Below are 56377 nucleotides of genomic sequence, written 5' to 3'. Positions count from 1 at the left end.
AGCCGAGCAAAGGACCTGTAATTGGTGTGGCTATTCGTGATTTAAGTTCGCTAGAAAAGGATCGACTGGAGATCAAAGGCGGGGTCATGATTCAGGATGTTCGTTCAGGTGGCATTGCCGCACAGGCGCGTATCATGCCAAACGATGTGGTGACGCATATTAATAACAAGGCAGTATTGAACGCAGAGCAATTTGTACAAGAAGTTTCTGAGTTGAAGAAGGGCAATGTGGCACGCGTTACGCTCATGCGCCAAGGGCAGCGTGCGATTGTCGGAATGCGTATCTAATTCTATTCAGATTTTTAAATATAAAAAACCGCTTTTGATGGGCGGTTTTTTATTATTTGCAATTTACCCAGCCTATAAATTCGGTAGACTCTATTCAGTTGAAAATAATGGAAAGGATAAGAGAAAAGTGACAGCTATTTTTGATCTTGCGTTAAAGGTGCAAGCTGAACATATCGATGGCTTGGGCCATGTCAATAATGTGGTCTATGTACAGTGGATGCAGGAGGTCGCCACAGCCCATATTGAAAAATTGGGATTGGGGTTAAAGGAATATGTGGAACTGAAACATGCCATGGTGGCAGTTGAGCATCAGGTGCAATATCGCAAGGCTGCTTTCGAGGGCGATGAAATTATTTTGCGAACCTGGTTGAACGATATCAATGCACTGTATTCATTTCGCCAATATGCATTTTATCGACCACAGGATCAAAACCTGTTATTTACAGGTAGTACGCAGTGGGCCTGTATTGAAATGGCCACTGGGCGTCCTAAACGCATGTCGCCTACCTTTACCCAAGCCTATCAACCTCTTTCTGATCAGATCAATCCTTATGATTTTTCAATAGTGTATCTAGATCAATAAGCGCTCACTTCTTTGGCACAGAGTTAGATATTTCAATCAGGTTTAGCAAAAACATGGTGTGATTTTCAAATTTTCATTGCAGTGATTGAGCTTGAGATCGCTGGACAGGTATTTTGGCAGAGTGGACAAAGCTAAAAATATAATTCTTTTTCTAGATCACCATTCTGCTATAATCCTTCGCAATTTCTATTCGGCTTTTGTTATGTAATATTTTTAAATTACATAGCGCGTTTTTTCTCAAGGTAACCCATGGCGCAAGCTAAAAAATCTGTTGATATTAAAAACATTCGTAACTTCTCGATTATTGCGCATATTGACCACGGTAAATCGACCCTCGCAGATCGCTTTATTCAGACCTGTGGTGGTTTGCAAGATCGTGAAATGCAGGCTCAAGTCCTCGATTCTATGGAGCTTGAGCGCGAACGTGGGATTACCATTAAAGCCACTTCGGTGACGCTAAACTATACCCATCCAAATGGTGAGGTTTATCAGCTGAACTTTATTGATACGCCGGGACACGTCGACTTCTCGTATGAAGTGTCGCGATCGCTCGCAGCCTGTGAAGGTGCTTTATTAGTCGTTGATGCCGCACAAGGTGTGGAAGCACAGTCTGTCGCCAACTGCTATACCGCGATTGAGCAAGGTCTGGAAGTACTGCCTGTACTGAACAAGATCGATTTGCCGCAAGCTGAGCCTGAGCGTGTGATTCACGAGATTGAAGAAATCATCGGCATTGAAGCGACAGAAGCGCCGACATGTTCAGCCAAAACCGGTCTGGGCATTGAAAATGTTTTAGAAACCCTGGTGAATGTGATTCCGGCACCGGTCGGTGATCGCGAAGCGCCGTTGCAAGCGCTGATTGTAGATTCATGGTTTGACAACTACCTTGGGGTAGTTTCTCTGGTACGTGTAAAGCAGGGTCGTGTGCGTAAAGGCGACAAGATGTTGATGAAATCAACAGGTCAAACGCACATCATTACTTCTGTGGGGATCTTTAACCCGAAACATACTGAAACAGGTATGTTGGAAGCAGGCGAAGTCGGCTTCGTGATTGCCGGTATTAAAGACATTTTTGGTGCGCCGGTGGGTGATACCATTACCTTGGCAACCACACCTGAAGTTGCAACGCTACCGGGCTTTAAAAAAGTAAAACCGCAGGTTTATGCCGGTTTATTCCCGATTGATGCCAGTGACTTTGAACCGTTTCGTGAAGCTTTGCATAAACTGCAAATTAATGACTCGGCCTTGTTCTTTGAACCGGAAAGTTCGGATGCACTCGGTTTTGGTTTCCGCTGTGGCTTCTTGGGCATGCTACACATGGAGATTGTACAAGAGCGTTTAGAACGCGAGTATGATCTTGATCTGATTTCTTCTGCGCCCACCGTAATTTACGAAGCAGTGATGAAAAATGGCCAGACGATTTATATCGACAGCCCATCTAAAATGCCGGATGGTTCAACCGTAGAAGATTTACGTGAACCGATTGCCGAATGTCATATTTTAGTACCGCAAGAATATCTGGGTAATGTCATGACCTTGTGTATCGAGCGCCGTGGCATACAAAAAGACATGAAATTCCTCGGCAATCAGGTGTCGATTACTTTTGAAATTCCAATGGCAGAAGTGGTCATGGATTTCTTCGATAAATTGAAGTCTTGTTCACGTGGTTTTGCATCCCTCGACTATAACTTTGTCCGTTTCGAAAGCTCTTCATTGGTAAAAGTGGATGTGCTGATCAATGGGGAAAAAGTCGATGCTCTGGCAATGATCTGTCACCGTAATGACGCGCGTCATCGTGGCATTGCGCTGGTGGAAAAAATGAAAGACCTGATTCCACGTCAAATGTTTGATGTCGCAATTCAGGCGGCAATTGGTGCGCAAATCATTGCACGTTCTACTGTAAAAGCCATGCGTAAAAACGTATTGGCCAAATGTTATGGTGGTGACGTGTCACGTAAGAAAAAACTTCTGTCTAAACAGAAAGAAGGTAAGAAACGCATGAAGCAGGTGGGTAGTGTCGAAATCCCGCAAGAAGCGTTCCTCGCTGTGTTAAAAGTCGAACGCTAGAAGAATAAGGATATAAGCCCATGGATTTTGATTTTAATTTGATTCTTGTTCCTGCGACGCTGTTTTTTGTCGCACTGTGGTTGCTTGACAAGTTTGTCCTGAAACAAAGACAAACTCGCGGCAAGGGCAATGAAAATTTTATCATTACCTGGGCTTATGACTTTTGGCCAGTACTGACGATTGTACTGGTGCTGCGTTCGTTCTTGTTTGAACCGTTTAATATTCCATCGGATTCAATGGTGCCAACCCTGGAAACTGGGGACTTTATTCTGGTGAATAAATTTGACTATGGGGTGAAACTGCCTATGGTCAACACTAAAATTATTGATACTGGCAGTCCAGAGCGTGGTGATGTGGCAGTATTCCGTTATCCACCACAACCGACCATCAGTTATATCAAGCGTATTATTGGTTTACCCGGTGATCATATTGTCTATGATCATGGTCAGTTGAGCATCAATGGTGAACAAGTAGAGAAAGTTCCAGTGGAATTTAGCCGTGAAAAAGATCGTCTGGATACACCCAATGCCATTTATCATAAAGAAACTTTAGGTCAGCATAGCTTTACCATGCGTGAGCTGGAAGGGGTCAATGTCGCGCGTCAGGCGCCTTATATTAACTTTGTGGAAAATGGTAAATATTCAAGTGAAAATGGTTTATATTGGGAAGTAAAGGTGCCAGAAGGTCATTACTTTGCGATGGGGGATAATCGCGATCAGAGTGCTGACAGCCGTTTCTGGGGACTTGTTCCGGAAGAAAACTTAACAGGTCGTGCATTCTATATCTGGATGCATAAAGAACCTGGCTTTAAATTGCCATCGTTTGGTCGCAACGGGACAATCGATTAATTGTTTCAATCAGGAAAATAAAAAATGAGACATCAACAAGGTGCTTCGTATATTGGGATTTTATTTGCAATCGTGGGGTTTGCATTTCTAGCCAAAGTAGCGATTGCAGTGTGGGGACCCTACTTTGATGATCGTATGGTCGATGGTGAAATTGAGGCGCTGTTAAAAAGTGCGCCAGCCAATATAACACCAGAAAAATTCCGTCAGCAGATGGATCAGCGTTTATCAATGAATAATATTCGCGATCTGAAGTTTGATGAAATTGCCAAAGTTATCCATACCGATGGTTTGCAGATACACAAGAATTATGAAATTCGTAAAAATTTCATAATGAATATCGATTTAGTGATGAAGTTTGAGAAAAATTTTGATCAAAGCGCAGTCAAAACTCAATGATGAACGTCTTGCCAGACGGATCGGTTATCAGTTTAAACAAGCTGAACTGCTCAAGCTGGCACTGACCCATCGTTCAGTCAGTCATAAACAAAACTATGAACGCCTAGAATTTCTAGGCGATTCTCTTTTAGGGATGATCATTGCGAATTATCTCTTCACTGCCTACCCAAGCGAAAACGAAGGCCGGCTGACGCGTATGCGTGCCACCTTGGTTCGACAGGAAGCATTGGGGAAAATCGCCAATGATTTAAAACTCAGTCAGAGTTTAATTCTCAGTACCGGTGAATTGAAATCTGGCGGTCATCATCGCGAGTCTATACTGGCAGATACTGTAGAAGCCATTATTGGCGCAATCTATGTGGATTGCGCTGATCTCACTGTGTTAGAGCCGATTGTGTTAAAATGGTATGAACCGTATTTGGATCATATTGAGCCGACCGATCAGCTTAAAGACCCTAAATCACGTTTACAAGAGTATCTACAAGCACGTAAGAAACCTCTCCCAGTTTACGAGGTTGTAGATATTCAAGGTGATGCCCCTAATCAGCATTTTAAAGTGGAATGTGAGATTGAGGGATTACCGACCATGCAGGGTGAAGGCGCCAGCCGACGTTTTGCTGAACAAGCCGTTGCGGCAGATATTTTAAAACTTTTGGAGCATAAGTCTTAATGACTACTCATTCCGATCACATTGATGCTGATCACGAGTCGCAAAGCGACAGTCACGACCTGGTAAATCAATTTTTTAGCGCACAAGGCACCGAAATTCCGTCGGATTATCGCAGTGGTTTTGTCGCTATTGTAGGTCGCCCGAATGTGGGTAAATCTACCTTAATGAACCATATTTTGGGTCAGAAACTCTCAATTACCTCACGTAAACCGCAAACTACACGGCATAAAATTGTCGGGATTGATTCGCGTGAAAAGTCTCAGGCGGTATTCGTGGATACGCCGGGGATGCATAAAAAGGAAGTACGTGCCATCAATAAAATGATGAACCGTGCTGCCCATTCGGCTTTACGTGATGTGAATCTGGTTTTGTTTGTGGTGGATGCACAGAAGTGGACGCCGAATGATGATCTGGTACTGGAAAAGCTGAAAAATGCTGAAATGCCGGTGATTCTGGTGATCAACAAATTAGATACTTTTGAGAACAAGAACGAAGCTTTACCACTGATTCGTGAGCGCGAAAAGCTGATGAACTTTGCGGAAATCGTACCTGTTTCTGCACTTCGTGGTGCCAATCTTGAGCATTTACGTGACACGATTGCCAAGTATCTGCCGTTCCAGCCGCCATTGTACTCCCTGGATCAACTAACTGACCGTTCAGAGCGTTTCCTGGCTTCTGAAATTATTCGTGAAAAGATCATGCGTCAGCTGGGTGAAGAACTGCCATATGATTTAACCGTGCAGATTGAATCATTCAAAACTGAACAGCCAGTGATGAATGAAAAGACTGGTCGTATGAAGCCGGCCTGTACCTATATTGATGCTACGATTTTTGTCGATCGTCCAAGCCAAAAAGCCATTGTGATTGGTGAGAAAGGCGTTAAGCTGAAAAAAATCGGTATGGATGCACGTCTCGACATGGAAAAAATGTTCGAACAGAAAATCATGCTGACCCTTTGGGTGAAAGTCAAAGGCGGCTGGTCTGATGATGAACGTGCATTGAAAAGCTTAGGTTATAGCGATATCTAAGTTATAAAATTAATAAGCCCCTTTAAGGAATTTCGTGATGATGAAAGTGTTGGCAGTGCTTGCATGTGTTTTATTCTTGCAAGGCTGTATCCATAAAGTGGTCACGGTTCCTGTCAAGGTGGCTTATAAAACCACAAAAGTCGCAGTCAAAGGCACTGCGGCTGTTGTGGGCGCAGTCATCCCGGATGGAGATGACGACGATGATAAAAAATCAAAAAAAGATAAGGATTAAAGTGTCCGCTTATGCGTAACGAAGTACTGCATGGTTATCTGATTCATCATCGTAAGTACCGTGAGCGCAGCCATATTGTGCATTTATTTACCCAGGAATACGGTCGTATGGATGGCATTCTCCGGCAAACACCGCCGCCGCAATATCAGCCCATCAGTTTGCAAGCCACCGGAAAATCAGAACTCAAAAACTTTACCAAACTGGAAATTGTCAATCAGCCGATTTTCTTTTTTGGCGATGCCTTTTTTTCAGGCTTTTATCTGAATGAAGTCCTGTTGCGTTTGTGCCCCCTAGAAGTGGAAATGCCGCAAACCTTTGCCAAATATGCAGAGACATTAACTGCATTGCAGCAATTATCAGAACAATCTAATCCCAATTTATACTTAAAACAGATTTTGCGGCAATTTGAACATATCTTGCTGGAAGAACTCGGTTATGGTCTGGATTTTTCCCTAGATGCTCATCAGGTACAAATCGATCCGTTACAACACTATTATTTTCAGCTCAATGCCGGTTTTATGCCATCGGCCAAAGCATTACGCTCTACCATGTCAGGTCAGCAGATTTTAAGTATGCTAGATCATGAAAATGGTGGGGATTTTAATCCGGAACAGTTACAATTGTTGACGAAACTGTATCGACAGGTGATCACGGCCTTATTGGGTGATCGGCCATTAAAAAGTCGGCAACTCTGGATTCAAAACTCTCAATCTCAAACGTAGTTAGGAAAAGATTATGGCTGCATTACTTGGTGTCAATATTGACCATGTCGCAACATTAAGACAAGCACGTGGTACAACGTACCCAGACCCAGTCAATGCTGCATTGATCTGTGAGCAGGCCGGGGCAGAGGGCATTACCTTGCACTTGCGTGAAGACCGTCGTCACATTCAGGATGAAGATGTGCGTCGTATGCGTCCTGCACTGAAAACCCGTATGAACCTCGAGCTGGCGGTGACAGATGAGATGGTCGCTTTTGCCAAGGAAATTAAACCGCATCATGTCTGTTTTGTCCCTGAAAAACGTCAGGAAGTCACCACTGAAGGTGGTCTGGATGTGGTGACCCATTTCGAATCAGTCAAAGCAGCTACGCAAGAACTGGCGGCGATTGGTTGTGATGTGTCTTTGTTTATTGATGCCGACTTTGCCCAAATTGATGCAGCAGTTGCTTGTGGTGCACCGACCATCGAGATTCATACTGGGGCTTATGCCGATGCAGAAACGCCTGAAGCCCAGCAGACTGAGCTTGAGCGCATTATTAAAGGTGCTGAATATGCCGCATCGAAAGGTCTGGTAGTGAATGCCGGTCATGGTTTAAACCTCGATAATGTAACGCCAATTGCGGCGATTCCACAAATTCATGAACTTAATATTGGCCACTCATTAATTGCAGATGCTGTATTTGTAGGTCTGGCACAAGCTGTTCAGCAAATGAAAGCTGTGATTAAGTCAGCACGTTAAGATCAGAATCGTTATGTCAAATATTAATTATGATGAACTGATGCAGCCGGTGATTGCTTTCCTGGGGTGTGAAACGCCCAAGGCATGGCTGAATGTGGCAGTCGAAAATCTTGAAATCTTGATGCAAGATCATGCTAATTGTGAGAAAAAAGCAGCCAGCACGGCCATGAACCTGATGTTTCGCTATAGTTACTTTGTCGATTTACAGGTGAAGCTTGCGCAGTTAGTGCGTGAAGAAATGCTGCATTATGAACAAGTGCTTGAACTGATGAACAAGCGCGGTCAGGCCTGGCAGAATTTGAGTGCAGGGCGTTATGCCGGTGGCTTGCGCAAAGAAATCCGGACTTTTGAACCTGAAGCCTTGATTGATGTCTTGGTGATTGGTGCTTTTGTGGAAGCACGCTCTTGTGAGCGTTTCTACGCGCTGGCTTCGCGTGTGGATGATGAGTTGGCACGTTATTACCGTTACTTGCTTAAGTCTGAATCTCGTCACTTTGAGGACTATCTGGCTTTGGCGATGGATGTGGCGACCACGGCAAAATTGAAAAATCCGCAAGAGGATATTCAAAGCCGGATTGATCATATTCGTAACGTTGAAAAGCAGCTGATTCTGACACCAGATGACACTTTCCGTTTCCATAGCGGTGTTCCGGCTCAAGCGGCTTAATTGCAGTGAACATTTAAAAATCCTCCGTTCATGGGGGATTTTTTATATCCAGAGCAAATATATAAATGAGAATTATTTACATCTACAGACTTAATCCATAAAATACAGCAGATTTCTTAATAACGATGATGAAATAATGAATAAGCTGGTAAAAGTCATGCCTTTTTTGATCTTTGGAGTGATCAGCAGTACAGCCTTTGCACACTATCCTTATGTTGCCCCACTAAGTTATCAAACTTTTAACAATCACACTGCGATTGTATCTGGCTTTTATGACAATCCATTTGCCTCGGAAGTGGCGATTAAAAACTTTAAGTTTCATTATCATACGCCTACAGGCCAAAAGATTTATCTTGCAGATGATGCATGGACCAAAACACAAACCCTAAGTAGTTATAGCCTGGAAAATAAACAAGAGGGTACCTATCGGATTCGTGGCGAGAAACAGGGGAATAGCCTAAAGTATGCACAGGTTGCTCAAAAATGGAAAATGGTTCTAAGTGCTGTTCCAAAAGCCAATCAAGCCGCCAATCAAAATGTGATTTATCAGCAAGCGCTGAAGAAAAACATGCCACAGAAAACTGTGCAGACTATCGATATTATTGAAACCTTTGTCTCACGGCGTGTGACGTCGAATCAGGTCATTCAGCATATCCATGCTGGCTTTGATGTTCAATTTATCACGCATCCAAATGCATTTAAAAAATCTCAAGCGATTCAATTGAAAGTACTGGATGATAAAAAAGGAGTTGCGAATTTAAACGTTGAGATTTTGGCACAAACGACAGATTTTAGTCGTGATAAAAAAATCTATAAAGCGCTCACAACAGATGCGCAAGGGTTACTCAACTTTAATATGCAGGAAAAAGGCCAGTACTTAATGAAAATTGATTATCAGCAGCCTTTCGAAATAAAAAAGAATGATTTAAAGCGTTATAAATATACCTTGGCTTTTAATGTAATGGATTAAGCCAAAACGAGCCTGAAATCATTCAGGCTTGTTTTATAAAATATTAAACGAAAAAAAGCCCACTTCGTTATGAGTGGGCTTTTTAGTATTTGGCTCTCCAACCTGGGCTCGAACCAGGGACCTGCGGATTAACAGTCCGTCGCTCTACCGACTGAGCTATTGGAGAATCTGAAAGCGATTATAGAGGGATTTTGACAGGGGTCAAGCAAAAACTGTCATATTTATAACAAATTCAGCCTGTCTGTTTTTAATTTAGACAATTGCATAAATTTTACGAAAAATACTTGTCAGAATAAATTTCACTTGCTAGATTAAAACCATAAAGTCGTTTGACCAAATGGTCAAACAGTGTGGATTTAAACCTACTTGCCAGCACAAAAATGGCTAAACCGGAGACAGCGAATGAATACGCTCAGCATCCCTCAAATTTTCTCTCAACTCACTTATTATCAAGAAAACTATCTGCAGATTATTGCAGATCCAGCACAGTATTATATTCCTGTTACAGATGCTCATATCAAGCTATGGCCCTTGGCGCAACAGTCCTTGTATCTAGGTGATTTGCTGCAATTGTGGTTTGCAGAAAAATGGTTGGTAGAAACTGAACGTCAATTTAGCTTTGAAGTGTTTTTGAATGCCGATTATCTGAAAGAGCAAAGCAGAGAATTATATATCTATGCCATTTCAGGTAATCTTTTGACCGGTACCAATCAATCCAAAGCTTGGCAGGCATCGACAGCGCAAATACAAGATGTAGAGCTGGCCAATGTGTCCAAGCATTATTTTGAGTTTCAGGGCTTAAGCCGACCACAGATCGCCTGTGTTCAAGCCGGACAGACGAAGGGCAATATTGCTTAGGTCATCGATTGAATGCTGGCCATAGGTTCTCTTGGTTATTCAGGGCGAATAATCATACAGGTCGCAGTGGCATGGGCATATAAACGGCCTTCTTCATCCAGAATCCGACCTTCAGCAATACCCAGATTTTTACTGAGGTTAATTGATTGTCCGGTCGCTTTAAGCTGCTGATCTCGAGGAATTGGTCGGCACATTTTAACATTCAGATCAATCGTGCCATAACCGACCCCTGCTTCGAGTAAAGTATGAATCGCACAGCCTGTCACCGTGTCTAAAACAGTTGCTGCAAAACCACCATGCACGCCACCAAGCGGATTTAAATGCCGGTGATCGGCTTTGACTTTAAATTCTACGTATCCGCTTTGGATAACGGCAGGTTGCATCGACATGGTTTCGCTAATGCTTGGAGCGGGAATTTTCCCATCTCGCATAGCTTGTAATAAGGCCAAACCGTTCATTTCTTTTGGATTCATTCTGCTTTTCCTGTGATTATTCTTTAGCTGTTTCGATTTTATTTAAAAGTGAAACATCAATAATAGCAAGTGACATATTTTGATGTAATGTTGCTCATAGCAATAGTTATATTAGATGGTTAAAAGTTATTGAGGTTAAAATATTTATTTTTTCAATGCTATTGCAGATAGCAGGAGAGTGCTATTTCTACCGGAAATAGAGATACTTTAGATATTCAGGAATTTCGATCAATGCTATGTGTGGCATACACTTTGGCTGCGATCATTTGTTTGATCTGCTTAAAATACGTTATCAAAAGCAGCTTGGAATGGCATAAAAAAACCCGCGATCAACGCGGGTTTTTAAATCAAGCGAATTGATTATTGTGCAGCTTTTTCAGCTTCGATTGAAGCAATTGCGGCGTCAACGCCTTCGATTGAATCAGCAGCTTTCTTGATGCGCGCAAGTGCATCAACCAACACTTCATCTGCAGTTGCATAAGAAATACGCATGAAACCGCCCAGACCGAATGCATCGCCAGGAACAACGGCAACGCCAGTTTCTTCCAGTAACCAAGCAGAGAATTCTGTGCAAGATTTCAAACCTTTGGCACGAATCAACGGCTTGATGTTTGCGTATGCATAGAATGCACCATCCGCAGGTAAGCAAGAAATACCATTGATGTCATTCAAGCCTTTCACAACCAGGTCATGACGACGTTTGAATGCTTCAATCATTGGCTCAAGAACATCTTGAGGACCATTCAATGCAGCTTCGGCAGCAACTTGTGAAATTGAAGTTGGATTTGAAGTGGATTGTGACTGGATTTTTTTCATCGCACCGATCAGTTTAGCAGGGCCCGCTGCATAGCCAATACGCCAGCCAGTCATTGCATAGGCTTTAGATACACCGTTTAACACGATTGTGCGGTCATACAGGTCTGGTGCAACAGTGGCGATGTTATAGAACTCATCTTCCCAACGAATCGGTTCATACATGTCATCAGACGCGATGAATACTTCAGGGTATTTACGCAGTACCTCAGCCAAAGCAAGAAGTTCTTCTTTGGTGTAGATCATGCCAGTCGGGTTAGAGGGACTGTTCAATACCACTAAACGTGTTTTGTCAGTGATCGCAGCTTCTAGTTGTTCAGGTGTGATTTTGAAACGCTGTTCTTCACCACATTTCACAATCACAGGTACGCCTTCAGCGATGATCACCATATCCGGGTAGCTGACCCAGAAAGGTGCAGGAATGATAACTTCATCACCTTTGTTCAACAAAGCCAAAGACAGGTTAAAGAATGATTGTTTACCACCACAAGAAACCAGAATCTGGTTTGCTGCGTAGTCTAGGTTATTGTCACGTTTCAATTTAGCAATAATGGCTTTTTTAAGACCTGGCGTACCGTCAACAGCGGTGTATTTGGTGAAACCGTTGTTAATCGCTGCAATTGCTGCATCTTTGATGTGTTGCGGTGTATCAAAATCTGGCTCACCTGCGCCCAAACCAATAACATTATGACCTGCAGCTTTTAATTCAGCAGCTTTGTTGGTCACAGCAAGCGTTGGGGACGGTTTGATGGCATTTACACGATCAGAGAGACGTACGTCCACGGCAGTATTCCTTCTTATAGGGATTAAAAAATAAAAAGCACATTATCTTAGCTTAAAATGCGAGGCATGGGGCAAAAGAATTTGGAAAACTTTGAGGAAAAAATGGTGTACTTGCAGAGCTTTATCTTGAACTCCGATGCCAAGGGACAACAGTTAAAAGGCTTGAGTTATCCAGTAAACCCCCATAAGCCAGTCAATATAAACTAAAAATGGCCACTTTATAGTGACCATTTTGTGGTGTTGTCTTGGTACTTATTTATTAAAGCGTGACAGATCTTCATCCGGACGCGCGGTTAAGATTTCAACCCCTGTTTTAGTGACGAGCAGGGTATGTTCATATTGTGCTGACAATGAATGGTCTTTGGTGACCACCGTCCATTTATCACCCAGTAATTTGGTTTTCCAGTCGCCACCATTCACCATAGGCTCAATGGTAAAAGTCATGCCTTCTTCTAAAATCATCCCGGTATCTGGCTGGCCGTAATGCAATACTTGCGGTTCGTCATGGAAAGTCGTGCCAATTCCATGACCACAATATTCACGTACCACACCAAAACGTTCAGATTCGACATATTTTTGAATCACGTGGCCAATATCGCCAATGGTTGACCCTGGTTTTACAGTTTCAATACCCCGGTACATGGCTTCTTGCGCTACTTTACATAGACGGTTAGCAAGAATAGACGTTTCACCACCGACGATGTACATCATGTTGGTATCTCCATGATAGCCATCTTTAATCACAGTGACATCGATATTCAGAATGTCACCTTTTTTCAACTTTTTGCTATCCGATGGAATGCCGTGACACACCACATGATTCACAGAAGTGCAAATCACATGCTGGAAAGCAGGCCGACCTGGTGCTGCACCATAACCTAAGCAGGCTGGAATGGCTTGTTGTTGGTTAACAATATAGTCATGACAAATCGTATCAAGTTCTAGCGTAGTAACACCTGGAACAATATGCGGTTTGATCATATCCAATACTTCTGCCGCCAGTCGCCCTGCCACACGCATTTTTTCAATTTCGTCAGGGGTTTTGATAAGTCGACGTGGCGCTTGGTAAGTGTTGTTCATGATCTCTAAAAACTTTTGGAAATTTGTGTGTGACTATGGTATAAATAGCCGCCCATTTTATCAAATGCTTTTTCGTGAATAAATTTCACGGGCTTTGTGCGATGGGGCAAAAAATCCGCACATATATCGACACATTACTCTGGGTGCTTCTAGGGATTGTTGTCACTTTATATGTGAGTTGCGTTGTCAGCTAAAATTTCGTCATGCGAGGCATGAAACGATGGTAATGGTATTCCCTTATCGAGTTTCATAACGAAGTATGAGGGGATTTTAGCTACAACCCTTCGGGATAGGGACGTTTTTTGACGCTACTGCGTTATGAATAGTTTATTTAGAATGTTAAATCTCACTATTCATGCCTTGTATCGCTAAAAAATGTCCTCTGTCGCAACCACTGATAAAATGACAGCAATCCCTTGGGTGGAGAATGCGGGTATATGGAGGCCTAACCCAAACTTTAAGGTAAAGAAAATGGCAGATTACAACGTAGGCATGCGCGACCTTCTACAAGCAGGCGCACACTTTGGTCACCAAACACGTTTTTGGAACCCAAAAATGCGCGATTACATCTTTGGTGCGCGTAACAAAATTCACATCATCAACCTTGAGCACACTGTTCCTGCGTTAAATGATGCTTTGAACTTTGCTAACAACTTGGCGAGCAAAAAGAACAAAGTTTTGTTTGTTGGTACTAAGCGCGCAGCTTCTGCAATCATCCGTGAACAAGCGCAACGTGCTGGTCAACCATATGTTGATCACCGCTGGTTAGGTGGTATGTTGACGAACTGGAAAACACTTCGCCAATCTATCAACCGTCTAAAAGACCTTCAAACTCAATCTCAAGACGGTACTTTCCTTAAGCTAACTAAACGTGAAGCTTTAGAACGTACTCGTGAGATGGAAAAACTTGAACGCGGTCTTGGCGGCGTGAAAAACATGGGTGGTTTACCTGACGCATTATTCGTAATCGACGTTGATCACGAAGCAATTGCAATCAAAGAAGCAAAGAACCTTGGTATTCCTGTAATCGGTATCGTTGATACAAACTCTAACCCAGACAACGTAGATTACGTTATTCCGGGTAACGATGATGCGATCCGTGCAGTAACACTGTATGCTTCTGCTATGGCTGATGCGATTCTTGCTGGTAAAGAATATGCTCAATCACAAGCGAATGCACAAGCTAAAGCAGAAGAAGCTCCAGCTTCTGAGGCTTAATGCGTTTGACGCAAGCTTGTCATTTTTGCGACATGTGATGGTGGCAAAGTAAGCGTTATGTATGCAGGCGGCCCATGAGAACTCCTCTGGGCCGTTTCTGTTCTAAAAAGAATTCATTTTCTACCGAATTTAGGAGATAAACATGACTGCAGTTACAGCAAGCATGGTTAAAGAATTGCGCGATCGTACTGGTCTTGCAATGATGGAATGTAAAAAAGCTTTGACAGAGGCGGGCGGCGACGTTGAATTAGCGATCGATAACCTACGTAAATCTGGTCAAGCGAAAGCTGCTAAAAAAGCGGGTAACATCGCTGCTGATGGCGCGATCACGATTGCTCAAGAAGGCAACAAAGCACTTCTTTTAGAAGTAAACTGCCAGACTGACTTCGTTGCAAAAGATGAAAACTTTGCTGGTTTCTCTGCGAAAGTTGCGGCTGCTGCACTTGCTGCAAACGTAACTGATCCTGCTCAAATCGCTGAATTGAAACTAGAAGATGGTGCAACTGTAGAAGAAGCGCGTATCGCTCTTGTTCAAAAAATCGGTGAAAACATCCAAGTACGTCGTGCGAAAATTGTTGAAGGTGCTAACCTTGCAGTTTACAAACACGGTCTTCGTATCGGTGTTGTTGTTTCTTATACTGGTGATGAAGCAACTGGTAAAGGCTTGGCAATGCACGTTGCTGCGTTCAACCCAGTCGCTGTAAATGCTGAAGGCGTTTCTGCTGAGCTTATCGCGAAAGAGAAAGAAATTGCTGAAGCGAAAGCACTTGAATCTGGCAAGCCAGCAAACATCGTTGAGAAGATGGTTGTGGGTTCTGTTGAGAAATACTTGAACGAAGTTGTTCTTGAGCGTCAAATGTACGTAATCGACAACGACAAGAAAGTTGCTGACGTTCTTAAAGCAACAGGTACTACTGTAGCTGAATTCGTTCGTTTCGAAGTTGGTGAAGGTATCGAGAAGAAAGCTGAAATGAGTTTCGCAGAAGAAGTTGCTGCTGCTCAGGCTGCTGCTCAATAATTCGGTAACGAATTATAAAGAAGCTCCACTTTGTGGGGCTTTTTTTATATCTGCATAAAAATACAATAAGTCGAAAGCGGTAGTTTTTCTTGGAAAATGCGAGTTTGCTTAGAAAGTACGCGTGATAAAATCAACGAAATTTAAAGAATTGAAAATCATTAATAGCGCATATAAAACCGACATGGGTATTGGGGTGATGATTGCTTATTGATTGCTGTATATCTGTGTTGATACCTAGCAAAACCAGTTTGAGTGGAGCTCCTTAACACAAAGTCAGCCAAGTCGCCACACCGACACTCATTTTGAAGCTATGTCTCAAGATGATCTCAATAAAATTTAGACTGCTTTTCAACATCATCAGGGTGCTATTGGGGTTCGATCTTATCGAACAATGATTGCAACGTTAGGTGATGATCATAAAGGATCACGCTATTAAGAGTTCATGCTTGAATGATCAAATTGTATTGGTGACATATAATATCGATTCCGCACCCGGCATTGGTTCGATTCAAAAAGATGATATTGTCGAATTTTATAGTGAATATAAATAGCGAGAAGGGGGATGTGGCGCACTGGATGCATCATGATTGTGCCCGAAAACATGTGTATGGCCGGTTAAAACATCAAGGAAGAACCTATCAAGAAGGTTCTTCTCATTAGAAAAAATGAAGAATGCTGCTAAATGCTCTTCATGTCTCGTATCTGGCGACTTTTCCAGGAAGGTGCTACTTTAGCTAAATAAGCATCCATGCACCAAATCGGGCCAATAAGAAGGAATTGAAGGTCTTTAAAGAAAGATGGCTTTTTGCCTTCCACTTTGTGGCCATAAAACTGACCAATCCAGGCAAAAACAAATAGGCCAACATAAAAACCGGCACCGACTGGCAGAATCCAGATTAACCAGGCCATGATCAATGTTAAAGCAGCCATTGCAACTGCCAAAACAATATCTAGTCGGGCATAGAAAATAAAAGCCAGAGCTAGCAGAAGGGCGGTCAGTAAAGCACTAAAGTGCGCAATAATGCCAATAATCGAAAAATAGATAGTCGGTACGCAGACCCAGTGAATCAGCTTATTGGTTTTGTTTTGATGACTGTCACTATATTCATCCAGCCATTCAGATATTGTTTTCATTATTCGCTCCATTCCATGAATACGTTGTGCTTGCCTGAAAATATAAAGCAGAATCTAGGTTTGGTCAAAAGTTAATCGTGCCAGAACGTGAATTTTATTTGGCGAATTTGCAACATTCAAGCTGTAATGGACAGGTAGCCGGAGATAAGAGGAACTATAGATTGATTGTCATTTTTCTATAACTTGAAGTTAATAAAAAAGCCACATTACTGTGGCTTTTGGTTAAATGTATTGCAAGTTAAATCTTAAGAATTTGGACCAGCGACACGCTCAATACTGACATTGCCAACACCGGCATTGGTAATGCCGAGTTTCTTCGCTGCGCCATAAGATAAATCGACGACACGGTTACCATGGAATGGGCCGCGGTCATTGACTTTAACCACTACGCTTTTACCATTATTTCTATTGGTCACACGAATATAACAGTTCAATGGCAGGCTACGATGAGCAGCAGTCATTGCATTCATGTCAAAGGTTTCACCGCTTGCAGTTTTACGGCCGTGGAACTGGCGACCATACCAAGAGGCTGTACCTGTCTGACTGAACTTGCGTACAGTATTAGAAGCCACGGTATTCAGTTTTTCAATCACTGAAGGCTCTTCTGCAGGAATTTCAATTTTCGCTGCAATGGTTTCACGGCGAACTTTATCGCCAGAACGCTCAGTGATTGAAAGGCTGTTCAAATTGGTGAAATTTGAATTGAAGCTTTGAGCTTCTTTATTTAATACACGCGTTGCAAGGCGCGAATTGTCATTTTCGTGATTAAACGAAGATGACGGAACCATATCTGCCTGCGATTGCGTCAGTGTGACTATCGTGGCAATAGCCATAAAATACTTCAAAATTGAAGAATGCATCGAATCAACTCCTAACAGCATATCGCATGGATTTGTTCATAAGTAACTGAAAAACCATGTAAACACGCCTGATATTTAACTTATGCAACTACATTTAACGAAATGGATAATATTCATGCCTGCAATATCCTGTCTAGTATTTAATTAAAATAGTTTAAAAAAGAACTTAAAATAAACAATGAGTGATTAAAATATGATCAATATTGTAACATGATATTAAAATTGATCAATATTTGCTCATAATCACTCATAAAAATGTTGACTTTAATAATTTGTATTAAATTCTCATGTTAACGGCTAGTAATTTCTGTACCTAATAACCACAATGCAGTGGCATACATTCGGCTGCGATTATAAGTAGTAATCACTTGAAAATTTGGATAAGTAATATAGTAAATATGCCCATAATTTTCTTGTAATTGAATTACATTGACCAAGTCTAGATCGTCAATTTGAACAATAGGATTCATTGGGCTAATCCCTTGTGTTTTTAACACACCATATGGGCTAGGTTGAGTCAGATCTTTGGCAATTACCGCATCCGGGTTCGAGCCACTATAACGGGCCGGAAAAGCAATCGGTTGATTACGCTGCCAGCCATGCTGGGCTAAATAGTTGGCAATCGAGCCAATCGCATCTACTGCTGAATTACGCAGGTCAATATGTCCGTTACCATCGTAGTCCACGCCGAATTTTGGAATATTACTTGGCATGAATTGTGGATAACCGACCGCACCTGCATAAGAGCCGACGATAGAAGAAGCTGAAACGCCATCTTTATAAGACCAGGCAATTAATGCCGCCAGTTCATCTTGAAAATACTGGGCACGACGCTCATAACCAAAACCTAAGGTGGCCAGCGCATCACGGGTGACAAAAGAACCCTTATTGGTACCAAAGCCGGTTTCTACCCCTAAAATCCCGAGAATGATTGACTGTGGTACACCAAACTGCTGTTCAGCGCGATTCAGCGTTTCCGCATATTGCTGTTTAAAGCGCACACCGCGTTGAATGGTCGACTCAGCCAGAAAGTTGGTTTTATAAGAATACCAAGGCTTGCTTTCACCTGGACGATTCATAATATTGATGATATTGGGCAGGTTACGCGCCCCGTTCATGGCTGAATCGACTTGCTGGGCACTCAGTCCATAATTTTGCATGGCAGTCTGTTTAAAACTGGTATAAGAGGGATGAGATTGGAAATCGTTGGCCAGACTGAAACTGCTGAGACCGAATGCGGTCAATGCGATTGAAAGCTGTTTAAATTTTTTATAAAAATTCGATTTCAACATCTTGGTACGATTTCCAATTTTTGATAAGTTGCGGGCAATGTTATTTGAATCATGCCATGAAAAAGATTAAGAAATTTTTTCAATCATGAGGCTGTAAAAACCAGATTAAAGATAACATTCGGATGATTAAGAGACCTAGATGCATATACAAAAATAGTGAAAGACTGGCTATTTTTGCGTCAGTTTGCCTTGTGGAGCTGCTTATCTGTAACAAGCTATTTCATTGAGCATAAAAAAGCCTGACCGAAGTCAGGCTAATTTCAAAAAATCACTCTTAGATGATTCTATGCAGACCTATTCTGTATAGAACAAGGTGTCATGATATTCAGCCATGGCGCGAAGCTCATCCTTGTTCAGATTGAGAATGATTTTATCTGCAGCCATATTGATGGCCTTAATCACAGCAGAAGCACCAATATCTGCTGCCTTGCGTTTGATCATGCCGAGATCTAAGGTCTTATTAAAATCGACCATAAAGTGACGTACCGTCGCTTCACCAAACTGCTTATACAGGTTGCTAAACATTTGTTTGTCGATACTCTGACCGGCTCTTAGTTCCGCATAATGATGTTTTAAATTGGTCACCAGATTGGCATCCAGCGACTCACCAATACGGATTTGTCCTTCAGGGTCTTTAAACAGACTACGTTCAGAGAAAGCAATAGATTGCTTCACCACATCATTCGGCGCTTTACTCAATAACTGTTTCAGCAATACCGCCACAGTTGACTTGATATAGCCCGCCAGTTTTTCCGCAGTATCGCGCTTATCACTTGCAGGAAAACGACGCACCAGTTCCGTGAGAATCGCATCAATAATTTCATCATTAATCATCAATGCGGTTTTATCACGGAGTGGGTAAAGCGGCTCATTTGAATTTTTATTTTGTTGTGCAGTCTGAATTGTATTTAAAAGCTCTGCAGAAGGAATAAAACCAAAAAATGGCATTGTTAAACCTCAATGTTTTTATTGTCGCGCTAATCGAATAGGGCGAGGCATCCATGTTAAATCCGATACACGGCAAGGGTTGATATCCAATCCACCGCGGCGTGTATAGGTTGCGTAGACCATCAGCTTTTCCGGTTTCAGTTGTTGCCAGAGATCGGCAAACATCTGCTCCACGCATTGTTCGTGAAAACCGTTATGCTGACGATAAGAAATAATATAAGCCAAAATACTCTTATAACAAGGTTTTTTGCCCTGATAGCGTATAAATACTGTACCCCAATCCGGTTGTCCAGTGACTGGGCAGTTACTTCTTAATAAATGTGAATACAGCTGGATTTCAACTTCTTCGGTATGGTTCGCATCCAGAGCCAAAAGACTCGCATCAGGATGATTTTCCAGACGTTCCGGAATTAGTTCATCAATGCAGATGCCTTCAGGCTTGGCAACTTCCAAGTCATCAACCTGAAATAAATCTAACGTAATCTCTGCACCAGCCGCAGCAGATAAATTTTTTTCCACCGTGGCGATAAAGTCAGCTTGAGATTCAAATTTGGCAAAATTCAAACTATTAAAGTAGAGCTTGAGTGATTTGGATTCAATCAGATTCGGCGAAGAAGCAGGCAGGCTGATCCGTCCAATTGCGACTTGCGGCACACCGGCTGAATTTAACCAGGAAATTTCAAAAACATGCCACCAGTCGGTGCCTTGCTGAATCGCGTCGACATGTGCGTATTGTTCACGGGCAGGCGCGCGCGAAATTGGAAACAGAACATCCGGCTGATATTCTGTCGGGTAATTGGTGTCTTTACCAAGGAGAGATTGTTCTACACTCATTATTCACGCATTCCTGAACCACGGGAGAGTAAATGATAGGCCAATGCATAGAGCAGGCCGCAACATAAGGTGACCACTGCAAGTGAAACAGTTACATTGACATCGCTATGTCCTAAAATGCCATAGCGGAAGGCATTGACCATATACACCACAGGGTTGATCAAAGATAAATTTTGCCAGAATGGACTTAAGGCAGAAATTGCATAAAACACACCGCCTAAATAAGTCAGTGGCGTTAAAACAAAGGTCGGGATAATCGAAATATCATCAAAAGATTTGGCATAGACGGCATTGATAAAACCACCCAAAGAAAACAGCAGGGAGGTAATCAATACGGTATAAATCGTCACAAACCAGTTGGTAATGTATAGATCCGCAAAAAACAAACTTACGGCACTAACAATAATCGCCACCAGTACTCCACGAATCACACCGCCCAGCACATGTCCCCAAAGAATGGCATGCATCGGTACTGGACTCATGACCAGCTCTTCAATACTCTTTTGAAATTTTGAACTGAAAAAACTGGAAGAGACGTTGGCATAGCTGTTGGTAATCACGGCCATCATGATCAGACCGGGCACAATGAACTCCATATAGCTATAGCCGCCCATGTCTCCAATCCGCGAACCGATCAGATTGCCGAAAATCACGAAATACAAGCTCATGGTGATGGCAGGTGGTAACAAGGTTTGCGGCCAGATCCGCATAAAACGGCGGACTTCTTTATATACAATGGTATATAAAGCTACGCTGAGTTGATTAATGTTCATTGCGCAGCTCCATCCAGATTTTTTTCGACCATTTTGACAAAAAGCTCTTCCAGACGATTGGATTTGTTACGCATACTGCGTACCTGAATATTCTGTGATTCCAATAGCTGGAACAGATCATTCATGCTATGTGCCTTGTCCATGGTAATTTCTAAGGTCATCGGGTCGATTAAATTAAAACGTACCCCGATAATCTCCAGATGCAAAGGTTCAATCGCTGCTGCAAGATCAAAAATAAAGGATTCTTCATTCAGCTGACTTAGGAAGCTCTTCATGCTGGTGTCTTCTTTAATCACACCACGATCGATAATCGCAATGCGGCGACACAGCATTTCGGCTTCTTCTAAATAGTGGGTGGTGAGAATGATGGATGTCCCTTGCTCATTCATCTCGTTCAAAAACTCCCACATTGAACGACGTAATTCGATGTCGACACCCGCAGTTGGTTCATCCAGAATCAAAAGTTTCGGTTCATGCATCATGGCACGTGCAATCATCAAACGACGTTTCATACCGCCCGACAGCATACGCGCCTGCGTTGCACGTTTTTCCCATAGGCCCAGCTTGGTCAGATAGAGTTCAGCCCGTTGCTGTGCAATTTTTTTAGGAATCCCGTAATAGCCGGCTTGCGTCACCAGAATGTCGAAAGTTTTTTCAAACTGGGCGAAGTTAAATTCCTGAGGAACCACACCTAAACACTGTTTGGCTTGGGAGGGATGGGTATCCAGGTTATGACCAAAAATTTCGACTGTGCCGGCGGTTTTTTTTGTTAATGAACTGATAATACCGATGGTGGTGGATTTTCCGGCGCCATTTGGCCCCAGAAGTGCATAAAACTCACCTTCTGGTACATTTAAGTTGATTCCTTTTAATGCCTGAAAGCCATTGCGATAGGTCTTTGACACATCTCTTAAGATCAGTGCATCAGTCATGAATATCTCAAATGGTGAAAAGTTGAGATATTGTGAGTGATCTTGGAAAATAAGCCAAGTGATTCACATGGAATTCTGTGTTGCTGTTTTGGAACATTGTATAAAGTCTAAGCATAAAATGACGAAGTTATAGATAGTTGCTTTACCTTATGATTTTTTTTGTTATGATGTGCATCGCGCGCTCATAGCTCAACTGGATAGAGTACAGGTCTCCGAAGCCTGTGGCGTGGGTTCGAGTCCCGCTGAGCGCACCATTTTCTTATTTCTTACAACATAAAAATCTCTCTAAATTAAATCTTTATACCAGATTGCTTTTCATAAAACATTTTATTCAGTGCCACCATATAGATTGTATTGCTTAAATCGAATCTCAAACTCTGTCTTTTCACTTTATTCGATACTGCTCGAAAATAATCTTAAAAGTTTTCAGACAAACAAATGACATGCTCATTTTCTTTTACTTATTCTGATTCTATATTTTGATTTGATACGCTAATTCACAACGGCTTTGAATATTTTGAATACGAGAGCTGATTGCAATGCAGAGTACGACTCTTGAATATCTTGAGGATGAAATAACTCAAATGTTTTAATAAACCCATTTTTGAACAGATTATTTGTTGAGTAAAATTCATTAAAATAATTTAAACGTGAAAATATTAAAGTAATTATCCTGAAATAGATTATGCTATTCACCAAGCTTGAGTAGCTGGTTTCTGTATTTTTTTGGGTAAGCCATATGATAGAACTACGACATTTAAAAACACTGACAGCGCTAAGAGAACATGGATCACTGGTTGCAGCAGCAGGAGATCTCTGTTTAACACCTTCAGCTTTGTCTCACCAATTGCGCGAACTCGATCAATGGTTCGGGGTTGAAGTGGTCAATCGCCGTAGTCGCCCTGTGAGTTTTTCTAATGTAGGTTTACGTTTGTTGAAACTGGCTGATGATGTGCTACCACAAGTACAGATAGCGCAAAGTGATATCACACGTATTGTGCATGGACAGACAGGCCGTATTATATTCTCGTCAGAGTGTCATAGTTGTTTTGACTGGCTAATGCCACTTTTGAATCAGTATCGTATCCAATATCCAGATGTTGATTTGGATTTTGCTTCGGGCTTTGAAGCCAATCCGCATGAATTGTTACAAACGGGCGAGTTTGACTTACTGATTACTGCCGATCCGATTGCACTCAAAGGTGTGGAATATTTCCCGGTATTTGAATATGAATCACGTTTGGTGTTGTCTAATACACATCCTTTAGTACGTGCCCAAGAGATTACGGTGCAGGAACTGGCAGAAGAAACATTAGTAACTTATCCGGTAGATAAGCATCGTCTGGATATCATGTCACGCTTGTTTATTCCTGCGAATATTTTGCCAAAACAGATTCGGACGACCGATCTGACTCAAATGCTGATTCAGCTTGTTGCCAGTGGTCGTGGGATTGCGGCATTGCCAGATTGGGTGGTAAATGAATATGAACAGAAGGGCTGGGTGACTTCGCGCCGTCTGGATTGTGTAGCCCCTGAAGGCTTACGCCGTACTTTATATGCAGGTTATCGAACTGAAGAAAAACAGAAAGATTACTTTGAGGGATTCTTAAAGCAGCTTGACCGATTCTCTAAAAAGCGGGCACAGTATTACACTTGATCCTAATCTCAAAGGAGCAGGCTCAATAATATGAATATTAAGGATTCTGTTCCTCTTCATCCTGATGTTGTTGACGGATTTGGTCTCTTTTTACCTGAGGGTCTTTATCTACGCCCAGCTGGCCGCGCTGCATCTCTCGATCCTGTTTTTCTTGTGGGTCCAATTCCTCTTCTGGAAATTCTTCATTAATTTTTTCATCTGGATGAGTCATCGCAATATACCTTTTCTAGAAATATAAATTTGTTTTGATCGATTTAATATCGGGTTTGAGTACATTTGTTTATTGTATATGAGCGACTTTATTACACTGTTGTTTTATAACTGATTTGATTTTACAAATTGTGATGCTTATAAGTGTGTTTATACAGTACATTTTAAATAAAAATTAGTGCTTTATGTTCAAAATAACAATGGATTATATCTATAAGAAAATTACTTTTAATTCGGCTAATTACAGCGGTTCCTGTAGAGGTTCGCTAATTTCTGAGTAGCGCTTATTATTCTCAATAATTTAAAAAAATAAATTTTAAAAAACTGAATAAATTAATAAAGGATGATGTGAACACATATTGAGCTAAATTAACTTAAATTAAAATTTTATAGAAATCATATATTTATTCTAAAAATATTTTCTTCTAAAAAGAATAATATTTGGAAATTAATAAGCCTGAAATATCATAATTTAGTTTTGAAAAATGACAATTTAAATCTTGTATGAGTCTTCTTTTAGAAGTGTAAAGAGGGCTTGTAGGTCTGAAAAATGTTGCTATATTGAATTCATGGTAGGTCGTAAAACCAATAAGACGCTACCGATAAGTTGGACGGATCAATGACAGTTAGTTGAGTTTGATGTTGATCACCAAACAATAAATCTAGCACTAGCCATCCAACACAGAGCTCGCAGCAATGCGAGCTTTTTTAATGTCTGTTATAAAGCTTTGTTTAATGATTCCAGATAATTTCTTTTCTAATTGATTCATATAAAAAAGTTTACATTGCTAAATTCGCTAACATCTTGACGTTAAATAAGCGATTTAAGTGTGATATAAAAAATGGAAACTTAGAAAATAGAAAGGAGAGGAAAATGTCAAAGATTATTGATATAAAGGTGAAAGACCAATTTAGCAAGGTCATTGAGGCGAAAGCTTTATTACGTTCATTTGTAGAGCAACATCAGCATGATCCAATTGATCTGGTAAAAAAAATTGAACATATCGTGGTAGATGGCGAAACTATTTTACCGAGTATTGAACTGTTATTTGAAAGTCAAAAGTCTTCAAATATTTATAAAGTCGTAGAATAACTGGATCAATACGTTATACAAAGGTGAAAAAATTGAGTCCATCTATCCGATATTACAGGTTTAGCCATTAAAAACTCACCTTCCTGGTGAGTTTTTAATGAATGCAGAAAAGCAAAATTTATCCCCTATTAATAAAAAAGCCCACCGAGGTGAGCCAGAAATTAGATGTGCTTAAGTTGTACATTCACATCATATTTTTCAAATTCTTGCAGAATCTGTTTTAAGGTTTTCTGAGCGGTGATATGTTCGGGACTTAAAGAAATTTCCTGACGAGTATTACTGTCAAAACATTCAATGGCTTGAATCAGCCAATGGTGCTCGATAGAGCTTTTTTGAATCACTACACGTCGCGGTTGTAAACTGTCACTGAGCTGGCGGGGCAGTACATAGGTAATTGCCAGTTGCACAAGTTCTAGTTCTTCAGCCGGACTTAAAAAGGTAATGACCCAATTGCCCACCTTGCTCAGTTGCATGGGGTTATCAAACGCATCGAATTCTAAATAATGTGGCATATAGCAACCAAGCGGATTTTAATGATCACTATATGGCGAGATTTTCAGGTTTTTTCTATCCCGCTTAAGTCTGATATTTCAGGATTTAAATTTAGAGATAATATAAATATGATATAAAATCAATTATCTATATTTGAAATCCAAATCTGCTTGATTGCTAAAGTTACTCATTTAAGAGTTTAAAAGACTAAGACATGCTTATTCATGAGCTTGATTTTGCTGTAATTGTGCCAAAGAGAAATTGATCTGTTTCAGAATGTGATTCAATTCTTGCGGAGGAAGTCGGCTTTCCTGCAATGAGGTGATCCACTGTATTTGGCACATTTTTAAACTGCGCACATCCTGTACCTGTAAAATATGCTGAATTTGCTGTTTGGCCATCAAGCCACAATATTTTTGTAAGCTTTCCATCATCAGATATTTGAGGTCTTCAAAAGATAAAGCTTGCGGTTCAGGTAGATGAGGTTGATTGTCTGGATTTGTTTCAATAGATGAATTTTCTTTCAGCTCTTCGATAGGAACTAGGAGGTTTTTGCGGTTCTCGGTTACACAAGGGACGGGCAGAGGTGAATTTAAGGGACGGTAAATCTCGGAATGCGCCAAATTGATTTTGGTATCGACTTCTATGCCGGTCTGATGTGGACTGTTTGATATTATGCTGGTGTGAGCCGGAACAATTAAATCCATTTCACAAAGTTGCTCTAAAAGCTCGGCGGGAGCTAGTTGCTGCTTTAATCTCTCATGTAACAGATCAAAATCTTTGCTGCCGATTAGCACCAATAAGCGGCGTTGGCGTGCGGTCAAGGGGATAGAGCGATTCTGTAGCACCTCGACCCCACGTTGAGTTTTATAAAAATGCATCATAGCTGAATGAGTTGTTCACTAAATTCAGCTAGAGCATAGTCTGGGATAATTACAATAATATGAAGAATATATTAAAAAACAGATACTTGTTTTAAGGGGTTTAAAGCGTGCTAATCGCTGTATTTTCGAGAGCCTTACGCAAATAAGGATCCAGTTCATCTTGGCGCAATAGCCATTGCACATAGTCGGCAGGAAGCTCTGCAATTGCGCTACCGCGATGTTTACCAAAGTTAATCGTACGTGGAATTCGGGCATCTTCAGAAGCATCGAACAGCTCCTGCATACTGTTAATTTTCAGGTGGTGTACGATATGCATCAGGATGTTGGCAGTTAAAATAATATCCATATCGGCACGATGCGCTTTACGGATCATTTCACGTGCTCGTTCACTGCCTTTGGTAATCATATAAATCAGTGCAGAAATATTATGTGCTTCTGCATCTGGCCAGACCCGACGTGCTAAAGCCAGTGTACAAATCGCTTTAATTTTCGAGGTATCTACCCCACATTTTTCGACGGCACGAACGTCATAATCAATATTATGACCAATCATATAAATCGTTTCATCTGGCAGACGAAAAGTACTGTAATGTGGCTGACCTTCCAGATCAGATTCCAGAATATGATGCACCGCCATGGCGGCAAAAGAAATGGGTTCGTCACATGAATAGAGCTGATCAAACAGGCGGCTTTTATCCATACTGATTTTATGGTCTACAATTGCGACAGGCGCATAGGCAACTTCAATGGGTTGACCATTTAAAGTATGCGTTTCGGTATCAAGAATAATGGCCTGCATGCGTTGAGCACCATAAAAGAAGAGACAGACTCATATTAACGATAAATTGGGAAAAAGATTAGGCTGAATATTAAAAAATATACTTTTTAGCGCAAAGAATGCTGTTAATAAATCCAATTTTGCTGCAGGTTAAGGTTCAGAACTCTCATGCAGGAAAAGATTTAGCGGTACACCTGAAATGTTCTAGGGATTACCACGAAGTCGCTGCTCTAGGTTTATAGGGGATAAAAAGGTAAGCGGAACTTAGCTTGAATCTCATTTTAAAATGCTTGCAAAGCGCTCGAGAAAACCAGTCTTTTCACATTTCAAGCAAGACTAGATGGTGAAGGAATAAAAAATGCTCAAAATTTTAAAAGTTAAAAACTTTAACGCCAATTCAATAATTTGATTTTACTTAAATTGGTCATGATTTCTAAAGGCTAGAGCAATATTTATAAAAAACTGCAGAAAGTTCATGATCGAAAATGCAAAACTTCATGCTACAATACGCGCCAATCTTAGCACGGCTTAAAAGCCCTAAATCAATAGGACCTCGCTAATGTTTGCCAATATCTCTATTGCTGAATTTGATCCAGAATTAGCTCAAGCAATCTCGAATGAAGATGCTCGTCAAGAAGCTCATATTGAGCTAATCGCTTCTGAAAACTACTGCTCACCAGCAGTCATGGAAGCTCAAGGTTCAAAACTCACTAACAAATATGCGGAAGGCTACCCAGGTAAACGCTACTATGGCGGTTGCGAATACGTAGACGTGATCGAACAATTGGCGATTGACCGTGCTAAAGAACTCTTTGGTGCTGATTATGCTAACGTTCAGCCACATGCTGGTTCACAAGCAAACTCAGCGGTTTACTTAGCGCTTCTTAACCCTGGCGATACAGTTTTGGGTATGAGCCTTGCTCACGGTGGTCACTTGACTCACGGTGCAAAAGTAAGCTTCTCTGGTAAAACATATAACGCGATTCAATATGGTTTAAACCCAGAAACTGGCGAAATCGACTATGAAGAAGTTGAACGTTTAGCGGTGGAACACAAGCCACGTATGATCGTTGCAGGTTTCTCTGCATACAGCCAAATCGTAGACTGGCAGCGTTTCCGTGACATCGCGGACAAAGTGGGTGCTTACCTGTTTGTTGATATGGCGCACGTTGCAGGTCTGGTTGCTGCTGGCGTTTACCCAAGCCCAGTGCAAATTGCTGACGTAACAACGACCACGACTCACAAAACACTTCGTGGTCCACGTTCTGGTTTAATCCTTGCGAAAGCAAACGAAGAAATCGAGAAAAAATTACAGTCTGCTGTATTCCCGGGTAACCAAGGTGGTCCTTTGGTTCACGCGATTGCAGCGAAAGCGATCTGCTTTAAAGAAGCGATGGCGCCTGAATACAAAGAATATCAAAAACAAGTTGTGGTGAATGCAAAAGCCATGGCTGAAGTGCTAATCGCTCGTGGTTATGATATTGTGTCTGGCGGTACTGAGAACCACTTGTTCTTGTTGTCGTTAATCAAACAAGATATCACAGGTAAAGAAGCGGATGCCTGGTTAGGTGCTGCTCACATTACTGTGAACAAAAACTCTGTACCAAACGATCCACGTTCTCCGTTCGTAACTTCAGGTATCCGTATCGGCACACCTGCAGTAACAACCCGTGGTTTCGGTGAAGCTGAAGTACGTGACCTTGCGGGCTGGATTGCTGACATTCTGGATGCGAAAGGTGATGAAACGGTCATTAACGCGGTGAAAGCGAAGGTTGAAACTGTATGTGCTAAATTCCCAGTTTATGCATAATCGGTTTTAATCGGAAAGGAGCTCCCAACCGGGAGCTTTTTTTATAGCTGTTAAAATGACGAGAAAAAATCAGGATTTGGTTTAGCGCAATTCGAGTTAAACTATATCTATATCGCACCATGATTCAGGCCTAATATTTAATAGCTGATGTTGATAGGACAAGAAAATGAGTCATCAACAAAATCATATTGCGTTTTTCTGAATCTGGCTTAAAGTTTTTTATAGACCAATCTCATTTTTAAATATTTAAAAGAACTGATTTATTCATTGCCAGCTTTTTAGATCCACCCTGTACATTCTGCTTAGTACCTGAAAATTTTTATGCAAATTTCAGACGAGCTCAGGTGTTGGTGCAATAAGCGCTGTGAGTGAGATCATTTTCTTTAAATCTGAACATTGTATTTATAGGAATCATTCAAATATGGGCACAACCTGTATTTGGTGTTCCTGTTGGCTGTTGATTCATTAATTTTTTATTTAGGTATCTAACAAAGGTAATCAGGATGAATAAAACCACTATTATTTTATCTCAGCAGGATTTAGATCGTCTGGAAACCATGCTTGAGCATCAGACCAAGCTGAGCGAAACCATGATTCGTCTGGAAGATGAACTGGCACGTGCTGAAATAGTTGGCCCCGCGGAGATCGCAAGTAATATTGTCACCATGCATTCGCGTGTGTTACTGACTATTGCACCGTCTCCAGAGCCTGTGGAAGTCACACTGGTTTACCCACATGAGTTTAAAGGTGATAAAGGTCAGGTAAATGTGATTGCACCGATAGGCGCAGCCATTCTGGGCTTAGCCGAAGGTCAAACCATTGAATGGCCACAACCAGATGGCCACACCATGAAAGTGACCATTGAAAAAGTGCTTTATCAGCCAGAGAGTACCGGGGATTATCTCTGATATTGTCTTGAACGCATGCTCAAAAGCCATAGTAATATGGCTTTTTTCATCTATGATTTATGATTGATGTTCAAGAGTTTCATCAGACTAAGCTAGCAGTACAGCAAAATTTATCAAACACATTTGCTTTCATTGCAAAAAATATAATTAAAATAAAGATAAAACATGGATTTAGTTAAAGTGATGTAACGAATTTCTGGATAAATATACACAACGTGGTCTGTTTTTTTGCTACATTCGAGGATATTCAAGATTTTTATTTAATCTCTCTAAAAGGATACAGTCTTCGTCATGTCGCGATTTGAAGCTTTACCCGCCTTGACTGACATGTCTTTTGATCGTGAAGAAATACTGGCGATCAAACGTAATGAACTTGTGCCTGTACTGAGCCATCAATATGGACTGAATCATTATGCGGATTCTCTGATTCAGGCACAATCGGTGTTATTAAATGGGGTCGATCCGCATTTGACCCAACAGCTGAGCCAGACCATTGAGCAATTGATTCAGGCTTTGGCAGAATCTAAAAAATATCTGAAAAAACGTAAATTTAATGCACTACAAAAATGGCTTGGGATCGATCTAGATTATGGTTCGAGTCAGGTTGAATATTATCAGCGACTGGACCGTTTACTCGATCAAGCAGATCACTTAAGTCGTAAGTTACAGATTGAAATCCAGAAATCTCAGGCCCGTTTTCAGCAGCTTTTGGGTCTACGTGAGCAGATGGCCAAGCATATTGTCGCGGCAGACGAGTTTTTATCAGAATATCCGCTGTTCATCAAAAACCAGCATCCACTGGATAATTTTTCTGAGCGGCTTTCCAAGAAAATCAATACACTGCGTACCTTGCAAAGCAGTAATGACATTGCCATTACCCAGATGCAGCTTTCACAGCAGCTGTCCTTTAGCTTATTAGACCGCTTTAAAGAAGCGCAACAGGTCTTGATTCCGGCTTGGCAATATCATGTCCAACAAAGCCAGAGCAAGCACTCGACAAGTGATCTGGAAAAACTTGATAATAGCCGTGAAAGTCTGATTAAAACGTTAAAAAAATCCCTCGAGAAACCCTCGAAAACATAACAATATAAGGTGAACCATGACCAAGTCTGATTTAGTAAATTTACCTGTTGAAAGCTCGAATGAACTGGTCGAACAAAAATTTCAGCAAATGGATCTGAAAGAACTGGGCTTGCAACCTGCTGACTTTCAGGAAGTACTGGCAGCACGTAAAGAATTGCAGGATATGAGTCATAACAGCGTGGCTGAGTATGGTAAAAATATTGCGACCAAAACCTCGACCTATACTGATGAATTACTGAATCTGGTCCAAAATAGAGATCTGGATGCAACAGGGCAGAAACTGAATCAGGTGGTGCAGGTGGCCCAGCAACTGAATACCAGCAGCATTTTAAGTCAAAAGAAAAGTTCAGGTTTTTTTGGCAATATCATCAGCAAGTTCAAAGGCGCAAAAGGCAACTTTGATGCACATTTCAATACCACCAAAGAGCAGCTCGATGTGCTGGTCAAAGAAATTGAAACCTCGCAGTCCGGTTTGAAAGCGCGTGTAGATACCCTGGATAAAATGTTTGACGGGGTACAGGATGAATATAAACAGCTCGGGGTACATATTGCAGCCGGCCGTTTACGTGAGCAGGAGCTACAGCAGGAAATCTCCGCTTTAACCGCTTTGCCACAAGATCAAACCACAACACAGAAAATTTATGATCTGAACCATCTGGCCAATAATCTGGAAAAACGGGTCAGCGATTTGCAGGTTTTGCAGCAATCTGCCATGCAAACCTTGCCGATGATCCGGATTATCCAGTCCAACAACCTGATGCTGGTCGACAAGTTTTATGCGATTAAAAATATTACTTTACCGGCATGGAAAAACCAGATCAGTCTGGCCATTTCTCTGAGTGAACAAAAGAACAGTGTCCAGCTGGCCAATACCATTGATGATGCCACCAATGAACTGCTGCGCCGTAATGCAGATCTATTGCATCAGAACTCTGTCGATACCGCAAAAGCCAATCAGCGCTCCGTAATTGATATCGAAACGCTTGAACATGTGCAAAACACCCTCATTAAAACAGTCAATGATGTGATACAGATTCAGAAAGAAGGTGTACAAAAACGCACAGAAGCAACCGTGCGTTTAAAGGCTTTACAGGATAATCTGAATCACTTGGTGATTGAGTCAAGTACGAGCGGATCAAAGCCCAACTAAATATTGTGGTTGAAGATCTAAAAGGAGTAAAGATTGCCTCCCTTAGATGAATATGCGGTGTCTCCTGGTGAGATCAAGCAAGGCGTGGTTGCGCTCAAGAAACGTCAACGCAATTTGATGTTATTGGGTATCACCAGTTCTACGGTATTTATTGCCTCCATCATTGGTCTGTTTTTTCAGCAGGAACTGGTCTATGGCTTTTTTGGCCTGAGTACTGAAGTGCAGCAGTTACATTTACCGGTCAGTGTAGATGCCACGCTGGCCAGTATTGGTGATAGTCCGGATTATTTTTTTAGTTTGCTGAGCTGGTTTGGCTGGCTGATTATTAAAATTTTTGCTTCTTTTATCGGTGCATTTTTTATCATTGGCCTATTAAAGAAACTGCGTTTCTTTTATGTGCGCTTTCAGTCTTTTGTGCTGAAATTTGTCGCCTGGCTAATTGCCTTTATCGTGATCTGGTCGGGATTAACTTACTGGCAGCATGATTTACGGAATGACCGGGATGATGCTTATCAGCAGGTGGTGTATTACGATAGCAATATCAATGACAGTGAAATTGCACGATACCTCGCCGATTCAGAGATTGCCGCACCGGTAAAATCTTATTTACTGGCACAAACAGCACTTTTGCATAAACCGCAAGATTTATCGGCTGCAAAACCTTATGTATTCAATCTGGTAGAAGCAGAAAAGCAGGATGCAAAATTTGAGCAATATGGCTTTAAGCCAGAACAACTCTGGACCATGCAGCAACAGATCTATGGTCAAGCCATGACACCGGTTGCCAAGAGTGTAAATACGCAAGTACAACAGGCAAACCAGTTGAGTCAGATCACTTATCTGGTGATTATTGGAGTGGCCATTTTATCGGCATTTCTGAGTTTGGTTCTGTTCTTCTTGGCCAATTCAATCAAAGGCCGATCCTTGCGTATCGAGCAACGGATAAATTAATGTTTTAGAAATGCTCCTGTTTAGGAGCATTTTTTATCTGCTGATGAAACAGTATAAAAATTAAAAGCTGAAATACCAAAAATAATTATCAAACCAGTGATCTAAAAAAACGATTTATAATATAAAAACAAACCGTTTTACCTATTTTGATTTATGCACTAATATCGCTTTATCAAATAAATATTTATTCCTTTGGAGACGTTAGCCATGTTAGACCAAAATACTTCAGCCCAATTAAAAACACTACTCGAACGTCTGGAAAGCCCGATTGAACTGGTTGCGACTTTAAATGATTCCGACAAATCTGCAAAAATCAAAGAACTGGTTGAGGAAGTGGCTGCATTATCTGATTTAGTCACTGCACGTTTTGATGGTACAAACCAACGTGCACCAAGTTTCGGTATTGCCAAAGCAGGTGAAGAGCCACGGGTCTACTTCGCAGGTCTGCCAATGGGGCATGAATTCACCTCACTGATTCTGGCTTTACTGCAAAGCTCTGGTTATGCACCGAAAGTATCTGCTGAAGTTTTAGAGTCGATTAAAGGCTTAGGAATCAAATCTGATTTTGATGTATTTGTATCACTCAGCTGCCATAACTGTCCGGATGTGGTTCAAGCCTTAAACCTGATTGCAATTTACAACCCGGGCACAACAGCCACCATGATTGATGGGGCATTCTTCCAGGATGAAGTGGAAGAACGCAAAATCATGGCAGTTCCAATGGTGTTCCAGGACAACCAGCATATCGGTCAAGGTCGTATGACTTTGGAAGAAATCGTGGCGAAACTGGACACCAACTCTGCAGCAAAAGAGGCTGAAAAGCTCAATGCTAAAGATGCCTTTGATGTACTGGTGATTGGTGGTGGCCCTGCGGGCAATACCTCTGCCATCTACGCAGCACGTAAAGGCATTAAAACAGGTATCGTGGCTGAACGCATGGGTGGTCAGGTCATGGACACCATGGACATCGAAAACTATACATCGATTCAAAAAACTCAAGGTCCCAAGTTTGCTGCTGAAATGGAAGCACATGTACGTGAATACGGTGTTGACATCATGAACCTGCAACGTGTCTCTAACATCAAAGGTGCAGATGAAACAACGAATGGTCTGGTAGAAGTGACTTTAGAGAATGGTGCCAAACTGGAGTCGAAAACCGTGATTCTGTCGACCGGTGCACGCTGGAGAGAAATGAATGTTCCGGGTGAGCAGGAATACAAAACCCGTGGTGTGGCCTACTGCCCACACTGTGATGGTCCTCTGTTTAAAGGCAAACGTGTTGCGGTAATCGGTGGGGGTAACTCAGGTGTTGAAGCTGCGATTGATCTTGCAGGGATTGTAGAGCATGTGACTTTGGTTGAGTTTGATAGCAAGCTTCGTGCGGATCAGGTATTGCAAGACAAATTAACAAGCTTGCCAAACACCACGGTGATTAAAAATGCCTTGTCGACTGAAGTGGTGGGTGACGGTTCACAAGTGACTGCACTGAAATACAAAGACCGTGTAACAGATGAAGAGCACACTGTTGAATTGGCTGGTATCTTCGTACAGATTGGTTTGTTGCCGAATACCGATTTCTTAAAAGCAACAGCGGTAGAACTTTCAAATCGTGGTGAGATCCTGATTAACGAACGCAACGAAACCAATGTGAAAGGTGTATTTGCGGCGGGTGACTGTACTACTGTTCCGTATAAGCAGATCATCATTGCCACAGGTGAAGGCGCGAAAGCATCACTGTCTGCATTTGATTACATCATCCGCTCAGGTCAGTAAAAAATAACACCAAGGTTCCCCAAAACCTTGGTGTTCGATCTCGATTATCTTTGTTATACCTTTTTATAGGAACTCCGGACGCTAACACCAGAGTTCCTTTTTTTTATTGTTATATTTGCTTCCTTTTTTAGATCAGCCAGAAGCATCCCCAATTGCTTCTGGCTGTTTCTTTCCTCTGTACTGTTTTTGTTTTGACTCTTATTATTCAGCCTTCCCCAAGGTTGTCTTTATTCAATGCAATATTTATTCCAATGTTTGATCAGTATTTAAGACTGGAACAAATTCAAGACTTTAAATTTTTCTAACAGTTGCTCTTGCATCTCTACATGCTCAGGATGTGGCACAATGCACTCAATTGGGCATACATCTACACAGGTTTGGCGCTCATAAAAGCCGACACATTCCGTACAACGGTTCACATCAATCTCATAGACTTTCGCACCCTCATAAATCGCATCATTTGGACATTCTGCTAAACACATATCGCAATTGATGCATTTTTCGGTAATCAGCAGCGCCATGTTTAACTCGCCTGATAAGCCAGTGACGATGCCGAAATATCTATAGTCGATGTCGGCAGATTGCGAATCAGCAGCGCATATTGCATATCTACATCTGCCGGAACCGGAATCTCGACGATATGACCTGAGCCTTTAGCCTCAGAAATCAGATTGCCTTTTTTGTCTTTCATTTCGGTTAAAACAAAGCTGATATTGCCTTGCGTCGTCATCAGCTCTAAGGAATCACCCACGACAAAACGGTTTTTTACATCAATTTTGATGGAGTTACCGTTACGTTCTAAGACTTCACCGCAGAACTGTTGATGGTCAAAACTTGAAGAGCCATTTTCATAATTTTGATATTCACTGTGCACATGACGGCGCAGGAAACCTTCGGTATACCCACGATTGGCCAGACCTTCTAATTGCGTCATCAATGCTGGGTCAAATGGTTGGCCCGCAAGCGCATCATCAATGGCCTTACGATAGATTTGTGCGGTACGGGCACAGTAAAAATAGGATTTGGTCCGGCCTTCAATCTTCAAGGAATGTACCCCGACCTTGATCAGACGCTCGATATGTTGTACCGCACGTAAGTCTTTAGAATTCATGAAATAAGTGCCGTGTTCATCTTCTTCGGCAGCAAACATGTCTTCATCATTACGCTGTAATAATATCGGTTCATCAAATTGATGCTGTGCTTGCATATGTGCTTCGTCGGCATCTTGAGAGCAGCAGCCTGAATCCAGATTTTTCACTGGAATCACATCACCAGTTTCATCTTCCTTCGCATCCAGAACTTTGTATTCCCAGCGGCAGGCATTGGTACACGCACCCTGATTGGCATCACGTTTATTCATATAACCAGACAGCATGCAACGGCCGGAATAAGCCATGCACAGCGCACCATGTACGAAAACCTCAATCTCCATATCCGGTACTTGCTGTTTAATCTCAGCAATTTCTTCAATCGATAATTCACGTGACAGAATCACGCGCGTGAGTCCCATATTTTTCCAGAATTTTACCGTTGCCCAATTCACTGCATTGGCTTGCACAGACAGATGAATATCCATTTCTGGAAAATGTTCACGCACCATCATGATCAGGCCCGGATCAGACATGATCAGCGCATCCGGCTGCATCGCCACCACAGGTTCCAGATCACGAATAAAATTTTTCAGTTTGGAATTATGCGGCTGGATATTGACGACCACATAGAACTTTTTACCTAGCTCATGGGCTTCTTGAATGCCAATCGCCAGATTGTCATGATCAAATTCATTATTACGAACGCGCAAACTATAACGCGGCTGACCTGCATAGACTGCATCTGCACCATAGGCGAAGGCATAGCGCATATTTTTCAGTGAACCGGCAGGTGAGAGGAGTTCAGTAACGGTCGTCAGGCTCATGATGGAATCGAAAGACATATAAAAAGTACGGTTTTATTCTAACCATCTAAAATTTGGATTCAACCCAGTAAATTACTCGGAAATAAGCAATTTAGAATAAAAAGAATGTTTTATTTTGAGTGAAATGAAGCACTAAAATTATTCAATATTCAATTATTTTCAGTCTGTTCGAGCATTTTTAAAATCTGGCAATGATCAATGGTGGTCGGGACATTACAACTTTTGCGAAGTGCAATCAGCTGTTGTTCGAATAGCTGTAATTCCCTAATTTTTTTGGAGATATCTTCTAAATGCTGGTCGATGAGCTGATTCACTGCACCGCATTCCTGCTGCGGATTCTGTTCGAGTTTAATCAGGGCTTCAATCTCTTTTAAGGACATGTCCAAAGCACGACAGCGTTTGATAAAAAGCAGCCTTTTCAGGGCTTCTTCACCATAATAACGATAGCGATTACTTGCTCGAAAATTCGGCTGTATCAAGCCTTTCTTCTCATAAAAGCGAATGCTATCTGTGCTTAAAGCAGTCTTTTTGGCTATTTCTGAAATTAAATAGACTGACATTGCTCGCTCCTGCTTGACCTTGGAGTTAGTCCATAGTTTCTAATTATTTTAACTCATTTTTTGCACGAAAGTATGGAAGATCAACATGGCCTGTAGCTGTAGTCATGAACCTGCTCCACCCAAACCTGACAGTAAGTTTAGAACGGCGTTATGGATTGCCTTGGTGGTGAACCTGACTTTATTTGTGGTAGAACTGATTGGTGGGGCCTATGCACATTCATCGGCTTTGTGGGCCGATGCCTTGGACTTCTTTGGTGATGCCGTCAATTATGGCGTCTCTTTGGCGGTCATCGGTGCAAGTCTGTACTGGCGCGCAACAGTCGCTTTACTCAAGGGAATGACCATGGCCTTATTTGGTCTGGTGATCATGGGAAAAGTCATTTATGCCTATCTGCAAGGCATTCCGCCAGAGGCACTGACCATGGGCTTGATTGGCGTACTGGCATTGCTGGCAAATGTATTTACGGCAGTCATTCTCTATGCCTTTCGCGAAGGTGATTCCAATATGCGGTCAGTCTGGCTGTGTAGCCGAAATGATGCCATTGGCAATGCTGCCGTGATTCTGGCAGCAGTCGGGGTTTTTGGTACAGGCAGTCTGTGGCCAGATATAATAGTGGCGATGATTATGGCGAGTCTTGGTTTAACTGCGGGTTATCAGATTGTGAAGCAGGCACTGGCAGAACGGGCATTAGGACATGAGTCAGCCTGATTCTGAATATTTAAGTTTAATCCTAAAAAAGCTGCTTAACGGGCAGCTTTTTTATGGCCTGTATATTTTAAATAGATGAAAAATAAAGCTTTACAAATCCACTAATTTTAGAAAGAATCATCCGCGAAATTTATAGAATAGCAATATAACTTAACCATTTAATTTTTATTGTTTTTGAGGGGGGACAATGAACTTCATAAAACTACTTTCACTTGCGGCCATGGTGCTGATGACGGGCTGTAGCTCTATGGTCATCACTTATGATGCCACCGGTCAGGTGATTGGATCATGTAAAGCAACACGCGGTCTGCTTTCAACTGCAAGTGCCCATTGTGGTGGTTCAGGTAATGCGATGGGTGTGAATTACAATAGCGTGGATGCCAAGACGGGTTTGTTGCCAGCACTGCCAAGTCAAAACCAGATTAATTTAAAGCCATAAAGAATACAGGGGAATATCATGAAATTATCAGCACTTATTGCACTGGCACTGGTATTAACAGGCTGTGCATCGACAGTGACTACATTTGACTCGCATGGCCGTATGATCGGTTCATGTAAGGCAGAAAGCGGTTTTATCATTGGTGGTGGCGCAGGCTGTTCAGGTTCTGCCAATCAGGAAGGTCGTGATCGTTAATTTTTTAACTCCGATTCAAATAAAAAACCGAAGCTTCAAGCTTCGGTTTTTTAATTCTGATCATCTAAAATCAGATTTTATTTTTCCACGAATGCACGTTCAATCACGTAATCGCCTAGAACACCCATTTTAGGTGACTCTTTTAGACCGTGTTGGTCTAGAAGTGCAGCCACATCGTCGAGGAAGGCCGGGCTACCACACAGCATAGCGCGATCCGTTTCCGGGTTAAAACGTGGCAGACCAATTTTTTCAAACAGTTCGCCGGTTTCAATTGCAGTCGTAACGCGACCTTGGTTCGGATATTCTTCACGGGTTACGGTTGGGTAGTATACCAATTTTTCTTTCGCGCCGAGTTCAGAGAAGAATTCGTGATTTGGTACTTCATTCAAAATTAAATCTTGATAAGCCAGTTCAGAAATGAAACGGGTACCATGCACGATAATGATTTTTTCAAAACGTTCATAAGTTTCAGGATCACGGATGGTCGCCAAGAATGGTGCAAGGCCAGTGCCTGAAGACAGAAGATACAAGTTTTTGCCTGGGTTCAGGTCATCTAGCACCAAAGTACCTGTCGGTTTTTTAGAAATCAGGATGTCATCGCCGACTTTTACTTTTTGTAGAATGGAAGTCAGTGGGCCATCCGGCACTTTAATTGAGAAAAACTCTAACTCTTCTTCGTAGTTGGCACTTGCAATTGAATATGCACGCATTAAGGGCTTGCCATTGACTTCAAGGCCGATCATTACAAACTGACCGTTTTTAAAACGTAAAGCAGTGTCACGAGTCGTTTTAAAAGAGAATAAAGTATCATTCCAGTGGTGGACGTGAGTAATCTTTTCGACGTTAAAAGCAGCCATTAAAGGTCTCAATAAGTTATCAAATTAGAACAACTTGCTATTCTAAACTAAATCCATTCTCTATAAACTGAATATATTTAATTGAGCTTATCAAAAAAAGTGATGATGACTGAAATTAAGTTGCCGATTATTGGTTATATGCAATCACCCTACAAAGAAAAATTTGGTATTCCACGGCAGCCCAATCTGGTGCAGGTCGAAAGTTATATCGAAATGGTCGGCCCCTATAATGATTTGCTGGCATTTGAAGGAATTGAGGCTTTTAGTCATCTTTGGCTGATCTGGCAATTTCATGACAATAAAAACCAGGACAATAGCCAGTTTCGTCCACAAGTGCGTCCGCCACGTTTGGGCGGTAACAAGAAAATAGGCGTGTTTGCTACACGCAGCATGTATCGTCCATCACCGATTGGTTTATCTGTGGTCAAACTCAAAGAAGTGAGAAAGGTTGGCAAGCATGTTCAGGTGTATGTCACGGGGAGTGATTTGCTGGATGGCACGCCAATTATGGATATCAAACCTTATATTCAATATTCGGATGCTATCATCGAAGCACAAAGCGGTTATGCACAGGATGAACCATCACGTAAAACCGTCATCTGGTGTGATGAAGCGGAGCAGCAAAAGCAACAATTACTAGGAAATGGAAAAATTTCTGTGCAGACGATTCAGGAACTAGAAGCTGTCTTATCTTTAGATCCAAGACCAGCGTATCAGGAAGATGAAGAACGGGTATATGGGATGAGGTTTGCAAACGTTGATATTCATTTCAAAATTTATGCTCAGCAAGTGGTAATTGTTGCTATCCAGCATATTCCTTTCTAGATTATAGGTTCCACCACAATAAGCCGATCAACGCCGCCATATGCAAAATCTGCACAGGCGCAAAATAAAGGACAAACTTCCAGCCACCGGTCAAAGCGGCATTGGCTGACTTGGCCAGGGCATGAGCACCTAGACCTAAAAGCAGGGCGTAAATCAAACGGAGATTGGAGGGATCACCTTGAACGACGACACTGGCCATTGCGGCATGAATCTCGAACAGAGAGGCGAGTAAGGTCCCGACCAGTAGGCCGGCATCCCCGAGCCAGACCTCCAGTCCGTAAACTCCAGCCTGAATCAATGTTAATGTGACTGCAATAATCACAGCTTCTTTTAAGCTGAACATCTGGCTGTCTGATGATTCCATGCTCGGCGCAGGTTTTGCCTTGCGCAATAATAAAAATGCACAGGCTGCCAGAAGGATTACGGCAACTAAAGAGGGCAAAAGCAGGATTTTCAGCCAGTTCCATGATACCCCTCCAACCACAATCAATAGCAGTACAATGGTCGAGATACAGGACATCAGCGCGGCACCGGCATTCGATCGTGCATCCATTTCACCTTTACGGACCTGTAAACCTAACTGAGCGATGGTCGCCGTACTGGAAACAAAACCGGAAGCAATGGAGGACAGCATCAGGGCATTTTTAGTCGAAAAAAAGCGTTTCGCAATATGCGCCAGAGCTTGTACCACTAAAATTAAGGTCAGTAATTTTAAGATAATATAAGGGTTAAGCACTTCTCCCCAAAAAGGGCGATCAGGGGTCAGCGGCAGACCAATCAAAATCAAGGCCAGTAATAATAGTCCATCCCTGAATTCGGCTTCTTTAATCCATTTTCCGGCAATATTGTGCATGGTATGTTTGGCCATCAAAATACCGGTTAAGAGCACAGAAAGACCGGCTGCCAGAGGAATATTCCATAAACACATGGCGCCAATAAAATAGGTCATCACAAATGCAAGCTCTGTGGTAATGCCCGGATCATCTGGTTGATTTTTGATAGATAAAATGACCATGCCACCCACGATCAAAGCACCTATTACAGCAATCACGATTCCAAACAGGAAACACAGTGCACCCAATAAAGCACAGATTGCAAAGGAACGTAAGCCGGCAAAACTCGGTTGCTGTTCGCGTTGCTTATGCCGTTCCCGCTCCAGACCAATCAATAGGCCGCAGCCTAATGCCGAGGTGAGTATCGTGAGCAGTTCATGAAAAGAATGCGCATGCAGGGGAACCGCAGTCAAATCCATCTGTGACCTCAGCAAGCTAAGAGTTGATTATTTAAAAATATATGCGACGAGATAGAGTTTGCATAGATCAAAAATGTTGCGGTAGTAATTAAATCCATTATTTACTTTCTTTTTGAGATTGAAATAGAAACGTACATTCAACAGGTGGGGAGCATGCGAAAAACTGCAAAAACTTGTTATAGTGGAGGCAAGTTTGGGGACTGATAATAATGAAATTTGACTTTGAAATTGATACGGCATGGTGTCTAGACCAACTCTTTAAAGACGGTAAAATCAGTGAACGCGACCGAATGCTGGTACAAACCACTCATCGGCAACGTGAACAATTAAAATGGCACCCTTTACAGTGGATTGCCAATTTTAATCTGGTCGATCAATCTCATCCTCAAACAACGCTGACCCTGAACCGTTTATGTCAATGGCTGGCAGAAAAAACCGGCTTGATGTTCTATATCATTGATCCGCTCAAAGCTGATGTGCAGGCATTGACCCATGTCATGTCACAGGAATATGCACTACGTAACCATATTCTGGCCGTTGAGATTCAGGCCGATAAAGTTCTGATCGCGACCGATCAGCCGTATAAGACTGAATGGGTCTCTAATCTTGAACAGAATATTTCCCCGAAAAAAATCCAACGGGTGCTGCTGAATCCGGAACAGTTACAACGTTATATTGTCGAATATTATCAGGTCAGCCGTGCCGTCAGTGGCTCACAAAAATCCTCGGCCTATGACCGGGAAAACAAAGGCGTCGAAGCCTTGCTGCAACTGGGTGATTCGCAAAATCCGGATGCCAATGACCAGCATATTGTCAAACTGGTGGACTGGGTGCTGCAATTTGCCTTTGAGCAGGGTGCCAGTGATATTCATATGGAACCGCGCAAAGGTACGGGCAAGATTCGCTTTCGAATCGATGGGGTGTTGCATACCATTTATAACATGCCGGCCAATACGCTGACAGCGGTAATTTCCCGGATCAAGATTCTGGGCCGGATGAATGTGGCAGAAAAGCGTAAACCACAAGATGGCCGTCTGAAAACCCGAACGCCGAAAGGACAGGAAACCGAATTGCGTCTGTCGACCTTGCCGACCGCATTTGGCGAAAAACTGGTGATGCGGATTTTTGATCCGGAAGTTCTGGTCAGAAGTTTTCAGCAACTCGGTTTTGAAGGGCATTTACTCAATGACTGGAATAATCTGACCAGTCACAGTCACGGCATCATTCTGGTCACCGGGCCAACTGGTTCTGGTAAAACCACAACACTGTATTCGACCTTGAAGCAGCTGGCGACGGAACAGGTCAACGTCTGTACCATTGAAGATCCGATCGAGATGCTGGAACCGAGTTTCAACCAGATGCAGGTCAATAACGGTATTGAACTGGGCTTCGCCGATGGCGTGCGCGCGCTGATGCGTCAGGATCCGGACATTATCATGGTCGGTGAGATTCGTGATCAGGATACGGCCAATATGGCGATCCAGGCGGCACTCACCGGGCATCTGGTCTTATCTACCCTACATACCAATGATGCGCCGTCGAGTCTGACCCGTTTGCATGATCTGGGCGTGCAACCTTTTCTGACCGCAGCCACCATTCTCGGGGTATTGGCGCAGCGTCTGGTGCGTAAACTCTGCCCACACTGCAAGCAGGAAAGCTTCCTGAATGAACAGGAATGGCAGCATCTGGCGGCAGACTATCCTTTACCGCGTCCGGAATTTGTTTTTAAAGCCGTAGGTTGTGAGGAATGCCGTCATACCGGTTATAAAGGCCGGATTGGTATTTACGAATTTATGCCCCTGAGTCTGGAAACCAAGCAGCTGATTGGGGCCGACGCTAACTTAAACCAGCTACGCCAGCAGGCAAAAAAAGAAGGGGTAGAACCGCTGCGTATCGCGGGTGCGCGTAAGGTCGTAGAAGGAATGACCACACTGGAAGAAGTATTGAGAGTGGTACCTTTAAATTAATTTTTAAAGATGAAGCAATCTTAAGTTTCAATTCATCTTCGGCTGTTTTAATAGCATTATCGAAACAAAGCACAGATACACAAAGAGGTATACGCCATGAAAATGATGATGAATACAGTTTTAGCAGCCGCACTGATGGGTTCAATTGCGACAGCCGCAGTTGCAAGTAATGAAGCCGTGAATCAACCCGTGGTAAATCAGGCTGCTTTTGCGAAAACGATGACAGTGCAACAGGCCCTAGGCATGAAAGATGATAGCAAGGTTCAGCTTAAAGGCTATGTGGTTAAAGCGGTTGGTGATGAAAAATATCAGTTCCGTGACAGCACAGGCAGCATTACCGTAGAAATCGATGATGAACTGTGGCAAGGCAAACCGATTTCAGCCAAAACGCCAGTGACCATTATCGGTGAAGTGGATATTGACTATAAACCGGCAAAACGTGTTGAAATTGATGTCGAGCAGCTTCGTTTCTAATTCTAATATGAGCAGATGAATTGAATCTGAAGCTTGCTCTGGATTCTAAAATTGTAAAAAACCACATGCAAATCATACAAAAAAGCATGTGGTTTTTTTGAGTCTGGAGGTTTTTCAGGGCAAGATAGAGAGATTGGCAAAGCGGAGCACAGCATGCGTATTCTTTTGGCAGAAGATGATCAGTCTCAGGCAGAAAGTATTCAGACCTGGCTGGAAATGGACGGCTATGTGATTGACTGGGTCGAGCGTGGCGATCATGCCATTTTGGCCATCGAACAGCATCAATATGACTGCGTATTACTGGATCGCGGACTACCACATGCGACTGGAGATGACATTCTAAAAAGCTTACGCAGCACACAGAAAGATACACCGGTGATTTTTATTACTGCCCGGGACAGTATTGATGACCGGGTTGAAGGTCTGGATTTGGGTGCCAATGATTATCTGGTCAAACCTTTTAGTCTGGAAGAGCTTTCTGCCAGGGTGCGCGCGCAGTTAAGACTGAAACAGCAAACGCCAAATCATATTCTGAAATGGCAGGATTTAAGTCTGGATACCCAGGCCAAGGCCCTGAACAAGGCTGGACAGCCGATTGATCTGACTGCGAAAGAATTTCAGATTTTATATAAACTGATGCAGCAGCCGGAACATGTCATTACCCGCGAGCAACTGGAGGAATCGCTATATGCCTGGGGGGATGAAATTGAAAGTAATGCCATTGAAGTGTTTATTTACCAGTTACGTAAAAAAATTGGCAGCCAGATGATTAAAACCATCCGTGGTTTGGGTTATCGCATGCATAAACCCGAGGCATAAATATGTCTGCACCAGTCTCCCTGCAAACTCGCCTGATCAAGAATGCCATGCTGAGCTCCATGCTGGCAGGATTGTTGGCGTGGTTGCTGTTACTCGGGGTTTCAAGTTATCAAGCCATTCAGCTGCATGATGATTTGATGGAACAGATTTCCGAGCTTTTACTTGGTGATATCAGACAGGCCAAAGGTGATCAGGTCGATGAAATCAGCGAGCAATTCGATATTCAATATGCGCTATTGCTCAATCAGGATATTTTGACCACGTCCATCGATGATGATTTGATTAACAGTGTGCGGGTTAATGAACACAGTGGCTTTCAGTTTGCTTATGAAAATGGCCGTTTTATCCGGATTTTAACTGCTAAAGAGGATGGCTTGCAGGCCAAAGTACTGCAGCCTTTATCGGTACGTTTTAACGAGTTATGGCAAACCACCTTCAGTTTTGCCGGAATTTTACTGATACTCTGGTTATTGCAATGGCTGATTTTACATGTTGTCGTGAAACATCAATTACAACCTCTAAATAATATTTCCCGCGCCATAGGTTCCAAGTCGGCCGAAGATTTAAGTCCGGTCAACAGTCCAGATCCTGAAATCACGGAATTGCAACCAATTGTGCAGCAGTTAAATGCCATGCTGAACCGGCTGGAAAAATCACTGCTGGCCGAACAGCGCTTTACTGCCGATGCATCGCATGAATTACGCTCGCCGCTTTCTGCCATTCAGATGCGTTTGCAGGTATTGAAACGTCAATATCAGCATGATGCCCAGTTGCCGCAAGCCCTGCAACTGATTCAAAATGATGTCAATCGTGGTACGCAAGTGCTGGAGAATTTACTCTTATTGGCACGTCTGGATCCTGAAAAAGCAGAGCAGTTGCCGCAACAGGCCGTAAATCTGAAAATGATTGTTCAGGAGGTATTACAGGCCTTGCAGCCTTTTGCCGCAGAGAAACAGATCAAATGGCAGCTGAGCATAGACGATGGCCAGATCATGGCAAATGCAGAATCAATTTTTAGCTGCATTCGTAACTTGGTGGATAATGCAATTCGCTATAGCCCAGAACAAGGTAGGATTGAGATAAAAACAGATGTTGATGCCGCAGGGCGTTTGCGCTTAGTGATTGAAAATTCGGGAACAGGCATAGCAAGGGAAGTATTGGTACATCTGGGAGAACGGTTTTATCGTGCTTTAGGCACACGTACCTCAGGATCGGGTTTGGGGCTGTCGATTTGTCGTAAGATCATGCAATTACACGCAGCAGAAATTGAGATTGCGGCCTCTGATTTGGGCGGACTGAAAGTTATACTCAGTTTTGCCAAATCGTAATTCAGTTCGCTAAAAAAGCAGTATGCGCTGATTCATACTGCTGGTTCCCACGTTTATTATGATTAGAGTGTTATCGTTATTTTGTGAGGATCAGGCGATTATTACGGGTCAGGCGTAAACGGTATTCTTCACCAGCATGCATGATTCTAATTTCACGCCCAAGTGCGAAAAGATTATTTGAGTGCAGCATGGGTAGTGCATGATGGCTATCGTTATTACGGCTAAACAAGCTAAAAGGTGCGTTCATTCCATCGACTCCGTGGTATCTGTTTTGGATTGATTTAAATGATAATCATTATCAAATAGGTCTGTCAATGAATAATTCTGTAATTTATAAAATAGAGCAATTTGCTTACAATCTGTAAAACTTCGAGTGCAGTAAAATGATGTCTAAACCCAATATTCATGTTGCGATTTCAATCTTATTTCATAAAAATCAAGTGCTTGTGGGGTGGCGAGAAGCCAGTCAGCATCAAGGCAACAAATATGAATTTCCAGGTGGAAAAGTAGAATCGGGTGAGCAACCGGTTGAAGCCTGTCGACGTGAAGTGCTGGAAGAGGTCGGGATTGATCTGGATCAGTGGCATGCATTCGATTTTATCTGTCATGAATATGAAGATGTCATTGTCAACCTACATATATTTCATGCGTCAGTGTCTGAGTCACAATTGTCAGGAATTCAACCACCCTGGAGCTGGTATGCGCGTGAACAGCTGAGCAGTCTGAATTTTCCCAAAGCCAACCAGTCCATGCTGCAAAAGCTGCAATGGCCACAACGTATTAAGATCGCAGATGATCTGGCGATTTTACATCAACTTGATCCAGATCAGATGCTATATTGGCGCGTTGAAATCACACCTGAACGGGTCATACAATTACAACAGCTTCCGATTGAACAGCTTTCCAAGCTCATGATTAATCAGGAACTCTGGTCACAGCTCAATGAATTACAGCAGCAAACGATTCGAAGCATTCACTTGAAACAATCGCAATTAATGGCTGTGCAACCCGGCCAGTTGATGCGAGGTTATCGTTATATTGCAGCCTGTCATGATCTGGCGGCATTACAGCAGGCTGAGCAGGTGGGCTGTGAAGCGGCTTTGCTCAGTCCTGTACTTGCAACACAAACGCACCCGGATACTTCGCCACTAGGCTGGGAACAATTTAAACAGATGGCAGCACAGGTACAGATTCCGGTTTTCGCTTTGGGCGGGCTGAAAACAGAAGATCTGAGCTATGCACAGAGCCAGCATGCTTACGGTATTGCCGGTATACGCAATATCTAGGTAAGCTGCTTTCCATTAGTAAGCATTTAGACAGAGACTAAAGTCCTTTTAAAGCCTGCTGGGCGTTTTGAATTGCTTTGGTATTTTTTTGCTGTTGTGCTGCTTTTAAACGGACCTGCCAAAGCTGTTTCTTCATCGCATTCGATTGTGCATAACTCAAGCCACGCAAGGCAAATGCATCTGCACGTGTAGCTTGATTTTTACGATTAGCGATCATACCTAAATACAGGTAAGTTTCAGGCGCTTGAGGTGCTAGGCGTTGGGCTTGTACAGCTGCGGTTTCAGCTTGAGAAAATTGCTGTTTGGCATAGGCCTGCTGGGTTTGCTGCATAAGACGCTTGAAAGCAGGCAGATTACGGCCATCATCAAATTTCTGGTTTTTAGGCTTTTGCTCAGGAATTACAATTTTCTGGCGTTTGATTTCAGGACGGTCATAAGGCGTAATCACGACGCCGTCTGGGGTCTGTGGTTTAGGCTTTTCTGTTGCAGGTTTGGCTGGAGCAGCTGGCTCTGGCTCAGGAAAGCTTTGGCAGCCCACCAAACTGAGGATGAGCAGGCCAGGGATGATTTTTTGTAACATACACATAGACTCAATTAATGGCTATAACTTCCACTGGCGATAATACGGGTTTCGCTCTCAAGATAGCGTTCTATTTCTGTTTCAGTTTCTTGTATATAACGACTCATATCATCCAGTTCCTCGTCAGAGGGTGCAGGTTCTGAGTCGATGGTCACTGGTTCCGTCACGTAGCGCGAGAGACCGCAAGGGGTGGCCTGATTCGGTAGCGAATGCTGCGAAATCGGAATATACATGGCACCTTCACAGCCTGGCGCAGACAACAAGCCGGTATAACGATCCAGCCAGTGCCATTGAATTTCATTCGGTTGTGGCAGATTGACCGGCTTCTGACGTAGCTGTTTCATGACATTGACCCAGACTGGAAGTGCACCAGAGGAACCGGTTAAACCAGTCACTTTGTTGTCATCCAGACCCAGCCAGACCACGGTCATATAATTACCTGAATAGCCGGCAAACCATGAATCACGGCTGTCATTGGTAGTACCTGATTTACCTGCAAGATTCAGGCTGCTTGGCAGGCTGTTATAAGCTGCGCGGCCTGTACCGCTCGACATCACCTGTTGCAGGCCATAATTCAGGGCATAGGCTGATGCCGGATCAATGGTTGGTTGCACACTCAAACTATATCGGTCAAGTATCCGTCCATTGGCATCGACCACAGAACGAATTGACTTGGTTGGATATTTAAAGCCGCCGGTCGCGAAGTTGCCATAAATATTCATGACTTCCATTGGAGACATATCCACCGCGCCCAGATAAATCGACGGATAAGATGGAATATCGGAAGTCACGCCAAACTTTTTCAGATGATTAATAAAGGTAGACAGACCAAATTCTTGTCCTAAACGTACAGTAGACAGGTTATAGGATTGTGACAGCGCTTGTGACATCGGTACGACACCATGTCCACGGCCACTGTAGTTTTTCGGCGTCCAGGTCTTACCATCACTTTGTACACTAATTTCACTGTCTTCAATCGGACTGGCCCAATGGTAACGATTTGATTCCAGTGCACTCAGGTAAATCACAGGCTTTAATAATGAACCCACCTGACGTTTGGCATCTACTGTACGGTTAAAACCGGTAAAGTCTTGAGTCGAGCCGACTGCTGCAACCAGTTCACCATTTTCCGGATGCGATACCAAAACTGCACCCTGCAAGTCTTTTAAACGGCCCGGATTAGATTTGGTTAAACGTGCGACTGTCTGCTTAAAACTGTCCTGAATTCGGGTTTGAGCCAAAGGATCCAGCGTGGTGAAAATACGCAGACCCTGATTGGTCAGGTCAGTTTCCTGATAGTCAGTGCGTAATTGACGACGCACAATATCCAGGAAGTCCGGGAAACGTGCAGGGCCCAAGGTTGGTTTTGAAATCACGTTCAATGGACGTGCGGTTTCTTTTTCATATTGTTCTTGGCTTAGATAGCCCATCACCAGCATATTATTCAGGACGATATCACGGCGTTTTTTCGCACTTTCAGGATTACGCCATGGGTTATATAGACTCGGGCCTTGTACCAGACCGACTAAAAAAGCCTGCTGGGAAATATTCAGTTCACGCAGTGGCAGACCAAAATAAAACTGAGAAGCCAAGCCATAACCATTAATTGAATAGTTACCATTTTGGCCGAGATTCACTTCATTTAGATAAGCTTCCAGAATTTCATTCTTGTCATAATGTAATTCAACCAGCATGGCCATAAAGGCTTCATTGACTTTACGCTTTAAGGTACGCTCAGGCGTTAAATAGAAATTTTTCACCAGTTGCTGGGTTAAAGTCGAGCCACCCTGACGTTTGCCACCGGTAATATTACTGACAACAGCACGTGCAATACCGCGTGGAGATACGCCATGGTGTTCATAGAATTTACGGTCTTCAGTTGCGATGAGCGCTTCGATCAAGGGTTTAGGCACTTTATTCAGTTTGATCAGTACCCGGTCTTCGTTATGCTGTGGATAAATTCCACCAATCAATAAGGGTTCCAGTCGGGCAATACCGCTAGAAGATGGCTTGGTGGCGCTGACCTCAGTCACTTGGTTAGCATTAAAACTCACTTTCAGAACTTGTTCCGGTTCAACCCGATCACCAAAATCAAAGCCACGGGTATGTACATATAAAGTATTTCCCGTAGTGACAAAATTGCCCGACTTGGCATAACTATCCGAGTTTTTATAACCGAGTAATTTTAATTCTTGTTGGAAATCCTGCTGACTGACTGGGGCATTGACGTACACTTCCATTGGACGTGCGAAAACTTTCGCCGGAATATCCCAGCGTTGACCTTCAAATTTTTCGCGTACAATATTATCTAATTTAATCAGGTAAATACTAAATACGACAAAGATGGAAATGACTAAAATCGAGAAAATTAAGGCAAAAAACCCCATGCCACGTTCAGATTTCATAAATACTTATAAGATCCTGTGAAATTGTGCTAATCATGCGAAGCTTTTAATCATTTTGCAATATTTAATCAATAAATGCGCTTAAAATTAAAATCAAAGCCCACAATTTCTCCTTAATTCAAATATATTTCAAATAATTTGCGACGAGCTAGCATCCTGTTATAAATTATCATCCAGGTATAGCTTAATGCTATGATATGCAAGATCCGTAGCGGAGCGACGACACTGGTGCAAATTTCCCATAAAACCTTTCGAAATATCGGGTTAATAGGACGTCCTGATAAATCATCGGTGGTTGAAACCTTATGTCTTATTCATGATCATCTTCTGAATTTAGGCCTACATCCTGTTTTTGATGCAGCGACAGCTGAACTCGTTCCATATAACAATACCCAAACTGTCAGTCGTGCTTTACTTGGTGAAGTCGTTGATCTGGTCATTGTGGTAGGAGGGGATGGTTCGCTTTTGCATGCAGCACGCGCACTGGTCAAGTACAATACTCCTGTGATCGGCGTTAACCGGGGGCGTCTGGGATTCTTAACCGACATTAAGCCAACCGAAGTCATCTTTAAGTTGGATCAGGTGTTAAAAGGTGATTTTCAGACTGAGCGACGTTTTTTACTCGAAGTCGAAATTCGCTCCAAAGGCGAAGTGATTTACGATGCGATTGCACTGAACGATGTGGTACTGCATTCAGGAAAATCGGTGCATATGATCGATTTTGAACTGAATATTGACGGACAGTATGTCTATCGTCAGCACAGTGATGGCCTGATTGTATCGACGCCGACCGGCTCTACGGCTTATGCACTTTCTGGGGGCGGGCCAATTGTCCATCCGAGTATGGATGCGATTGCGCTGGTGCCGATGCATCCGCATACCTTGTCTTCACGCCCGATTGTGGTCGGTGGACACAGCGAAATTAAATTACTGATTCGTGAAAATCGCGTACTGCCGATGGTCAGTGCGGATGGACAACACAGTGTGTCTTTGAATGTTGGCGATAGCGTCCATATTCGCAAGCATCCCTTTAAACTGAATCTTCTGCATCCACCGGGCTATGACTTTTATAATGCCTGTCGAACCAAACTGGGGTGGAATCAGGACTTTGATTATTTTAAGCAGGATTAAATCATGAATATTGAACAAATGCTTGCCGTACTCAATCCTGAGATTGTTGAACGCCTAAGAACAGCAATTGAAATTGGAAAGTGGCCAAATGGTGTAGCCCTAACTCAGGAACAACGCCAGACTTGTATGCAGGCAGTCTATGCCTGGGAAATGAAAAACCTGCCTGAAACTGAACGCAGCGGATATATCGATCGCGGCACGAAAGAAGAAGGTGAGGAATGTGATGATGATCATCACAAAAATGAACCTGAATTCAAGCCAATCCGTTTTGTTTAAGCACTGACGTCGTGTCAGTCGTTTGGCATTTAAAAAAAGCATTGTTCAGTGCCTGAACAATGCTTTTTTTGTGCTCAAAAGATTAAACCGTGTGGCGATTTGCCCATAATGTTTTAGCTTTTTGCATCGCAGCCTCAAAGCTGTCATACACGCCCATAGTGTAAAGTGCAATCCCCATGGTTTCTATTACTGCAATTTCACCATACTCATGACTTTGCTGACCCTCCCAGACGGCTTTAAATCGCGCGAGATCCAGTTCTTCTTCAATTGGACTGCGGTTATCCGTCAGTTTTGGCAGTTCATGCTCATACAGCTCGCCATCTTTAATGCCACAAATTAAGGTTTTGGCATCCGGATTACGTTCAAATTCGCCACCTTCACCTTTAATCACAGCGCTATTTTTATAGCCTAAACGAAAAGCGGCTTGCTGGTGCGAACCACGATACGCTGGATGGAAAATTGCTTGCAGGGTCGCTTTGGCATTAAAGGGATTGATCAGACGCGCCAGGGTATGAATCGGGGAGCGTAGACCCATGACATTTCGCAGCGCAATCAGGTCCGCCAGAATTGGAGAAATCACGTCGAGCGGGATATAAGCAAAATGCTGTTGCTGCAGTTGCTGTTCCACCTCGGCATCATTCTGACAGATTGGATAGCCTAAGTAAGTGAGCACCTGTTCGGTGTAAACCCGGTTCATGGTATGACCCGAGGCACCATGCATCACAATATTATAGCCATGCTTGGCCAGCGTCAGTGCCGCCAGAATAAACCATGGATAATGCTTGCGCTTGCCCGCATAGGAAGACCAGTCCAGATCAACATCCAGTGTTTTGAAATTAAGCTGGTCACGTGTCGCCTGAACAAAACCGGCCAATTCATCGACTGATTCTTCCTTGACCCGCAATAACATCAAGAAAGCACCGAGCTGCACATCGAGCACTTCATTCTTCAAAATCATGCCGAAGGCTTGATAGGCTTCATCATAGCTGAGGGAGCGGGCGCCATTTTTCCCCTTACCCACGATGCGTACATATTGGGCAAAGGGATGTTCGAAATCTCTATAAATATTTCTTTTGGTATTCATAACTTATACAGCTTGCAGCAAATATTGGGATCAATGAGGAGGGTCTAAAATTAACAAAGCTTTCAGTATACGGAAAACAGGCATTTAAATCTGATTATCGACTAATGTCTAATTCAATGCGAGCAAAAAGCAGGCAATTGCATAAGACTTTATGCACATTTAATGGGATTTTTCAGTAAAATTCAGACAATTTTTAGAGTTTGTTTAAGTTTTCTTAATCTCTTTCTCCCATTTAATACTTTGGTCTGATGCTGCGCGTCAGATTGAATGCGTGGCTGATTTTCATTTTGAACATTCTCTTGAGCCTATTGAGATTTGATCCAGTTCATCTTCAGAGCAGATGAACAGATCAGTGCATTTCTCAAAATGGTCTTTTTATTTTCAGATATCGTTCAAGTAGATTTATTATGGCGAAAAAACCGATTTATAAGTCACTGTATTTTCAGGTGATTGTGGCTATTATTGCAGGTATTCTGGTCGGGCATTTCTCGCCGAGTGGTACGCAAATTATCAATGGTGTAGAACAGTATGTTCCTGGCTTGGGTGAACAGCTTAAACCGCTGGGTGATGCATTTATCCGCCTGATCAAAATGATCATCGCACCGGTGATTTTCTGTACCGTGGTCAGCGGTATTGCGGGTATGGAAAGCATGAAATCAGTGGGTAAAACTGGTGGTGTTGCTTTACTTTACTTCGAAATCGTCTCCACGATTGCGTTAGTCATCGGTCTGGTGGTGATTAACATCGTCAAGCCAGGTGTAGGCATGAACGTTGATCCTGCATCACTGGATACCACGGGCATCAGCAAATATGTCGCTACAGGTGAGTCACAGTCGACGATCGACTTCCTGATGAATATCATTCCAAATACGGTGGTAGGCGCATTTGCGGAAGGCGAAATTCTACAGGTTCTGTTGTTCGCGATCATTTTTGGTTTCGCGCTGCATAAGCTGGGTGATCAAGGCAAGCCAGTCCTGAAACTCATCGACCAGATTTCACATGTATTCTTCAATATTGTGAACATGATAATGAAACTGGCGCCAATCGGTGCATTTGGTGCGATGGCCTTTACCATTGGTAAATATGGTATTGGTTCGCTTGCTCAGCTGGCACAGTTGATCATTTGTTTCTATATCACCTGCGTACTGTTTATTTTCATCGTACTGGGTTCAATTGCGCGTTTTGCGGGTTTCAGTATCATGAAGATGATTCGCCTGATCCGTGAAGAACTGCTGATTGTACTGGGTACTTCTTCTTCAGAATCAGTATTGCCACGTATGTTGAAAAAACTGGAACTTGCTGGTGCTGAAAAATCAGTGGTAGGTCTGGTGATTCCAACCGGTTATTCATTTAACCTAGATGGAACTTCAATCTATTTGACCATGGCTGCGATCTTTATTGCGCAGGCGACCAATACACAACTTGATTTGTCTCATCAGATTACCCTTCTTCTGGTACTGTTGATTTCATCTAAAGGTGCGGCAGGTGTCACGGGTTCTGGCTTTATTGTGATGGCAGCAACCTTGGCTGCTGTGGGTAATATTCCTGTTGCAGGTCTGGCCTTGATTCTCGGTATTGACCGTTTCATGTCTGAAGCGCGTGCCTTGACCAATCTGGTGGGTAACTCTTTGGCGACTTTGGTTGTTGCAAAATGGGTAGGCCAGCTCGATATGGACAAGCTGAACTATGCATTGGCAAATCCATCAGAAATTGATGAAAAAATGGCGCAAGAAGGCAATAACGCCCATTAATTCTAATGTTTGAAAGAAAAAGGAAGCTTCGGCTTCCTTTTTTATTGACTGCAAAGTTAGTAAAAGATAGATGCCAGTACATGACAGTAAAGCTGAAAGTAGATAGTCTGTAAAACAGGAAATAAAACGATAAACAGTATAAGGACAACCGAATGCTTGCCTACGATGCCGATCTAGAATTATTCCGCGACAATTTTAAACGCTTTATGAATGAACATGTCGCACCGTATTATCAACAATGGGAGCACGAAGGCCTGATGCCACGTTCAGTCTGGAATGCACTTGGTGAAAATGGTTTCTTGTGTGTCGATGTTCCGGAGGAATATGGCGGCTATGGGGTGCCAACCGATTATTCATTGATGCTGATTGAAGAGTCTGCACGTGCCGGATACAGTGCCATTTCTACAGGATTGTCCTGTCATTCGGATATTGCTGCACCCTATATCTTGCACATTGGAACTGAAGAGCAGAAGAAACACTGGTTGCCGAAAATGGTGAGCGGTGAAGTGGTCGGTGCGATTGGTATGACCGAGCCAGGTGCCGGCTCAGACTTGCAAGCCATGCGTACCAGTGCCATCTTGCAGGATGATTACTATGTATTAAATGGCTCAAAAACCTTTATTTCCAATGGTCAGCATGCCGACCTGGTGGTACTGGCAGTCAAAACCGATCCGCAAGCGCGTGCCAAAGGCGTTTCTTTGTTACTGGCCGACACGCATCTGGAAGGCTTTAAAAAAGGCACTAATCTGGACAAAATTGGCCTGCATGCGCAAGATACTTCGGAACTGTTCTTTGACAATGTCAAGGTGCCGAAAGACCAGTTACTCGGTCAACCGGGGCAGGGTTTTACTTATTTGATGCAGGAATTACCGCGTGAGCGTACCGCCATCGCAGCAACAGCCTTGGGTGCAATTCGTGGTTCTATTGATGTGACCACGCAATATGTGAAAGAGCGTCAGGCTTTTGGTCAGGCCATCGGTCAATTCCAGAATACTCGTTTTGTTTTGGCACAAGCGAAAATTGATGAATTGGCGACCGCAGCTTTTTATAACCAGAATCTTGAGCTTTATATGCAAGGGAAACTGGATGTCGAAACTGCAGCGGCATTGAAAAGTTTTTCTACCGATATGCAGATGAAGATTGCTGACAATCTGCTTCAGCTCTTTGGTGGTTATGGCTACATGACTGAATATCCAATTTCACGCTTCTTTGTCGATGCCCGTATTCAACGGATTTATGGCGGTACCAATGAAATCATGAAAGAAATTGTAGCGCGTGGTCTGTTAGGACGTTAATTTATTAATGAAAAAAGAGTCCTGTTAAGGACTCTTTTTTTTACAGGCAAGCTATAGCAAAGAGCCGTGACTCTGTTTTAAATTTTATGATTTTAAGACATTCAAACATTCATGAATAAAAATAGGCAGATCGTTGGGCAGGCGCGATGAGATCAACTGGTTATTATCATTTACCAGTTCTACATCATAATAGGTTCCACCCGCATGCTGTACGC

Annotated in this window: 62 protein-coding genes and 2 tRNA genes (2 of these 64 cut by a window edge); 39 read left to right on the top strand and 25 right to left on the bottom strand. The window is 42.6% G+C overall.

Features of this window, described 5'->3' with window-relative positions; genetic code table 11:
• From FTT73_RS02985 to FTT73_RS02930, 12 genes are all read left to right on the top strand, one after another.
• On the top strand, positions 1–287 hold the 3' portion of the coding sequence (locus FTT73_RS02985; RefSeq protein WP_005097559.1) for a Do family serine endopeptidase. 1096 nt of this gene lie to the left of the window's left edge; 287 of the gene's 1383 nt are visible here — the last part of the coding sequence; its start codon lies beyond the left edge, outside the window; it ends in the stop codon at positions 285–287.
• Between the two features lie 127 nt (positions 288–414).
• On the top strand, positions 415–870 hold the full coding sequence (locus FTT73_RS02980; RefSeq protein ID WP_100355707.1) for a thioesterase family protein: 456 nt from the start codon (positions 415–417) through the stop codon (positions 868–870).
• Positions 871–1119: 249 nt separating this feature from the next.
• The gene (lepA, locus tag FTT73_RS02975) at positions 1120–2937 is read left to right on the top strand and encodes a translation elongation factor 4 (protein WP_005097556.1); all 1818 of its coding nucleotides are present in this window, start codon (positions 1120–1122) and stop codon (positions 2935–2937) included.
• A 20-nt stretch (positions 2938–2957) separates the two neighbouring features.
• Positions 2958–3785, top strand: a complete 828-nt coding sequence (gene lepB / locus FTT73_RS02970; protein ID WP_180190980.1) for a signal peptidase I — start codon at positions 2958–2960, stop codon at positions 3783–3785.
• Positions 3786–3809: 24 nt separating this feature from the next.
• Positions 3810–4181, top strand: a complete 372-nt coding sequence (locus FTT73_RS02965; protein WP_005170117.1) for a DUF4845 domain-containing protein — start codon at positions 3810–3812, stop codon at positions 4179–4181.
• Positions 4153–4851, top strand: a complete 699-nt coding sequence (gene rnc, locus FTT73_RS02960) for a ribonuclease III (protein ID WP_005097550.1) — start codon at positions 4153–4155, stop codon at positions 4849–4851. The genes FTT73_RS02965 and rnc overlap by 29 nt, the downstream gene beginning before the upstream one ends.
• The gene (gene era, locus FTT73_RS02955; protein ID WP_005097549.1) at positions 4851–5879 is read left to right on the top strand and encodes a GTPase Era; all 1029 of its coding nucleotides are present in this window, start codon (positions 4851–4853) and stop codon (positions 5877–5879) included. Before rnc ends, era begins: the two co-directional genes overlap by 1 nt.
• 37 nt (positions 5880–5916) lie before the next feature.
• Positions 5917–6111, top strand: coding sequence for an NF038104 family lipoprotein (locus FTT73_RS02950; RefSeq protein ID WP_005097547.1), 195 nt, complete (start codon positions 5917–5919; stop codon positions 6109–6111).
• A gap of 11 nt (positions 6112–6122) precedes the next feature.
• On the top strand, positions 6123–6833 hold the full coding sequence (locus FTT73_RS02945; protein WP_074383331.1) for a DNA repair protein RecO: 711 nt from the start codon (positions 6123–6125) through the stop codon (positions 6831–6833).
• A gap of 13 nt (positions 6834–6846) precedes the next feature.
• Positions 6847–7572: a pyridoxine 5'-phosphate synthase gene (gene pdxJ, locus FTT73_RS02940; RefSeq protein WP_159516068.1), complete on the top strand. Its 726-nt coding sequence runs from the start codon at positions 6847–6849 to the stop codon at positions 7570–7572.
• 13 nt (positions 7573–7585) lie between these two features.
• Entirely contained in the window at positions 7586–8239 is a 654-nt protein-coding gene (locus tag FTT73_RS02935) for a tRNA-(ms[2]io[6]A)-hydroxylase (protein ID WP_159138194.1), read from the top strand.
• A 136-nt stretch (positions 8240–8375) separates the two neighbouring features.
• Complete coding sequence (locus FTT73_RS02930; protein ID WP_100534825.1) at positions 8376–9209, top strand: DUF4198 domain-containing protein; 834 nt, start codon at positions 8376–8378, stop codon at positions 9207–9209.
• A 90-nt stretch (positions 9210–9299) separates the two neighbouring features.
• On the opposite strand, the gene FTT73_RS02925 is transcribed toward FTT73_RS02930, so the two are convergent.
• Positions 9300–9375 (bottom strand) — tRNA-Asn (locus tag FTT73_RS02925).
• A 236-nt stretch (positions 9376–9611) separates the two neighbouring features.
• Here FTT73_RS02925 and FTT73_RS02920 point away from each other — a divergent pair.
• A complete protein-coding gene (locus tag FTT73_RS02920; protein WP_180190979.1) occupies positions 9612–10067 on the top strand; it encodes a hypothetical protein in 456 nt (151 codons plus the stop codon).
• Between the two features lie 35 nt (positions 10068–10102).
• Here FTT73_RS02920 and FTT73_RS02915 read toward each other — a convergent pair whose 3' ends face one another.
• The 3 genes from FTT73_RS02915 to map form a co-directional block, all read right to left on the bottom strand.
• Positions 10103–10540, bottom strand: coding sequence for a PaaI family thioesterase (locus FTT73_RS02915; RefSeq protein ID WP_100357436.1), 438 nt, complete (start codon positions 10538–10540; stop codon positions 10103–10105).
• Between the two features lie 360 nt (positions 10541–10900).
• Complete coding sequence (locus FTT73_RS02910; RefSeq protein WP_159516067.1) at positions 10901–12136, bottom strand: pyridoxal phosphate-dependent aminotransferase; 1236 nt, start codon at positions 12134–12136, stop codon at positions 10901–10903.
• Between the two features lie 252 nt (positions 12137–12388).
• A complete protein-coding gene (map, locus tag FTT73_RS02905; RefSeq protein ID WP_005097535.1) occupies positions 12389–13216 on the bottom strand; it encodes a type I methionyl aminopeptidase in 828 nt (275 codons plus the stop codon).
• 471 nt (positions 13217–13687) lie between these two features.
• On the opposite strand from map, the gene rpsB reads away from it, so the two are divergent.
• The 4 genes from rpsB (at position 13688) to FTT73_RS16555 (ending at position 16112) form a co-directional block, all read left to right on the top strand.
• Positions 13688–14434 (top strand): 30S ribosomal protein S2, encoded by a 747-nt coding sequence (gene rpsB / locus FTT73_RS02900; RefSeq protein ID WP_005097534.1) that lies wholly within the window; start codon positions 13688–13690, stop codon positions 14432–14434.
• Positions 14435–14576: 142 nt separating this feature from the next.
• Positions 14577–15452 (top strand): translation elongation factor Ts, encoded by an 876-nt coding sequence (gene tsf, locus FTT73_RS02895; protein ID WP_005097533.1) that lies wholly within the window; start codon positions 14577–14579, stop codon positions 15450–15452.
• A gap of 410 nt (positions 15453–15862) precedes the next feature.
• Positions 15863–16003: a DUF3465 domain-containing protein gene (locus tag FTT73_RS16560; protein WP_347929327.1), complete on the top strand. Its 141-nt coding sequence runs from the start codon at positions 15863–15865 to the stop codon at positions 16001–16003.
• Positions 15969–16112, top strand: a complete 144-nt coding sequence (locus FTT73_RS16555; RefSeq protein ID WP_347929744.1) for a DUF3465 domain-containing protein — start codon at positions 15969–15971, stop codon at positions 16110–16112. The genes FTT73_RS16560 and FTT73_RS16555 overlap by 35 nt, the downstream gene beginning before the upstream one ends.
• Before the next feature lie 18 nt (positions 16113–16130).
• Here the strand turns inward: FTT73_RS16555 and FTT73_RS02885 are convergent, their stop codons facing one another.
• The 7 genes from FTT73_RS02885 to FTT73_RS02855 all read right to left on the bottom strand — a co-directional run bounded on the left by FTT73_RS02885 (position 16131) and on the right by FTT73_RS02855 (position 22225).
• Complete coding sequence (locus FTT73_RS02885; RefSeq protein ID WP_005097532.1) at positions 16131–16586, bottom strand: DUF962 domain-containing protein; 456 nt, start codon at positions 16584–16586, stop codon at positions 16131–16133.
• A 245-nt stretch (positions 16587–16831) separates the two neighbouring features.
• Positions 16832–17446 (bottom strand): septal ring lytic transglycosylase RlpA family protein, encoded by a 615-nt coding sequence (locus FTT73_RS02880; RefSeq protein WP_005097531.1) that lies wholly within the window; start codon positions 17444–17446, stop codon positions 16832–16834.
• A 290-nt stretch (positions 17447–17736) separates the two neighbouring features.
• Positions 17737–18738, bottom strand: coding sequence for a lytic murein transglycosylase B (gene mltB / locus FTT73_RS02875; protein ID WP_180190978.1), 1002 nt, complete (start codon positions 18736–18738; stop codon positions 17737–17739).
• Between the two features lie 294 nt (positions 18739–19032).
• A complete protein-coding gene (locus FTT73_RS02870) occupies positions 19033–19686 on the bottom strand; it encodes a hypothetical protein (protein ID WP_074383325.1) in 654 nt (217 codons plus the stop codon).
• Positions 19687–19704: 18 nt separating this feature from the next.
• A complete protein-coding gene (gene queF, locus FTT73_RS02865; RefSeq protein WP_180049270.1) occupies positions 19705–20520 on the bottom strand; it encodes an NADPH-dependent 7-cyano-7-deazaguanine reductase QueF in 816 nt (271 codons plus the stop codon).
• On the bottom strand, positions 20520–21293 hold the full coding sequence (locus FTT73_RS02860; RefSeq protein ID WP_005097525.1) for an ABC transporter permease: 774 nt from the start codon (positions 21291–21293) through the stop codon (positions 20520–20522). The genes queF and FTT73_RS02860 overlap by 1 nt, the downstream gene beginning before the upstream one ends.
• Entirely contained in the window at positions 21290–22225 is a 936-nt protein-coding gene (locus tag FTT73_RS02855) for an ABC transporter ATP-binding protein (RefSeq protein ID WP_180190977.1), read from the bottom strand. Before FTT73_RS02855 ends, FTT73_RS02860 begins: the two co-directional genes overlap by 4 nt.
• Before the next feature lie 178 nt (positions 22226–22403).
• On the opposite strand from FTT73_RS02855, the gene FTT73_RS02850 reads away from it, so the two are divergent.
• Positions 22404–22479: transfer RNA gene (locus FTT73_RS02850), tRNA-Arg, on the top strand.
• Positions 22480–22964: 485 nt separating this feature from the next.
• On the top strand, positions 22965–23882 hold the full coding sequence (locus FTT73_RS02845) for a LysR family transcriptional regulator (RefSeq protein WP_005097509.1): 918 nt from the start codon (positions 22965–22967) through the stop codon (positions 23880–23882).
• A gap of 37 nt (positions 23883–23919) precedes the next feature.
• On the opposite strand, the gene FTT73_RS02840 is transcribed toward FTT73_RS02845, so the two are convergent.
• Entirely contained in the window at positions 23920–24093 is a 174-nt protein-coding gene (locus tag FTT73_RS02840; RefSeq protein WP_005097508.1) for a hypothetical protein, read from the bottom strand.
• Between the two features lie 873 nt (positions 24094–24966).
• Between FTT73_RS02840 and FTT73_RS02835 the strand changes: the two genes are divergently transcribed.
• Positions 24967–25185 carry a hypothetical protein gene (locus FTT73_RS02835; RefSeq protein WP_074383323.1) on the top strand — a complete coding sequence of 73 codons (219 nt, stop codon included), beginning with the start codon at positions 24967–24969 and terminating at the stop codon, positions 25183–25185.
• A gap of 161 nt (positions 25186–25346) precedes the next feature.
• Here FTT73_RS02835 and FTT73_RS02830 read toward each other — a convergent pair whose 3' ends face one another.
• The 3 genes from FTT73_RS02830 to FTT73_RS02820 form a co-directional block, all read right to left on the bottom strand.
• Positions 25347–25697 (bottom strand): hypothetical protein, encoded by a 351-nt coding sequence (locus FTT73_RS02830; RefSeq protein ID WP_005170170.1) that lies wholly within the window; start codon positions 25695–25697, stop codon positions 25347–25349.
• A 198-nt stretch (positions 25698–25895) separates the two neighbouring features.
• Positions 25896–26561 carry a hypothetical protein gene (locus tag FTT73_RS02825; RefSeq protein ID WP_180190976.1) on the bottom strand — a complete coding sequence of 222 codons (666 nt, stop codon included), beginning with the start codon at positions 26559–26561 and terminating at the stop codon, positions 25896–25898.
• A 100-nt stretch (positions 26562–26661) separates the two neighbouring features.
• Positions 26662–27360 (bottom strand): 3'-5' exonuclease, encoded by a 699-nt coding sequence (locus FTT73_RS02820; protein WP_180000653.1) that lies wholly within the window; start codon positions 27358–27360, stop codon positions 26662–26664.
• Positions 27361–27898: 538 nt separating this feature from the next.
• On the opposite strand from FTT73_RS02820, the gene glyA reads away from it, so the two are divergent.
• The 6 genes from glyA (at position 27899) to ahpF (ending at position 35014) form a co-directional block, all read left to right on the top strand.
• Entirely contained in the window at positions 27899–29149 is a 1251-nt protein-coding gene (gene glyA / locus FTT73_RS02815) for a serine hydroxymethyltransferase (protein ID WP_005097502.1), read from the top strand.
• Positions 29150–29652: 503 nt separating this feature from the next.
• Complete coding sequence (gene rnk / locus FTT73_RS02810) at positions 29653–30057, top strand: nucleoside diphosphate kinase regulator (protein ID WP_005097501.1); 405 nt, start codon at positions 29653–29655, stop codon at positions 30055–30057.
• 291 nt (positions 30058–30348) lie between these two features.
• Positions 30349–31140: a hypothetical protein gene (locus tag FTT73_RS02805; protein ID WP_005097500.1), complete on the top strand. Its 792-nt coding sequence runs from the start codon at positions 30349–30351 to the stop codon at positions 31138–31140.
• Positions 31141–31156: 16 nt separating this feature from the next.
• Entirely contained in the window at positions 31157–32290 is a 1134-nt protein-coding gene (locus tag FTT73_RS02800) for a toxic anion resistance protein (RefSeq protein ID WP_005097499.1), read from the top strand.
• A 33-nt stretch (positions 32291–32323) separates the two neighbouring features.
• Positions 32324–33241 carry a hypothetical protein gene (locus tag FTT73_RS02795; RefSeq protein WP_074383319.1) on the top strand — a complete coding sequence of 306 codons (918 nt, stop codon included), beginning with the start codon at positions 32324–32326 and terminating at the stop codon, positions 33239–33241.
• Positions 33242–33448: 207 nt separating this feature from the next.
• Positions 33449–35014 (top strand): alkyl hydroperoxide reductase subunit F, encoded by a 1566-nt coding sequence (ahpF, locus tag FTT73_RS02790; protein WP_180190975.1) that lies wholly within the window; start codon positions 33449–33451, stop codon positions 35012–35014.
• Positions 35015–35280: 266 nt separating this feature from the next.
• On the opposite strand, the gene FTT73_RS02785 is transcribed toward ahpF, so the two are convergent.
• From FTT73_RS02785 to FTT73_RS02775, 3 genes are all read right to left on the bottom strand, one after another.
• Positions 35281–35535, bottom strand: coding sequence for a YfhL family 4Fe-4S dicluster ferredoxin (locus tag FTT73_RS02785; RefSeq protein WP_180190974.1), 255 nt, complete (start codon positions 35533–35535; stop codon positions 35281–35283).
• A gap of 2 nt (positions 35536–35537) precedes the next feature.
• Positions 35538–36947, bottom strand: a complete 1410-nt coding sequence (gene yegQ, locus FTT73_RS02780) for a tRNA 5-hydroxyuridine modification protein YegQ (protein WP_180190973.1) — start codon at positions 36945–36947, stop codon at positions 35538–35540.
• 131 nt (positions 36948–37078) lie between these two features.
• On the bottom strand, positions 37079–37489 hold the full coding sequence (locus tag FTT73_RS02775; RefSeq protein ID WP_005097491.1) for a Cd(II)/Pb(II)-responsive transcriptional regulator: 411 nt from the start codon (positions 37487–37489) through the stop codon (positions 37079–37081).
• Between the two features lie 85 nt (positions 37490–37574).
• On the opposite strand from FTT73_RS02775, the gene FTT73_RS02770 reads away from it, so the two are divergent.
• The 3 genes from FTT73_RS02770 to FTT73_RS02760 all read left to right on the top strand — a co-directional run bounded on the left by FTT73_RS02770 (position 37575) and on the right by FTT73_RS02760 (position 38832).
• Positions 37575–38198, top strand: coding sequence for a cation transporter (locus FTT73_RS02770; protein WP_100329024.1), 624 nt, complete (start codon positions 37575–37577; stop codon positions 38196–38198).
• 187 nt (positions 38199–38385) lie between these two features.
• Complete coding sequence (locus tag FTT73_RS02765) at positions 38386–38637, top strand: hypothetical protein (RefSeq protein ID WP_005097487.1); 252 nt, start codon at positions 38386–38388, stop codon at positions 38635–38637.
• 18 nt (positions 38638–38655) lie between these two features.
• Positions 38656–38832, top strand: a complete 177-nt coding sequence (locus FTT73_RS02760; protein WP_005097486.1) for a hypothetical protein — start codon at positions 38656–38658, stop codon at positions 38830–38832.
• Positions 38833–38909: 77 nt separating this feature from the next.
• Here FTT73_RS02760 and FTT73_RS02755 read toward each other — a convergent pair whose 3' ends face one another.
• Positions 38910–39689 carry a ferredoxin--NADP reductase gene (locus tag FTT73_RS02755; RefSeq protein WP_005097483.1) on the bottom strand — a complete coding sequence of 260 codons (780 nt, stop codon included), beginning with the start codon at positions 39687–39689 and terminating at the stop codon, positions 38910–38912.
• 105 nt (positions 39690–39794) lie between these two features.
• On the opposite strand from FTT73_RS02755, the gene tsaA reads away from it, so the two are divergent.
• Entirely contained in the window at positions 39795–40514 is a 720-nt protein-coding gene (gene tsaA / locus FTT73_RS02750) for a tRNA (N6-threonylcarbamoyladenosine(37)-N6)-methyltransferase TrmO (protein ID WP_180001325.1), read from the top strand.
• 1 nt (position 40515) lies between these two features.
• Here the strand turns inward: tsaA and FTT73_RS02745 are convergent, their stop codons facing one another.
• Positions 40516–41766, bottom strand: coding sequence for an MgtC/SapB family protein (locus tag FTT73_RS02745; RefSeq protein ID WP_180077750.1), 1251 nt, complete (start codon positions 41764–41766; stop codon positions 40516–40518).
• A 209-nt stretch (positions 41767–41975) separates the two neighbouring features.
• Here FTT73_RS02745 and FTT73_RS02740 point away from each other — a divergent pair, with 209 nt between their 5' ends.
• From FTT73_RS02740 to FTT73_RS02725, 4 genes are all read left to right on the top strand, one after another.
• Positions 41976–43733 carry a GspE/PulE family protein gene (locus FTT73_RS02740; RefSeq protein ID WP_180190972.1) on the top strand — a complete coding sequence of 586 codons (1758 nt, stop codon included), beginning with the start codon at positions 41976–41978 and terminating at the stop codon, positions 43731–43733.
• 96 nt (positions 43734–43829) lie between these two features.
• The gene (locus tag FTT73_RS02735; RefSeq protein ID WP_005170210.1) at positions 43830–44207 is read left to right on the top strand and encodes a NirD/YgiW/YdeI family stress tolerance protein; all 378 of its coding nucleotides are present in this window, start codon (positions 43830–43832) and stop codon (positions 44205–44207) included.
• 153 nt (positions 44208–44360) lie between these two features.
• Positions 44361–45026, top strand: coding sequence for a response regulator transcription factor (locus FTT73_RS02730; protein WP_100534809.1), 666 nt, complete (start codon positions 44361–44363; stop codon positions 45024–45026).
• 2 nt (positions 45027–45028) lie between these two features.
• The gene (locus tag FTT73_RS02725) at positions 45029–46354 is read left to right on the top strand and encodes a HAMP domain-containing sensor histidine kinase (RefSeq protein WP_180190971.1); all 1326 of its coding nucleotides are present in this window, start codon (positions 45029–45031) and stop codon (positions 46352–46354) included.
• 76 nt (positions 46355–46430) lie between these two features.
• On the opposite strand, the gene hemP is transcribed toward FTT73_RS02725, so the two are convergent.
• The gene (gene hemP, locus FTT73_RS02720) at positions 46431–46601 is read right to left on the bottom strand and encodes a hemin uptake protein HemP (RefSeq protein WP_005170213.1); all 171 of its coding nucleotides are present in this window, start codon (positions 46599–46601) and stop codon (positions 46431–46433) included.
• A gap of 139 nt (positions 46602–46740) precedes the next feature.
• Here hemP and FTT73_RS02715 point away from each other — a divergent pair, with 139 nt between their 5' ends.
• Positions 46741–47640: an NUDIX domain-containing protein gene (locus tag FTT73_RS02715; protein ID WP_180049250.1), complete on the top strand. Its 900-nt coding sequence runs from the start codon at positions 46741–46743 to the stop codon at positions 47638–47640.
• Between the two features lie 37 nt (positions 47641–47677).
• Here the strand turns inward: FTT73_RS02715 and FTT73_RS02710 are convergent, their stop codons facing one another.
• Together FTT73_RS02710 and mrcB are read right to left on the bottom strand one after the other, a co-directional pair.
• Entirely contained in the window at positions 47678–48220 is a 543-nt protein-coding gene (locus FTT73_RS02710) for a hypothetical protein (RefSeq protein WP_005170216.1), read from the bottom strand.
• Between the two features lie 14 nt (positions 48221–48234).
• Positions 48235–50625 (bottom strand): penicillin-binding protein 1B, encoded by a 2391-nt coding sequence (gene mrcB / locus FTT73_RS02705; RefSeq protein ID WP_180190970.1) that lies wholly within the window; start codon positions 50623–50625, stop codon positions 48235–48237.
• 192 nt (positions 50626–50817) lie between these two features.
• On the opposite strand from mrcB, the gene FTT73_RS02700 reads away from it, so the two are divergent.
• Both FTT73_RS02700 and FTT73_RS02695 read left to right on the top strand, forming a co-directional pair.
• On the top strand, positions 50818–51756 hold the full coding sequence (locus tag FTT73_RS02700; protein WP_005097467.1) for an NAD(+) kinase: 939 nt from the start codon (positions 50818–50820) through the stop codon (positions 51754–51756).
• Positions 51757–51759: 3 nt separating this feature from the next.
• Positions 51760–52032, top strand: coding sequence for a YeaC family protein (locus FTT73_RS02695; protein WP_100534804.1), 273 nt, complete (start codon positions 51760–51762; stop codon positions 52030–52032).
• A gap of 82 nt (positions 52033–52114) precedes the next feature.
• On the opposite strand, the gene FTT73_RS02690 is transcribed toward FTT73_RS02695, so the two are convergent.
• Positions 52115–53116, bottom strand: a complete 1002-nt coding sequence (locus FTT73_RS02690) for a glycosyl transferase family protein (protein WP_100534803.1) — start codon at positions 53114–53116, stop codon at positions 52115–52117.
• 407 nt (positions 53117–53523) lie between these two features.
• On the opposite strand from FTT73_RS02690, the gene FTT73_RS02685 reads away from it, so the two are divergent.
• A complete protein-coding gene (locus FTT73_RS02685; RefSeq protein ID WP_005097464.1) occupies positions 53524–54867 on the top strand; it encodes a dicarboxylate/amino acid:cation symporter in 1344 nt (447 codons plus the stop codon).
• A 152-nt stretch (positions 54868–55019) separates the two neighbouring features.
• Positions 55020–56162, top strand: coding sequence for an acyl-CoA dehydrogenase family protein (locus FTT73_RS02680; RefSeq protein ID WP_005097463.1), 1143 nt, complete (start codon positions 55020–55022; stop codon positions 56160–56162).
• An 84-nt stretch (positions 56163–56246) separates the two neighbouring features.
• Here FTT73_RS02680 and FTT73_RS02675 read toward each other — a convergent pair whose 3' ends face one another.
• Positions 56247–56377, bottom strand: partial view of a DJ-1/PfpI family protein gene (locus tag FTT73_RS02675; RefSeq protein ID WP_100355680.1) — the 3' portion only. The gene runs 388 nt beyond the window's last position; only the last 131 of its 519 coding nucleotides appear in the window; its start codon lies beyond the right edge, outside the window; the stop codon is at positions 56247–56249.

The organism is Acinetobacter sp. YH01006 (genome assembly GCF_013420445.1).
Lineage (GTDB): Bacteria > Pseudomonadota > Gammaproteobacteria > Pseudomonadales > Moraxellaceae > Acinetobacter > Acinetobacter pseudolwoffii.
Note: the sequence above shows the minus strand (reverse complement) of the source record. Positions and strands in the feature narration are given on the sequence as shown.

What these genes read in the sequence shown, in the direction of transcription:
- FTT73_RS02920 (WP_180190979.1), top strand. Translation starts at nt 9,612, where the DNA reads ATGAATACGCTCAGCATCCCTCAAATTTTCTCTCAACTCACTTATTAT.
- FTT73_RS02860 (WP_005097525.1), bottom strand. Translation starts at nt 21,293, where the DNA reads ATGAACATTAATCAACTCAGCGTAGCTTTATATACCATTGTATATAAA.
- FTT73_RS02840 (WP_005097508.1), bottom strand. Translation starts at nt 24,093, where the DNA reads ATGACTCATCCAGATGAAAAAATTAATGAAGAATTTCCAGAAGAGGAA.
- FTT73_RS02965 (WP_005170117.1), top strand. Translation starts at nt 3,810, where the DNA reads ATGAGACATCAACAAGGTGCTTCGTATATTGGGATTTTATTTGCAATC.
- FTT73_RS02690 (WP_100534803.1), bottom strand. Translation starts at nt 53,116, where the DNA reads ATGAATACCAAAAGAAATATTTATAGAGATTTCGAACATCCCTTTGCC.
- FTT73_RS02740 (WP_180190972.1), top strand. Translation starts at nt 41,976, where the DNA reads ATGAAATTTGACTTTGAAATTGATACGGCATGGTGTCTAGACCAACTC.
- queF (WP_180049270.1), bottom strand. Translation starts at nt 20,520, where the DNA reads ATGAGTGTAGAACAATCTCTCCTTGGTAAAGACACCAATTACCCGACA.
- FTT73_RS02700 (WP_005097467.1), top strand. Translation starts at nt 50,818, where the DNA reads ATGATATGCAAGATCCGTAGCGGAGCGACGACACTGGTGCAAATTTCC.
- FTT73_RS02915 (WP_100357436.1), bottom strand. Translation starts at nt 10,540, where the DNA reads ATGAATCCAAAAGAAATGAACGGTTTGGCCTTATTACAAGCTATGCGA.
- FTT73_RS02745 (WP_180077750.1), bottom strand. Translation starts at nt 41,766, where the DNA reads ATGGATTTGACTGCGGTTCCCCTGCATGCGCATTCTTTTCATGAACTG.
- FTT73_RS02855 (WP_180190977.1), bottom strand. Translation starts at nt 22,225, where the DNA reads ATGACTGATGCACTGATCTTAAGAGATGTGTCAAAGACCTATCGCAAT.
- FTT73_RS02935 (WP_159138194.1), top strand. Translation starts at nt 7,586, where the DNA reads ATGTCAAATATTAATTATGATGAACTGATGCAGCCGGTGATTGCTTTC.
- FTT73_RS16555 (WP_347929744.1), top strand. Translation starts at nt 15,969, where the DNA reads ATGATATTGTCGAATTTTATAGTGAATATAAATAGCGAGAAGGGGGAT.
- FTT73_RS02820 (WP_180000653.1), bottom strand. Translation starts at nt 27,360, where the DNA reads ATGCAGGCCATTATTCTTGATACCGAAACGCATACTTTAAATGGTCAA.
- FTT73_RS02880 (WP_005097531.1), bottom strand. Translation starts at nt 17,446, where the DNA reads ATGCATTCTTCAATTTTGAAGTATTTTATGGCTATTGCCACGATAGTC.
- FTT73_RS02760 (WP_005097486.1), top strand. Translation starts at nt 38,656, where the DNA reads ATGAAATTATCAGCACTTATTGCACTGGCACTGGTATTAACAGGCTGT.
- lepB (WP_180190980.1), top strand. Translation starts at nt 2,958, where the DNA reads ATGGATTTTGATTTTAATTTGATTCTTGTTCCTGCGACGCTGTTTTTT.
- mltB (WP_180190978.1), bottom strand. Translation starts at nt 18,738, where the DNA reads ATGTTGAAATCGAATTTTTATAAAAAATTTAAACAGCTTTCAATCGCA.
- FTT73_RS02710 (WP_005170216.1), bottom strand. Translation starts at nt 48,220, where the DNA reads ATGTTACAAAAAATCATCCCTGGCCTGCTCATCCTCAGTTTGGTGGGC.
- FTT73_RS02800 (WP_005097499.1), top strand. Translation starts at nt 31,157, where the DNA reads ATGACCAAGTCTGATTTAGTAAATTTACCTGTTGAAAGCTCGAATGAA.
- FTT73_RS02945 (WP_074383331.1), top strand. Translation starts at nt 6,123, where the DNA reads ATGCGTAACGAAGTACTGCATGGTTATCTGATTCATCATCGTAAGTAC.
- era (WP_005097549.1), top strand. Translation starts at nt 4,851, where the DNA reads ATGACTACTCATTCCGATCACATTGATGCTGATCACGAGTCGCAAAGC.
- lepA (WP_005097556.1), top strand. Translation starts at nt 1,120, where the DNA reads ATGGCGCAAGCTAAAAAATCTGTTGATATTAAAAACATTCGTAACTTC.
- FTT73_RS02775 (WP_005097491.1), bottom strand. Translation starts at nt 37,489, where the DNA reads ATGTCAGTCTATTTAATTTCAGAAATAGCCAAAAAGACTGCTTTAAGC.
- FTT73_RS02685 (WP_005097464.1), top strand. Translation starts at nt 53,524, where the DNA reads ATGGCGAAAAAACCGATTTATAAGTCACTGTATTTTCAGGTGATTGTG.
- FTT73_RS02785 (WP_180190974.1), bottom strand. Translation starts at nt 35,535, where the DNA reads ATGGCGCTGCTGATTACCGAAAAATGCATCAATTGCGATATGTGTTTA.
- hemP (WP_005170213.1), bottom strand. Translation starts at nt 46,601, where the DNA reads ATGAACGCACCTTTTAGCTTGTTTAGCCGTAATAACGATAGCCATCAT.
- FTT73_RS02730 (WP_100534809.1), top strand. Translation starts at nt 44,361, where the DNA reads ATGCGTATTCTTTTGGCAGAAGATGATCAGTCTCAGGCAGAAAGTATT.
- FTT73_RS02680 (WP_005097463.1), top strand. Translation starts at nt 55,020, where the DNA reads ATGCTTGCCTACGATGCCGATCTAGAATTATTCCGCGACAATTTTAAA.
- FTT73_RS02805 (WP_005097500.1), top strand. Translation starts at nt 30,349, where the DNA reads ATGTCGCGATTTGAAGCTTTACCCGCCTTGACTGACATGTCTTTTGAT.
- mrcB (WP_180190970.1), bottom strand. Translation starts at nt 50,625, where the DNA reads ATGAAATCTGAACGTGGCATGGGGTTTTTTGCCTTAATTTTCTCGATT.
- map (WP_005097535.1), bottom strand. Translation starts at nt 13,216, where the DNA reads ATGAACAACACTTACCAAGCGCCACGTCGACTTATCAAAACCCCTGAC.
- FTT73_RS02930 (WP_100534825.1), top strand. Translation starts at nt 8,376, where the DNA reads ATGAATAAGCTGGTAAAAGTCATGCCTTTTTTGATCTTTGGAGTGATC.
- FTT73_RS02765 (WP_005097487.1), top strand. Translation starts at nt 38,386, where the DNA reads ATGAACTTCATAAAACTACTTTCACTTGCGGCCATGGTGCTGATGACG.
- FTT73_RS02735 (WP_005170210.1), top strand. Translation starts at nt 43,830, where the DNA reads ATGAAAATGATGATGAATACAGTTTTAGCAGCCGCACTGATGGGTTCA.
- rnk (WP_005097501.1), top strand. Translation starts at nt 29,653, where the DNA reads ATGAATAAAACCACTATTATTTTATCTCAGCAGGATTTAGATCGTCTG.
- FTT73_RS02715 (WP_180049250.1), top strand. Translation starts at nt 46,741, where the DNA reads ATGTCTAAACCCAATATTCATGTTGCGATTTCAATCTTATTTCATAAA.
- tsf (WP_005097533.1), top strand. Translation starts at nt 14,577, where the DNA reads ATGACTGCAGTTACAGCAAGCATGGTTAAAGAATTGCGCGATCGTACT.
- glyA (WP_005097502.1), top strand. Translation starts at nt 27,899, where the DNA reads ATGTTTGCCAATATCTCTATTGCTGAATTTGATCCAGAATTAGCTCAA.
- FTT73_RS02725 (WP_180190971.1), top strand. Translation starts at nt 45,029, where the DNA reads ATGTCTGCACCAGTCTCCCTGCAAACTCGCCTGATCAAGAATGCCATG.
- FTT73_RS02825 (WP_180190976.1), bottom strand. Translation starts at nt 26,561, where the DNA reads ATGATGCATTTTTATAAAACTCAACGTGGGGTCGAGGTGCTACAGAAT.
- FTT73_RS16560 (WP_347929327.1), top strand. Translation starts at nt 15,863, where the DNA reads ATGATCATAAAGGATCACGCTATTAAGAGTTCATGCTTGAATGATCAA.
- ahpF (WP_180190975.1), top strand. Translation starts at nt 33,449, where the DNA reads ATGTTAGACCAAAATACTTCAGCCCAATTAAAAACACTACTCGAACGT.
- FTT73_RS02695 (WP_100534804.1), top strand. Translation starts at nt 51,760, where the DNA reads ATGAATATTGAACAAATGCTTGCCGTACTCAATCCTGAGATTGTTGAA.
- FTT73_RS02770 (WP_100329024.1), top strand. Translation starts at nt 37,575, where the DNA reads ATGGCCTGTAGCTGTAGTCATGAACCTGCTCCACCCAAACCTGACAGT.
- tsaA (WP_180001325.1), top strand. Translation starts at nt 39,795, where the DNA reads ATGACTGAAATTAAGTTGCCGATTATTGGTTATATGCAATCACCCTAC.
- pdxJ (WP_159516068.1), top strand. Translation starts at nt 6,847, where the DNA reads ATGGCTGCATTACTTGGTGTCAATATTGACCATGTCGCAACATTAAGA.
- FTT73_RS02835 (WP_074383323.1), top strand. Translation starts at nt 24,967, where the DNA reads ATGTCAAAGATTATTGATATAAAGGTGAAAGACCAATTTAGCAAGGTC.
- FTT73_RS02755 (WP_005097483.1), bottom strand. Translation starts at nt 39,689, where the DNA reads ATGGCTGCTTTTAACGTCGAAAAGATTACTCACGTCCACCACTGGAAT.
- FTT73_RS02950 (WP_005097547.1), top strand. Translation starts at nt 5,917, where the DNA reads ATGATGAAAGTGTTGGCAGTGCTTGCATGTGTTTTATTCTTGCAAGGC.
- rpsB (WP_005097534.1), top strand. Translation starts at nt 13,688, where the DNA reads ATGGCAGATTACAACGTAGGCATGCGCGACCTTCTACAAGCAGGCGCA.
- FTT73_RS02830 (WP_005170170.1), bottom strand. Translation starts at nt 25,697, where the DNA reads ATGCCACATTATTTAGAATTCGATGCGTTTGATAACCCCATGCAACTG.
- FTT73_RS02885 (WP_005097532.1), bottom strand. Translation starts at nt 16,586, where the DNA reads ATGAAAACAATATCTGAATGGCTGGATGAATATAGTGACAGTCATCAA.
- FTT73_RS02845 (WP_005097509.1), top strand. Translation starts at nt 22,965, where the DNA reads ATGATAGAACTACGACATTTAAAAACACTGACAGCGCTAAGAGAACAT.
- FTT73_RS02870 (WP_074383325.1), bottom strand. Translation starts at nt 19,686, where the DNA reads ATGCCATTTTTTGGTTTTATTCCTTCTGCAGAGCTTTTAAATACAATT.
- yegQ (WP_180190973.1), bottom strand. Translation starts at nt 36,947, where the DNA reads ATGTCTTTCGATTCCATCATGAGCCTGACGACCGTTACTGAACTCCTC.